Origin of the sequence: Variovorax sp. Varisp41 (genome assembly GCF_047325085.1) — a bacterium.
GTDB lineage: Bacteria > Pseudomonadota > Gammaproteobacteria > Burkholderiales > Burkholderiaceae_C > Variovorax.
The window spans coordinates 4960724-5016780 of record NZ_CP168540.1 but is presented as its reverse complement, the minus strand read 5'-3'; the positions used below and the strand labels follow the sequence as shown (position 1 = coordinate 5016780).

General features: G+C 70.2%; 51 protein-coding genes (2 of these 51 running past the window's edge). 21 read left to right on the top strand and 30 right to left on the bottom strand.

The genetic code is table 11. The features are described 5' to 3' along the window. On the bottom strand, positions 1–402 hold the 5' portion of the coding sequence (gene ssb, locus ACEN9J_RS23205) for a single-stranded DNA-binding protein (protein ID WP_057594677.1). The gene continues 132 nt to the left of window position 1, outside the view; only the first 402 of its 534 coding nucleotides appear in the window; it begins with the start codon at positions 400–402; its stop codon lies beyond the left edge, outside the window. Between the two features lie 138 nt (positions 403–540). On the opposite strand from ssb, the gene ACEN9J_RS23200 reads away from it, so the two are divergent. Beyond that, positions 541–1908 (top strand): chloride channel protein, encoded by a 1368-nt coding sequence (locus tag ACEN9J_RS23200; RefSeq protein WP_057594678.1) that lies wholly within the window; start codon positions 541–543, stop codon positions 1906–1908. A gap of 47 nt (positions 1909–1955) precedes the next feature. After that, positions 1956–5051: an excinuclease ABC subunit UvrA gene (uvrA, locus tag ACEN9J_RS23195; RefSeq protein ID WP_413762170.1), complete on the top strand. Its 3096-nt coding sequence runs from the start codon at positions 1956–1958 to the stop codon at positions 5049–5051. A gap of 29 nt (positions 5052–5080) precedes the next feature. Here uvrA and ACEN9J_RS23190 read toward each other — a convergent pair whose 3' ends face one another. Then, the gene (locus ACEN9J_RS23190; protein WP_413762169.1) at positions 5081–5560 is read right to left on the bottom strand and encodes a type II toxin-antitoxin system VapC family toxin; all 480 of its coding nucleotides are present in this window, start codon (positions 5558–5560) and stop codon (positions 5081–5083) included. Continuing rightward, positions 5557–6327: a hypothetical protein gene (locus tag ACEN9J_RS23185; protein ID WP_413762168.1), complete on the bottom strand. Its 771-nt coding sequence runs from the start codon at positions 6325–6327 to the stop codon at positions 5557–5559. Before ACEN9J_RS23185 ends, ACEN9J_RS23190 begins: the two co-directional genes overlap by 4 nt. Positions 6328–6428: 101 nt before the next feature. Here ACEN9J_RS23185 and ACEN9J_RS23180 point away from each other — a divergent pair, with 101 nt between their 5' ends. From ACEN9J_RS23180 to ACEN9J_RS23150, 7 genes are all read left to right on the top strand, one after another. Further along, entirely contained in the window at positions 6429–7316 is an 888-nt protein-coding gene (locus tag ACEN9J_RS23180) for a DMT family transporter (RefSeq protein ID WP_261212394.1), read from the top strand. 94 nt (positions 7317–7410) lie between these two features. Beyond that, complete coding sequence (gene atpE, locus ACEN9J_RS23175) at positions 7411–7650, top strand: F0F1 ATP synthase subunit C (RefSeq protein ID WP_057594681.1); 240 nt, start codon at positions 7411–7413, stop codon at positions 7648–7650. Positions 7651–7884: 234 nt separating this feature from the next. Beyond that, positions 7885–9078, top strand: a complete 1194-nt coding sequence (locus ACEN9J_RS23170; protein ID WP_296797118.1) for an ABC transporter substrate-binding protein — start codon at positions 7885–7887, stop codon at positions 9076–9078. Positions 9079–9244: 166 nt separating this feature from the next. After that, positions 9245–10165 carry a branched-chain amino acid ABC transporter permease gene (locus tag ACEN9J_RS23165; RefSeq protein ID WP_057594683.1) on the top strand — a complete coding sequence of 307 codons (921 nt, stop codon included), beginning with the start codon at positions 9245–9247 and terminating at the stop codon, positions 10163–10165. Beyond that, complete coding sequence (locus ACEN9J_RS23160; RefSeq protein ID WP_413762167.1) at positions 10162–11112, top strand: branched-chain amino acid ABC transporter permease; 951 nt, start codon at positions 10162–10164, stop codon at positions 11110–11112. The genes ACEN9J_RS23165 and ACEN9J_RS23160 overlap by 4 nt, the downstream gene beginning before the upstream one ends. Beyond that, positions 11109–11864 carry an ABC transporter ATP-binding protein gene (locus ACEN9J_RS23155; RefSeq protein WP_057594685.1) on the top strand — a complete coding sequence of 252 codons (756 nt, stop codon included), beginning with the start codon at positions 11109–11111 and terminating at the stop codon, positions 11862–11864. Before ACEN9J_RS23160 ends, ACEN9J_RS23155 begins: the two co-directional genes overlap by 4 nt. Continuing rightward, the gene (locus ACEN9J_RS23150; RefSeq protein WP_203203123.1) at positions 11861–12577 is read left to right on the top strand and encodes an ABC transporter ATP-binding protein; all 717 of its coding nucleotides are present in this window, start codon (positions 11861–11863) and stop codon (positions 12575–12577) included. The genes ACEN9J_RS23155 and ACEN9J_RS23150 overlap by 4 nt, the downstream gene beginning before the upstream one ends. A gap of 7 nt (positions 12578–12584) precedes the next feature. Here the strand turns inward: ACEN9J_RS23150 and ACEN9J_RS23145 are convergent, their stop codons facing one another. Together ACEN9J_RS23145 and ACEN9J_RS23140 are read right to left on the bottom strand one after the other, a co-directional pair. Beyond that, complete coding sequence (locus ACEN9J_RS23145; RefSeq protein WP_413762166.1) at positions 12585–13196, bottom strand: class I SAM-dependent DNA methyltransferase; 612 nt, start codon at positions 13194–13196, stop codon at positions 12585–12587. A gap of 82 nt (positions 13197–13278) precedes the next feature. Next, complete coding sequence (locus tag ACEN9J_RS23140; RefSeq protein ID WP_413762165.1) at positions 13279–14496, bottom strand: multidrug effflux MFS transporter; 1218 nt, start codon at positions 14494–14496, stop codon at positions 13279–13281. 75 nt (positions 14497–14571) lie between these two features. Between ACEN9J_RS23140 and ACEN9J_RS23135 the strand changes: the two genes are divergently transcribed. After that, positions 14572–15522: a cupin domain-containing protein gene (locus ACEN9J_RS23135; RefSeq protein ID WP_413762164.1), complete on the top strand. Its 951-nt coding sequence runs from the start codon at positions 14572–14574 to the stop codon at positions 15520–15522. A gap of 6 nt (positions 15523–15528) precedes the next feature. Here the strand turns inward: ACEN9J_RS23135 and ACEN9J_RS23130 are convergent, their stop codons facing one another. The 12 genes from ACEN9J_RS23130 to ACEN9J_RS23075 all read right to left on the bottom strand — a co-directional run bounded on the left by ACEN9J_RS23130 (position 15529) and on the right by ACEN9J_RS23075 (position 27670). Then, the gene (locus tag ACEN9J_RS23130) at positions 15529–16986 is read right to left on the bottom strand and encodes a SulP family inorganic anion transporter (RefSeq protein ID WP_413762163.1); all 1458 of its coding nucleotides are present in this window, start codon (positions 16984–16986) and stop codon (positions 15529–15531) included. Between the two features lie 319 nt (positions 16987–17305). Further along, entirely contained in the window at positions 17306–18016 is a 711-nt protein-coding gene (locus ACEN9J_RS23125) for an SDR family oxidoreductase (RefSeq protein WP_057594690.1), read from the bottom strand. A 329-nt stretch (positions 18017–18345) separates the two neighbouring features. Next, positions 18346–18954 carry a glutathione S-transferase gene (locus ACEN9J_RS23120; RefSeq protein WP_413762162.1) on the bottom strand — a complete coding sequence of 203 codons (609 nt, stop codon included), beginning with the start codon at positions 18952–18954 and terminating at the stop codon, positions 18346–18348. 20 nt (positions 18955–18974) lie between these two features. After that, positions 18975–20690 carry an FAD-dependent oxidoreductase gene (locus ACEN9J_RS23115; protein WP_413762161.1) on the bottom strand — a complete coding sequence of 572 codons (1716 nt, stop codon included), beginning with the start codon at positions 20688–20690 and terminating at the stop codon, positions 18975–18977. Continuing rightward, on the bottom strand, positions 20690–21436 hold the full coding sequence (locus ACEN9J_RS23110; RefSeq protein ID WP_413762160.1) for an SDR family NAD(P)-dependent oxidoreductase: 747 nt from the start codon (positions 21434–21436) through the stop codon (positions 20690–20692). The genes ACEN9J_RS23115 and ACEN9J_RS23110 overlap by 1 nt, the downstream gene beginning before the upstream one ends. 24 nt (positions 21437–21460) lie before the next feature. After that, the gene (locus tag ACEN9J_RS23105; RefSeq protein ID WP_057594692.1) at positions 21461–22210 is read right to left on the bottom strand and encodes an SDR family NAD(P)-dependent oxidoreductase; all 750 of its coding nucleotides are present in this window, start codon (positions 22208–22210) and stop codon (positions 21461–21463) included. A gap of 28 nt (positions 22211–22238) precedes the next feature. Continuing rightward, positions 22239–22958 (bottom strand): ABC transporter ATP-binding protein, encoded by a 720-nt coding sequence (locus tag ACEN9J_RS23100; RefSeq protein WP_057594693.1) that lies wholly within the window; start codon positions 22956–22958, stop codon positions 22239–22241. After that, positions 22951–23736 carry an ABC transporter ATP-binding protein gene (locus ACEN9J_RS23095; RefSeq protein ID WP_261212371.1) on the bottom strand — a complete coding sequence of 262 codons (786 nt, stop codon included), beginning with the start codon at positions 23734–23736 and terminating at the stop codon, positions 22951–22953. Before ACEN9J_RS23095 ends, ACEN9J_RS23100 begins: the two co-directional genes overlap by 8 nt. After that, on the bottom strand, positions 23733–24698 hold the full coding sequence (locus tag ACEN9J_RS23090) for a branched-chain amino acid ABC transporter permease (RefSeq protein ID WP_413762159.1): 966 nt from the start codon (positions 24696–24698) through the stop codon (positions 23733–23735). Before ACEN9J_RS23090 ends, ACEN9J_RS23095 begins: the two co-directional genes overlap by 4 nt. Before the next feature lie 2 nt (positions 24699–24700). Next, the gene (locus tag ACEN9J_RS23085) at positions 24701–25603 is read right to left on the bottom strand and encodes a branched-chain amino acid ABC transporter permease (RefSeq protein WP_057594695.1); all 903 of its coding nucleotides are present in this window, start codon (positions 25601–25603) and stop codon (positions 24701–24703) included. 16 nt (positions 25604–25619) lie between these two features. Continuing rightward, complete coding sequence (locus ACEN9J_RS23080) at positions 25620–26831, bottom strand: ABC transporter substrate-binding protein (protein ID WP_296739608.1); 1212 nt, start codon at positions 26829–26831, stop codon at positions 25620–25622. 59 nt (positions 26832–26890) lie between these two features. Next, positions 26891–27670, bottom strand: coding sequence for an SDR family NAD(P)-dependent oxidoreductase (locus tag ACEN9J_RS23075; RefSeq protein ID WP_057594697.1), 780 nt, complete (start codon positions 27668–27670; stop codon positions 26891–26893). A gap of 148 nt (positions 27671–27818) precedes the next feature. Between ACEN9J_RS23075 and ACEN9J_RS23070 the strand changes: the two genes are divergently transcribed. Beyond that, the gene (locus ACEN9J_RS23070; RefSeq protein ID WP_413762158.1) at positions 27819–28541 is read left to right on the top strand and encodes a GntR family transcriptional regulator; all 723 of its coding nucleotides are present in this window, start codon (positions 27819–27821) and stop codon (positions 28539–28541) included. 16 nt (positions 28542–28557) lie between these two features. On the opposite strand, the gene ACEN9J_RS23065 is transcribed toward ACEN9J_RS23070, so the two are convergent. The 7 genes from ACEN9J_RS23065 to gtdA form a co-directional block, all read right to left on the bottom strand. Beyond that, positions 28558–29448 carry an acyl-CoA thioesterase gene (locus ACEN9J_RS23065; protein ID WP_413762157.1) on the bottom strand — a complete coding sequence of 297 codons (891 nt, stop codon included), beginning with the start codon at positions 29446–29448 and terminating at the stop codon, positions 28558–28560. Positions 29449–29748: 300 nt separating this feature from the next. Next, complete coding sequence (locus tag ACEN9J_RS23060) at positions 29749–31101, bottom strand: FAD-dependent oxidoreductase (protein WP_413762156.1); 1353 nt, start codon at positions 31099–31101, stop codon at positions 29749–29751. Next, on the bottom strand, positions 31098–32072 hold the full coding sequence (locus ACEN9J_RS23055) for a Bug family tripartite tricarboxylate transporter substrate binding protein (protein WP_296739621.1): 975 nt from the start codon (positions 32070–32072) through the stop codon (positions 31098–31100). Before ACEN9J_RS23055 ends, ACEN9J_RS23060 begins: the two co-directional genes overlap by 4 nt. 69 nt (positions 32073–32141) lie before the next feature. Next, positions 32142–33128: a Bug family tripartite tricarboxylate transporter substrate binding protein gene (locus tag ACEN9J_RS23050; RefSeq protein WP_057594701.1), complete on the bottom strand. Its 987-nt coding sequence runs from the start codon at positions 33126–33128 to the stop codon at positions 32142–32144. A gap of 60 nt (positions 33129–33188) precedes the next feature. Further along, entirely contained in the window at positions 33189–34430 is a 1242-nt protein-coding gene (locus tag ACEN9J_RS23045) for a 3-hydroxybenzoate 6-monooxygenase (protein ID WP_413762155.1), read from the bottom strand. Between the two features lie 11 nt (positions 34431–34441). Then, the gene (locus ACEN9J_RS23040; RefSeq protein WP_413762154.1) at positions 34442–35146 is read right to left on the bottom strand and encodes a fumarylacetoacetate hydrolase family protein; all 705 of its coding nucleotides are present in this window, start codon (positions 35144–35146) and stop codon (positions 34442–34444) included. Positions 35147–35211: 65 nt separating this feature from the next. Beyond that, complete coding sequence (gene gtdA, locus ACEN9J_RS23035) at positions 35212–36288, bottom strand: gentisate 1,2-dioxygenase (RefSeq protein ID WP_413762153.1); 1077 nt, start codon at positions 36286–36288, stop codon at positions 35212–35214. Between the two features lie 183 nt (positions 36289–36471). Here gtdA and ACEN9J_RS23030 point away from each other — a divergent pair, with 183 nt between their 5' ends. The 8 genes from ACEN9J_RS23030 to ACEN9J_RS22995 all read left to right on the top strand — a co-directional run bounded on the left by ACEN9J_RS23030 (position 36472) and on the right by ACEN9J_RS22995 (position 42658). Beyond that, positions 36472–37386 (top strand): LysR family transcriptional regulator, encoded by a 915-nt coding sequence (locus tag ACEN9J_RS23030; RefSeq protein WP_057594712.1) that lies wholly within the window; start codon positions 36472–36474, stop codon positions 37384–37386. 136 nt (positions 37387–37522) lie between these two features. Then, positions 37523–37972: an acyl-CoA thioesterase gene (locus tag ACEN9J_RS23025; RefSeq protein WP_203203155.1), complete on the top strand. Its 450-nt coding sequence runs from the start codon at positions 37523–37525 to the stop codon at positions 37970–37972. Between the two features lie 118 nt (positions 37973–38090). Further along, on the top strand, positions 38091–38603 hold the full coding sequence (locus ACEN9J_RS23020) for a phasin family protein (RefSeq protein ID WP_413762152.1): 513 nt from the start codon (positions 38091–38093) through the stop codon (positions 38601–38603). A 181-nt stretch (positions 38604–38784) separates the two neighbouring features. Further along, positions 38785–39489, top strand: a complete 705-nt coding sequence (locus ACEN9J_RS23015; protein ID WP_413762151.1) for a TetR/AcrR family transcriptional regulator — start codon at positions 38785–38787, stop codon at positions 39487–39489. 3 nt (positions 39490–39492) lie between these two features. Beyond that, complete coding sequence (locus ACEN9J_RS23010) at positions 39493–40338, top strand: hypothetical protein (RefSeq protein WP_172705849.1); 846 nt, start codon at positions 39493–39495, stop codon at positions 40336–40338. Positions 40339–40390: 52 nt separating this feature from the next. Then, the gene (locus ACEN9J_RS23005) at positions 40391–40975 is read left to right on the top strand and encodes a lipocalin family protein (RefSeq protein WP_413762150.1); all 585 of its coding nucleotides are present in this window, start codon (positions 40391–40393) and stop codon (positions 40973–40975) included. 50 nt (positions 40976–41025) lie between these two features. Then, positions 41026–41700 carry a helix-turn-helix domain-containing protein gene (locus ACEN9J_RS23000; RefSeq protein WP_413762149.1) on the top strand — a complete coding sequence of 225 codons (675 nt, stop codon included), beginning with the start codon at positions 41026–41028 and terminating at the stop codon, positions 41698–41700. A 55-nt stretch (positions 41701–41755) separates the two neighbouring features. Continuing rightward, positions 41756–42658, top strand: coding sequence for a DMT family transporter (locus ACEN9J_RS22995; protein ID WP_261212343.1), 903 nt, complete (start codon positions 41756–41758; stop codon positions 42656–42658). A gap of 30 nt (positions 42659–42688) precedes the next feature. Here ACEN9J_RS22995 and ACEN9J_RS22990 read toward each other — a convergent pair whose 3' ends face one another. The 6 genes from ACEN9J_RS22990 to ACEN9J_RS22965 all read right to left on the bottom strand — a co-directional run bounded on the left by ACEN9J_RS22990 (position 42689) and on the right by ACEN9J_RS22965 (position 53081). Further along, the gene (locus tag ACEN9J_RS22990) at positions 42689–47404 is read right to left on the bottom strand and encodes an RICIN domain-containing protein (protein ID WP_413762148.1); all 4716 of its coding nucleotides are present in this window, start codon (positions 47402–47404) and stop codon (positions 42689–42691) included. A gap of 175 nt (positions 47405–47579) precedes the next feature. Further along, positions 47580–48443, bottom strand: a complete 864-nt coding sequence (locus ACEN9J_RS22985) for a class I fructose-bisphosphate aldolase (protein WP_057592538.1) — start codon at positions 48441–48443, stop codon at positions 47580–47582. Between the two features lie 51 nt (positions 48444–48494). Next, entirely contained in the window at positions 48495–49475 is a 981-nt protein-coding gene (locus ACEN9J_RS22980; protein WP_057592539.1) for an aldo/keto reductase, read from the bottom strand. Further along, on the bottom strand, positions 49472–50401 hold the full coding sequence (locus tag ACEN9J_RS22975; RefSeq protein WP_208509805.1) for an ABC transporter permease: 930 nt from the start codon (positions 50399–50401) through the stop codon (positions 49472–49474). Before ACEN9J_RS22975 ends, ACEN9J_RS22980 begins: the two co-directional genes overlap by 4 nt. A 107-nt stretch (positions 50402–50508) precedes the next feature. Further along, positions 50509–52032 (bottom strand): sugar ABC transporter ATP-binding protein, encoded by a 1524-nt coding sequence (locus tag ACEN9J_RS22970; RefSeq protein ID WP_413762147.1) that lies wholly within the window; start codon positions 52030–52032, stop codon positions 50509–50511. After that, a complete protein-coding gene (locus ACEN9J_RS22965) occupies positions 52029–53081 on the bottom strand; it encodes a substrate-binding domain-containing protein (protein ID WP_057592540.1) in 1053 nt (350 codons plus the stop codon). Before ACEN9J_RS22965 ends, ACEN9J_RS22970 begins: the two co-directional genes overlap by 4 nt. Positions 53082–53258: 177 nt before the next feature. On the opposite strand from ACEN9J_RS22965, the gene ACEN9J_RS22960 reads away from it, so the two are divergent. Both ACEN9J_RS22960 and ACEN9J_RS22955 read left to right on the top strand, forming a co-directional pair. After that, a complete protein-coding gene (locus ACEN9J_RS22960; RefSeq protein ID WP_413762146.1) occupies positions 53259–54785 on the top strand; it encodes an FGGY family carbohydrate kinase in 1527 nt (508 codons plus the stop codon). Continuing rightward, positions 54782–56057 carry the 5' portion of a glycerol-3-phosphate dehydrogenase/oxidase gene (locus ACEN9J_RS22955; protein WP_413762145.1) on the top strand. It continues 482 nt past the right edge of the window, so 1276 of the gene's 1758 nt are visible here — the first part of the coding sequence; its start codon is at positions 54782–54784; the stop codon falls past the right edge of the window. The genes ACEN9J_RS22960 and ACEN9J_RS22955 overlap by 4 nt, the downstream gene beginning before the upstream one ends.

The window sequence follows — 56057 nt, the reverse complement described above, 5'->3', positions numbered from 1 at the left end:
GCCGCCGCCACCACCTTGCGAGTAGCCGCCGTCGTCGTAGCCGCCGCCCGCCGGGGCGCCCTGGCCCTGGCGGCTGCCGAGCATCTGCATCTGGTCGACGCGAATGTCGGTCGCGTACTTCTCGACGCCGTCCTTGTCGGTGTACTTGCGCGTGCGGATCTGGCCTTCGACGTAGATCTGCGAGCCCTTGCGCAGGTACTGCGCGGCGATTTCGGCCAGGCGGCCGTTGAACACGAGACGGTGCCACTCGGTGGCTTCGCGCATCTCGCCGCTTTGCTTGTCCTTCCACTTGTCGGTGGTCGCGAGGGTCGCGTTGCAGACCTGGTCGCCGCTCGGGAAGGTACGGGTTTCGGGATCGCGGCCGAGGTTGCCGACGAGGATGACTTTGTTGACCGATGCCATGTGCGCTGCCCCTGATGAATGAGTAAGAGGAGGTTTGAAGGAAAAAGAAGGACACGCATTGTGCCCGATGGACCGCGCGACGCGGCCTCCGCTGGCAAGGCATCCCGCTACCGCGCGGCAGAATGGCGGGCTGGACCGATGAATCACGAGCCCGACTTCCTGCAGAACCTGCGCGCCGAGTTTTCGGGCTGGCGCCTGTGGATCGACCGCGCCATCGTGCTCGGCTACGCGGTGCTCGCGGGCCTGTTCGTGGTGGGCTTCACGCACGCGGCCGAATGGGCCTTCGCGCTGTTCGAAGGCCTGTTCCACCGCCATCCCTGGGCCGTGCTGCTGTGGACGCCGGCGCTCACGGCCGCCATCGTCTGGGCCACGCGGCGCTGGTTCCCGGGCGCGGCGGGTTCGGGCATCCCGCAGATCAAGGCCGCGCTCGACCCCGAGCTGCCCTCGGAGCGGCGCGGCCTGTTCGCCTCGCTGCGGCTGACGCTGGCCAAGATCGGGCTCGGCGCCGCGGGCTTCGCGGCCGGCCTGTCGGTGGGGCGCGAAGGGCCTTCGGTGCAGGTGGCGGCCGGCGTGATGCAGCACGCGAAGCGCTGGCTGTCGCCCGGCAGCACGATCGACATGCGCGCGCTGCTGGTGGCCGGCGGCGCGGCCGGCATCGCGGCCGCGTTCAACGCGCCGCTCGCGGGCGTGGTGTTCGCCATCGAGGAGCTGTCGGGCCGGCTGGAAGCGCGCGCCAGCGGCGTGATCATCACCGGCATCGTGCTCGCGGGCCTGGTGGCGGTGTCGGCCTTCGGCAACCTCAGCTATTTCGGCGTGATCCGCGTGCCGCACCTGGACTGGAGCCTGCTCGGCCCGGGCCTGGCCGTGGCGCTGCTCAGCGGCGTGGCGGGCGGGCTGTTCGCGCGCCTGCTGATCGCCTCGCTGACCGGCGCGCCGCAGCGCCTGAACCACTGGCGCCGGCGTTACCCGGTGCGCTTCGCGGCGGCCTGCGGGCTGGCCGTGGCCGTGATCGGGCTGGCCACGGGCGGCGTCACCTACGGCGCGGGCTCGGAGGCGGTCAAGCAGATGCTGCATGGCGAGGCCCCGCTCTCGCCGCTCTATACGCTGCTGAAGTTCGTCGCCACCTGGCTCACGGCCTGGAGCGGCGCGCCGGGCGGCATCTTCGCGCCCTCGCTGTCGATCGGCGCCGGCATCGGCGATGCCATCGCGCGGCTCGCGAGCCCCGAGTTCGGGCCGGCACTGATCGCGCTCGGCATGGCGGGCTTCCTGGCCGCGGTGACGCAGGCCCCGCTGACGGCCTTCATCATCGTGATGGAGATGGTCGACGGACACGCCATGGTGCTGAGCCTGATGGCCTCGGCCATGCTCGCGAGCCTGGTCTCGCGCATGATCAGCCGGCCGCTGTACGAGACGCTGGCCGAGCACATGGTGGGCGTGGCCACCGGGCGGCTCGCGGCGCAGCCGCAGGAGCCCGTCGCCCGCGAGGAACCGCCCCGCTCGCAATGAATTCCCCGGCGGTCTATCATGTCCGGTTGCCCTCGGACGATCGCCCCTTGAATTCAAAAGCCACCGAAGACACTGCGAACGCAGAAGCCGAACGCGAAAGCGAGCGCGACGCCCAACGCGAAGCCTACCTGGGCGCCGTGCTGGCCCAGCAGCGCATCAGCATCCGCGGCGCGCGCACCCACAACCTCAAGAACGTCGACCTCGACATCCCGCGCAACAAGCTGGTGGTGATCACCGGCCTGTCGGGCTCGGGCAAGTCGAGCCTGGCCTTCGACACGCTCTATGCCGAGGGCCAGCGGCGCTACGTCGAGAGCCTGTCGGCCTATGCGCGGCAGTTCCTGCAGCTGATGGACAAGCCCGACGTCGACGTGATCGAGGGCCTGTCGCCCGCGATCAGCATCGAGCAGAAGGCCACCAGCCACAACCCGCGCTCCACCGTGGGCACGGTGACCGAGATCCACGACTACCTGCGCCTGCTCTATGCGCGCGCGGGCACGCCCTTCTGCCCCGACCACCACCTGCCGCTGCAGGCGCAGACCGTCTCGCAGATGGTCGACGCGACGCTGGGCCTGGGCGAAGAGCCGCGATTGATGATCCTCGCGCCGGTGGCGCGCGAGAAGAAGGGCGAGTTCGTCGAGCTGTTCGCCGAGATGCAGGCCGCGGGCTACATCCGCTTTCGCGTCGACGGCCAGACCTACGAATACAACGACCTGCCCAAGCTCAAGAAGACCGAGAAACACGACATCGACGTGGTGATCGACCGGCTGCGCGCGCGCCCCGACATGCAGCAGCGCCTGGCCGAGAGCTTCGAGGCCGCGCTGCGCCTGGCCGAGGGCCGCGCGCTGGTGCTCGAGCTCGGCGCCGAGGGCCAGCCCGACCGCGAGCACCTGTTCAACGCCAAGTTCTCCTGCCCGATCTGCCACTACTCGCTGGCCGAGCTCGAGCCGCGGCTGTTCTCGTTCAACTCGCCCGTGGGCGCCTGCCCGAGCTGCGACGGCCTGGGCCACAGCGAGGTGTTCGACGCGGCGCGCGTGGTGGCCTTCCCCTCGCTGTCGCTGGCCAGCGGCGCAATCAAGGGCTGGGACCGCCGCAACGGCTACTACTTCAGCATGATCGAGAGCGTCGCGAAGCACTACAAGTTCGACGTCGACGCGCCCTTCGAATCGCTGCCGGCCTCGGTGCAGCAGGTGCTGCTGCACGGCTCCGCGGGCGAGGAGATCAAGTTCAACTACACCATGGAGTCGGGCAACTTCGCGGGCAAGAAGCTCACGAAGAAGCATCCCTTCGAGGGGATCATCCCCAACATGGCGCGGCGCTACCGCGAGACCGACTCGGTGATGGTGCGCGAGGACCTCGCGCGCTACCGCAGCTTCCAGCCCTGCCCCGAATGCGGCGGCTCGCGGCTGCGGCGCGAGGCGCGCAATGTATTCCTGGTCGACGAGTCGGCGCGCCCGGCGGACGGCGGCGAGCCGCCGCGCATGGCGATCTTCGAATTGAGCCGGCTCACCTTGCGCGACAGCCTCTCGTGGTTCCAGCGCCTGCAGTTGCGCGGCGCCAAGGCCGAGATCGCCGACAAGGTGGTGCGCGAGATCGGCCTGCGCCTCAAGTTCCTCAACGACGTGGGCCTCAACTACCTGAGCCTGGACCGCAGCGCCGAGACGCTGTCGGGCGGCGAGGCGCAGCGCATCCGCCTCGCCTCGCAGATCGGCTCGGGCCTGACCGGCGTGATGTACGTGCTCGACGAGCCCAGCATCGGCCTGCACCAGCGCGACAACGACCGCCTGATCGGCACGCTCAAGCATCTGCGCGACATCGGCAACAGCGTGATCGTGGTCGAGCACGACGAGGACATGATCCACGCCGCCGACCACGTGATCGACATGGGCCCGGGCGCCGGCGTGCACGGCGGCCGCGTGATGGCGCAGGGCAGCTTCGCGCAGGTGGCGGCCAACCCCGAATCGCTGACCGGCCAGTACCTCTCGGGCGCGAAGAAGATCGAGGTGCCGAAGCGCCGCACGCCCTGGCTGCCGGTGGTGAAGAAGGAAGTGCCGGCCGAGCCGCGCAAGGCCTCGCGCTTTCCGCAGAGCCCCGCGGCCGAGCGCCGCGCCGCGCGCGAGGCCGCGCACCTCGCCTCGCAGACCGCGCTGCAGGAGATCCGCGTGGTCGGCGCCAGCGGCAACAACCTCAAGAACGTGAGCGTGGCCTTCCCGGTCGGCCTGCTGACCTGCGTCACCGGCGTCTCGGGCTCGGGCAAGTCCACGCTGGTCAACGACACGCTCTACAGCGCCGTCGCGCGCACCCTCTACCGCGCCCACGAGGAGCCCGCACCGCACGAGGCGGTCGAAGGCATCGAGTACTTCGACAAGGTCATCAACGTCGACCAGAGCCCGATCGGCCGCACGCCGCGCAGCAACCCGGCCACCTACACGGGTCTGTTCACGCCGATCCGCGAGCTGATGGCCGAGACCAACACCGCGCGCGAGCGCGGCTACGGGCCGGGCCGCTTCAGCTTCAACGTGGCGGGCGGGCGCTGCGAGGCCTGCCAGGGCGACGGCGTGGTGAAGGTCGAGATGCACTTCCTGCCCGATGTCTACGTGCCCTGCGAGGTCTGCCACGGCCAGCGCTACAACCGCGAGACGCTCGAGGTCCAGTACAAGGGCCGCAACATCGCGCAGATCCTCGACATGACGGTCGAGGTCGCGCACGAGTTCCTGAAGGCCGTGCCGACCATCGAGCGCAAGCTGCGCACACTGCTCGACGTGGGCCTCAGCTACATCAAGCTCGGCCAGTCGGCCACCACGCTGTCGGGCGGCGAGGCGCAGCGCGTGAAGCTCGCGCTCGAGCTCAGCAAGCGCGACACCGGGCGCACGCTCTACATCCTCGACGAGCCGACCACCGGCCTGCACTTCGCCGACATCGAGCTGCTGCTCAAGGTGCTGCACCAGCTGCGCGACGCGGGCAACACCATCGTCGTGATCGAGCACAACCTCGACGTCATCAAGACCGCCGACTGGCTGATCGACATGGGCCCCGAGGGCGGCGCCGGCGGCGGCACGGTGGTGGGCGCGGGCACGCCGGAGGATCTGGCGGCGAACGAGGCGAGCCATACGGGGCATTACCTCAAGCGGCTGCTGCCGGGCTGATACGAAGAGGGCTCTGGGAGCCCTTTCGCCTATTCGCTCAGCAGGCCACGTTGCCCGTTGTCGAACCAGGCCGAATCGAAGCCATCGGCCAGCAGGATCGGCTGCACGGCACAGGTGCCCGCCGCATTCAGCCTGCGAAGGTACTTCACCAGCGTATGCGCATCCTCGGTGAGGATGTGCGTCAGCGATTCGCAGATGGCCTGGGCGATCAGCTTGATGTCGTCCTTGACGGCGCTTCGATCGTCGACCGGATCCCGCGCCAACCCACGCATCAGCAGGCCCGCGGTCATCGCGTGGTCGATGTTGAAAGGAAGCACCTCGAAGTTGCGCAGCGGCAGATCGGTCACGGCCTGCTTGACCTGGAACTCCGATGCGGCAACGGCCGAGAGATACAGCGGCACACCGCGTTTGAGTGCTTCGCGCAGATAGCCGACCGCCGCCGGATGATGCGCGCGCCCCGGATCGGCGAGCGAGATCAGGTAGCTCGTGTCGAGCAGGATCGCACTCACTCCTTGCTTCCCCGCAGCTCGTCGACCCACGCACCGGCATCGGGCACGTCGCGCCATGCCTTCGCACCCCGCTGGGTCAGGCGATCGAGCTCCTTCTCGTCGAGCCGGCTTTCGTGCTCGACGAATTCGAGCAGCCTCGCGTTCCGGTATTCGCGCGTCATGACGTTGTATTCGGCGACGATCCGGATCATGGCGGGCTTGTAGAGGCGGTTGACCTTCTCGTCCCGCAGCATCTCGCGCGCCGCATCGACCAGCAGCGTCTTGCCATCGGGCAGGCGAATGTGGGCATTGGGTTTGGTGTGCCCGCCCATGTCCTCGATCTCGCCACGCACATAGCGCTCGACGCGCACCCATTGGTCCGCATCGTCGGCCCTGAAGTCCGACTCGCTGTCGATCACGATCGCGGCGGGCAGGAAATCCGCCGCGATGCTCACACGCCAGCCGCGACCGCCGCGCGCACTCTTCTGCCAGCGCTCGACCACCGCGCGGCGCTTCGCCGCGATGCCTTCCATCTGCTGGCTGCCCGCGAGTCTTCGCAGGTCGTTCATCAGCACCGGGTTGGCCGTCGGTGCCGTGCGGATGGCCAGCGAACCTTTCTCGACGGAGACATCCAGCGCACTGGTGTCGACATCGTTGCCATCGCCGCGCAGGAACTCGTCGACGTCCCTGGCGAAGCCGCGCAACACGGACAGCGGCACCCGCTCCGGCGAGATTTCGTATCCGGCCGACTCGTCGTGCAAAGCTATCAGCAAGGCTTGCGCTTCCATCGGGTCATTCTAGGTGTCGAGGTCATTTCGTTGTAGAGGAGGCCCGCTGCATCTTCTCGGCTCCAGGCACGAAACCACGGTCCGCGCCACAATCGCGCCCCATGCCTTCCTTCACCCCGCGCCAGTTCGTCATCCTCGTCCTGCTGACCCTCGCCTGGGGCCTCAACTGGCCGGTGATGAAGCTCGGCGTGGCGGACTATCCGCCGCTGGCCTTCCGCGCGATCTCGATCTGGCTCGGGCTGCCGGTGCTGGGCCTGGCGCTGGCGTGGATGAAGGTGCCGTTCCGCGTGCCGCGCGGCGCCTGGCCCGAGCTGCTGTGGCTGGGCGCCACCAACATGTTCGTCTGGCACGCCTGCATCATCCTCGCGGTGAAGGCGCTATCGGGCGGGCGCGCGGCCATCCTCGGCTACACGATGCCGGTGTTCTCGGCGGTGATCGGCGCGCTGCTGTTCTCGGCCGCGCTCTCGCGCCGTGCCTGGACCGGCGTGGGCGCCTGCGCGATCGGCGTGGGCCTGCTGCTGTGGCACGAGCTCACCGACTTCGCGGGCCGGCCCGGCTACGTCGCGCTCGCGCTGGTGGCGGCCGCCACCTGGGCGCTGGGCACGCAGTTGCTGCGCCACACGCGCATCGGGCTGCCGACGCTCACGCTCTCGTTCTGGATGACGGCGCTCACCGCGGTGGTGATGACGGTGCTGTCGGCGCTGTTCGAACGCGACCAGTGGCGCTGGCCCGGCAGCGTGACCTGGGGTTCGATCCTCTACAACGCGGTGCTGATCTTCGGCTTCGCGCACGCGGCGTGGTTCTATCTCGCGCGCGGGCTGCCGCCCGTGGCCTCCACGCTCAGCGTGATGTTCATCCCGGTGCTCGGCGTGTTCAGCGGCGCCGTGTGGCTCGGCGAGGCGGTGCACTGGCAGGACTGGGTGGCGGTGGCGCTGATGATGGTGGCGATCGCCTCGGTGCTGTGGCCCTCGCGCGCCGCGCGGACCTGAGCGATCGCCGCGCGCGCATGACCCGCGAGGTCATGGACCCGGTGCAGTCGATGCGGGACAGTACGTCCAGGCATCAACCACTGGAGAAAGCACCATGAACGGCTTCAACATCCTCCCCCTCGCGGTCGCCCTGCTGATCGGCATCGCGGCACTGGGCTCGTGCATCGGCATCGCGCTGGTGGGGCAGAAGTTCCTCGAAGGCACGACGCGCCAGCCCGAGATGGTCGACACGCTGCAGACCAAGTTCTTCCTGGTCGCGGGCGTGACCGACGGGGCCTTCATCATCGCCACCGGCATCGGCCTGTGGTTCGCGACGGCCAGCCCCTTCGGCTGATCGGCGCGAGGAAAGCGGCGCACCACGCAGGCGCCGCGCCCTCTTCGAGGGCATCGCAGGCGGCATCGATCCAGGTCGATGCCGCTTCTTTTTTTTGGGGACATCGGGGCCGCGCACGAGGCGGCCACTGGCACCATTCGTGCTAGCACCGTTGACACCGAATTGTTTACGGCTAAAGTATTTAGCTATCAACGGTTCGATGCCGTTTCACCCCCATCCCTGCCGGAGAACCCGATGAGCCAACCGTCCCCGAAATCGTCCGCGCTGCCGCGCACCCTGCTTTCGCTGCTGCTGTGCGGCGCCGCGGCCTCGGCCATGGCCGCGCCGGTCAAGGTCGGCCTCGCGCTCGACATCTCGGGCCCGTTCGCGGCGCTGGGCGCCGAGGCGCGCGACGGCTTCGCGCTCGGCATCAAGCAGCTGGGCGGCAAGCTCGGCGGGCAGGAGGTGGAGTTCGTGCAGGCCGACATGGCCGGCAGCCCCGACCAGGCCAAGCAGCTGGTCGACCGCATGATCCAGCGCGACAAGATCGACATCTTCAGCGGCCCGATCGGCTCCAACGTGGCGCTGGCCGTCGGCCCGACCCTGTTCAACGCCAAGGTGCCCTACCTCTCGGCCAACGCCGGCCCGAGCCAGTTCGCAGGCGCGCAGTGCAATGCCTACTTCTTCGGCACCGCCTACCAGAACGACCAGTTCCACGAGGCCGCCGGCAAGTTCGCGCAGGACCGCGCCTTCAAGAAGATCGTGCTGATCGCGCCCAACTATCCCGCGGGCAAGGACGCGCTCGGCGGCTTCAAGCGCCAGTTCAAGGGCCAGGTGGCCGACGAGCTCTACACCAAGCTCGGCCAGATCGACTACGCGGCCGAGCTCGCGCAGCTGCGCGCCTCCAAGCCCGACTCGATCTACTTCTTCCTGCCCGGCGCGATGGGCATCAACTTCATCAAGCAGTTCGTGGGCGCGGGCCTGTCGAAGGACATCACGCTGGTCACCAGCGGCTTCTCGGCCGACGAGGACGTGATCGGTGCCGTGGGCGAGCCGATGCTGGGCCTGTTCAACACCTCGCACTGGGCGCACGACCTCGACAACGCCGCCAACAAGGCCTTCGTGGCCGCGTTCCGCAAGGAATACAACGGCCGCTACCCGTCGGTCTACGCCGCGCAGGCCTACGACGCCATCCTCGCGATGGACGCCGCCGTGAAGCAGGCCGGCGGCAACGCGCAGAACCGCGAGGCCGTGATCGCGGCGCTCAAGAAAGCCAACTACGCCTCGACGCGCGGCACCTTCAAGTACGCCAACAACCACTACCCCATCGAGAACTTCTACCTGCGCGTGATCGGCAAGGACGCACAGGGCAAGGTCACGAACAAGCTGATCAACACCGTCTTGACCAACTACGGCGACAGCTACGCCGACAAGTGCCCGATGAAGTAAGCGGCGCCCGCGCCATTCGGATTCCCGAACTTCCGGACGCAGAGGACGTGAAGAATCCGCGAAGGACGCGAAAGAGACAGCGGAAAACTTTCGAGGTTTTCTTTTGCGTCCTTCGCGAAACCTTCGCGCCCTTCGCGTACGGCTGCCCGCATTCCACTCTCATCCAATGACCCCCATCCTCGTTCTCGAGCAGCTGCTCAACGGCCTCGGCTACGGCCTGATGCTGTTCCTGCTGGCCGCGGGCCTCACGCTGGTGTTCGGCATCATGGACGTGCTGAACCTCGCGCACGGTTCGCTGTTCATGGCCGGCGCCTATGTCGCGGCCGAGGCGCACACGCGCACCGGCTCGTTCGCCGCGGCCATCGTCATCGCGGTGGCGGTCACCGTGGTGGTGGCGCTGCTGCTCGAGGTGCTGCTGATGCGCCGCCTCTACACGCGCGACCACCTCGCGCAGGTGCTCGCGACCTTCGGCGTGATCCTGGTGGCCGACGACCTCGTCAAGATGATCTGGGGCCCGTCGCCGGTGATGGCGCCGACGCCCGCCGCGCTCTCGGGCCCGGTCGAGCTGATGGACGGCCTGCCCTATCCCTCGTACCGGCTGGTGATCCTGGTCGGCGGCATGCTGGTCGCGCTGGCGCTCTACCTGCTCGTGAACCACACGCGCATCGGCATGCGGGTGCGCGCGGGCGCCTCGGACCGGCCGATGGCCGAGCTGATGGGCGTGCGCGTGGGCCGCATCTTCAACGGCGTGTTCCTGCTCGGCGCGGCACTCGCCGCGCTGGCCGGCGCGCTGATGGGCCCGATCGTCGCGGTGCAGGTCGGCATGGGCGAACAGATCCTGATCCCGGCGCTGGTGGTGCTGGTGATCGGCGGCATCGGCTCGGTGCGCGGCGCCTTCGTGGCCGCGCTGCTGGTGGGCATCGTCGACACCATCGGCCGCGCCTTCGTGCCGATGCTGCTGCGCGCCACGCTGCCGCCGGCCACCGCGGCCGACCTCGGCCCGCTGGTGGCAGAGGTCGCGATGTACGCGCTGATGGTGGCGGTCCTTCTCTTCAGGCCCTCGGGCCTCTTCTCGGCACGCGCATGAAAACCCGTCACATCGGCCTCGGGCTGCTCCTGCTGCTGCTCGCGGCCTTTCCCCTGATCGCACCGCTGTTCGGCCTCGAGTTCTACATCGGCTTCGTGCGCCGCGTGCTGATCGTCGCGCTGGCCGCGGCCAGCCTCAACTTCATCCTCGGCTTCGGCGGCATGGTCGCGCTCGGCCATGCGGGCTTCATCGGCGTGGGTGCCTACACGGTGGTGGCGCTCAGCGACGCCGGCACGACCTCGGCCTGGGTGCTGTGGCCCGCGGCCGTGGTGGTGGCCGGCCTGGCCGCCGCGCTGATCGGCACGGTGGCGCTGCGCACGCGCGGCGTCTACTTCATCATGACCACGCTGGCCTTCGCGCAGATGCTGTACTTCGTCGCGGTCTCGCTGCGCAAGTACGGCGGCGACGACGGCTACACGCTGATGAGCCGCCCCACCCTGCTGCCGGGCCTCGACCTCGGCAACGAGAGCAACTTCTACTGGGTGGTGCTGGCGCTGGTGGCGCTCGCGCTGTGGTGGCTGCAGCGCGCCACGCAATCGCGCTTCGGCCATGCGCTGATGGGCATCCGCGACAACGAGACGCGCATGCGCGCGCTCGGCTACCCGGTGTTCCGGCTGCAGCTCGCGGCCTTCGCGATCGCGGGCGCCATCGCCGGCCTGGCGGGCGCGCTGCTCGCGGGCGGCAACGGCTTCGTGAGCCCGGCCACCATGCACTGGACGCAGTCGGCCACGCTGCTGGTGATGGTGGTGATCGGCGGCCTCGGCCGCAGCTGGGGCGGCCCGGTCGGTGCCGCCGTGTGGCTGCTGCTCGAGGAGGCGCTCAAGCAGCACACCGAACACTGGCACATGCCGCTGGGCCTGCTGCTGATCGCCGTCGCCCTGTGGGCGCCCAAGGGACTGGCCGCGCTGTCGCGCCGCCGCGCACCGCTCGCAAAGGCCGCGCCATGAGCCTGTTCAGGATCGAAGGACTGGTCAAGCGCTTCGGCGGCCTGCTGGCGACCGACCATGTGAGCCTCACGGTGGAGCGCGGCGAAGTGCATGCGCTGATCGGCCCCAACGGCGCGGGCAAGACCACGCTGGTGAATCTCATCACCGGCCTGCTCAAGGCCGATGCGGGCCGCATCCTGCTCGACGAGAAGGACATCACCGGCTTCAAGGACCACCAGCGCGTGGCCGCGGGCATGTCGCGCTGCTTCCAGGTCACGCGCGTGTTCGCCAAGGACACGGTGCACGACAACCTGATGCTGGCCGCGCAGGCGCACGCGGGCAGCAGCCTGCGCTTCCTCGCGCCGCGCTCGCGCGAGAAGGACCTGGCCGACCGCGCCGCCGCGCTGGCCGAGCGCGTGGGTCTGGCGCGCGAGCGCGACCGCATCGCCGGCACGCTGCCGCACGGCGCGCAGCGCGCGCTCGACGTGGCGCTGGCGCTCGCGGCAGAACCCAAGCTGCTCTTGCTCGACGAGCCGATGGCCGGCATGGGCCCCGACGAGTCGGCTCGCATGGTGGACCTGATCGAGTCGCTGCGCGCCTCGATGGCGATCCTCCTGATCGAGCACGACATGGACGCCGTGTTCCGCCTCGCCAGCCGGCTCACGGTGCTGGTGCAGGGCCGCGTGCTGATGAGCGGCACGGCCGACGAGGTGCGCGGGCATCCCGACGTGCAGGCGGTCTACCTGGGCACCGAAGCGGAAGGTCACGCATGAGCTCGACGACATTGTTGGAAGCCAGCGCCATCGAGGCCGGTTATGGCGCGAGCCAGGTGCTGTTCGGCATCGACCTGCGCATCGGCGCGGGCGAGGTGCTCGCGCTGCTGGGCCGCAACGGCATGGGCAAGAGCACCCTGCTCAAGGTCATCACCGGCATGCTCGCGCCGATGCGCGGCGAGCTGCGCTTCGGCGGCGCGGCCATCGGTGGTCACAAGCCCGACGCCATCGCGCGCCGCGGCGTGGCCATCGTGCCCGAGGGCCGGCACGTGTTCCCCAATCTCAGCGTCGACGAGCACCTGCGCGCCTTCGCGCGCCCGCGCCCCGGCAGCGCGCCGCGCTGGACCGTCGAGGCGCTCTACGGCCTGTTCCCGCGCCTCGCGGAGCGCAAGGCCAACGCGGGCAACCAGCTCTCGGGCGGCGAGCAGCAGATGCTGGCGATCGCGCGCGCGCTGTCCACGCATCCGCGCCTCTTGATCCTCGACGAGGCCACCGAAGGCCTGGCGCCCGTGATCCGCGAGGAGATCTGGCACTGCATCGCCACACTCAAGTCCGAGGGCGAGGCGATCCTGGTGGTCGACAAGTACGTGCAGCGCCTGCTGCCGCTGGCCGACCGGCACGTGATCCTCGAGCGCGGGCGCGTGGTGTGGCAGGGCGACTCGGCCGCGCTCGATGCCGACCGTTCGCTGTGGACGCGCTACCTGGGCGTGTAGGTCTTCCTTATCCGCGCGGACGGCAGGCCAGGAAGCTGGCCCAGCGCACGTCCTCGCGGCCGATCCACTGCCGCTCCCAATCCAGTCGCAGCCCGGCCGCCGCGAGCTGCGCGGCGAACCGGTCGCGGTCCCAGTACACGGTCTGGTAGTCGCCGTTGGTCTCGCCCTCGCCGATGCGCATGCCCGCGAGGAAGACGCCGCCGGGCGCGAGCGCGTCGAACACCTTGCGCAGCACCGGCGCGATCTGCGCGCGATCGACATGGATCAGCACGGCCATCGCGAGAATGGCGTCGTAGGGCCCGCCCAGCGGGTCGGTGACCACGTTGAGCAGCGCGCCCTGCTTGCCGCGCTCGGCCTGCAGGTCGAGAAAGGCCTGCGTGGCATCGGTGCGCCGCACGCTCACGCCCAGGGACTCGACGAAGTCGGCATCGCGCCCCGTGCCCGAGCCGACCTCGAGCACGCTGCCGCCCGCGGGCATGCACGCCACCATGCGGCGCAGCGCGTCCTCGATCTCGGGCGGCGGATGGTCCGCCACGATCGCGTCGTAGTCGCGCGCGGACGCCTCGTAGGACTGGAGGGTTCGCTGCATGCTGTCGAGCACCGGGGCGGGGATGTCCATGGGAGCCTTTCCGGTCCATCGGGCGCCGACGGAACGCGCAAAGGCTAGGCCCAAGGCCGCACCTTGCTCACGGGGCAATCACTTAGAACCCCTGCATGACACCGGGCACGCGCCGCACCGGCGGCAGGGTGCGCAAGGCCAGAGTCAGCACGACCGCCGCGCAGCCGGCGATGCCCGCCACCATCGGCAGCGGCGTGCCGTCGGCGAACGGCGCGACCAGCGCCACCATCACCGCGCCGCCCGCGAAGTTCATCGTGCCGATCAATGCCGAGGCCGTGCCCGCGAGCGCAGCATGGCCTTCCATCGCGAGCACGAAGGCCCCGGGCACGATCAGGCCGTTGAGGCCGAAGCCGATCATCAGCAGCGCCACCAGCACGGAGAGCCGGTCCACGCCCGCGAGCGTGAGCGCCAGCAGCAGCCCGATGGTGGCGGCCTGCGCGATCACCGCGGTGCGCAGCACGCGCCGGATGCCGAAGCGCGCCACCAGCCGGCCGTTGGCCTGCGACAGCGCGAGCAGCGACACCGCATTGAGCGCGAACAGCACCGCGTACATGCGCGGCGAGACGCCGAAGTGCGTGCTCATCACGAAGGGCGAGTTGGCCACGTAGACGAAGAAGCTCGAGACGGTGAACGAGGCCATGAAGGCCAGCGCCATGAAGTGGCGGTCGCGCAGCAGCACGCCGTAGCCGGCCATGGCGCTGCGGAAGTTGCTCGACAGCCGCGCGGTGGCGGGCCGGGTCTCGGGCAGCAGGCCCAGCAGCATCGCGAGGCCCGCGAGTCCGACGGCGGCAACGGCGACGAACACGGCGCGCCAGCCCAGGCTCTCGGCCACGAGGCTGCCGGCCAGCGGCGCGAGGATCGGCGACACGCTGTAGACCATCAGCAGCAGCGACATCATCCGCGCCGCCTCGGGCCCGGTGTACAGATCGCGCACCACGGCGCGCGGCGTGACCATGCAGGCGCAGGCGCCGAGCCCCTGCACGAAGCGCAGCGCGACCAGCACGCCCGCGTCGGGCGCGAAGGCGCAGCCGATGCTGGCGAGCATGAACAGCACGAGGCCCGCGACCATCGGCCGGCGGCGGCCGAACATGTCCGACAGCGGGCCCGCGACCAGCTGGCCGGCGCCGACCGCGATGAAGAAGGCCATCAGGCTGGCCTGCATCGCATGCGGATCGGCGCCCAGCGCGCGCCCGATGGCGGGCAGCGCGGGCAGGTACATGTCGATGGCGAAGGGGCCGATGGTGGTGAGCAGGCCCAGCACGACGGCGTGACGGAAAACTGGAGCGTTCGAGGAGGACATGCCCCGATGGTCGCGCGTTGAACTGAATGATTGAATAATCATCAGCACGCATTTCCTATTCATTCGTACAGAATCATGGATCCCTTGTCCGATGTGCTCGCCATGCTCACGGTGAGCAGCACGCTCTCGTCGCGCTTCGAGGCGCGCGGCCGCTGGGCCTTCCGCTACGGGCACTACGCCTCGCACATCAAGCTGGGCTGCGTGCTCGAGGGGCGCTTCCACATCGAGGTCGACGGCGCGGCCGCGCCGGTGATGCTGGAGGCCGGCGACTTCTTCCTGCTGACCAACGGCCTGCCCTTCTCGGCCGCGAGCGATCCGCCCGGGCCGCTGCAGGACGGCACGCGCCTGAGCCGCGAGCAGCGCGGCCCCGACGGGGTGCTGCGCCACGACGGCCTGGACGCGAGCGACGCGACGCGCGTGGTGCTCGCGAGCGGACGCTTCGCACTCTCGGGCGAGGCCGGCGAACTGCTGCTGCGCCACCTGCCGCCGCTGATCCACCTGCGCGCGAGCGATCCGGGCGCGCGGCCGCTCGAGGGCCTGCTCGACCTGATGGGCTGGGAAACGGCCGAGCTGCGCCCGGGCTCGACCCTGGCGCGCACCAACCTCGCGGCGCTGGTGCTGGTGCAGGCGCTGCGCGTGCACCTCGCGAATGCGCCGCAGCCCGAGGGCTGGCTCGGCGCGATGACCGATGCGCGCATCGGCACCGCGCTGTCGCGCATGCATGCCGACATCGCACAGCCCTGGACGGTGGAGCGCCTGGCGCGGACGGCCAGCATGTCGCGCACGGCCTTCGCGCTGCGCTTCAAGGCACTGACGGGCTCGACGCCGCTCGACTATCTCGGCGGCTGGCGCATGACGGTGGCGCGCCATGCGCTGCGGCACGGCGACGAGGGCATCGCGCGCATCGCCGAGCGCGTGGGCTACCAGTCGGAGACGGCGTTCAGCGCGGCCTTCCGGCGCGCGGTGGGCGAGAGCCCGGGGCGCTTTCGCAGCCAGGTGCGCGCCGAGGCGGCCGCCGAAGTCTGAGCCGGCTCACTCGGGCTCCGCGTCGAGGCGCAGCACGAGGTCGCGGCTGGCCTGGTTCATGCCGCTCACGTCGACCGCGCTGCCGTGCTTGCGCAGCCGCTCGACCACCTTGCGCAGCGCCGCCACGGCGGTCACGTCCCAGAAGTGGGCCTGCGAGACGTCGATACTCACCGGCGCGCCGTCGATCTCGCGCACGTCGAAGGCATCGACCAGCATGTCGGCCGAGGCGAAGAAGACCTGGCCGCTCACGGCGAAGCGCCAGGCGCCCTCTTCGTCCTGCCGCCCCTGCACCCGCAGCAGCCGCGCCACCTTGAAGGTGAAGAAGACGCCGCTGAGCAGCACGCCGATGCCCACGCCCGCGGCCAGGTTGTCGGTGGCGACGGTGACGGCCACGGTGGCGAGCATCACGACGCTCGACAGGCGCGGATGGCGCACCAGCGTGCGCAGCGAGCCCCAGTCGAAGGTCGAGGCCGAGACCATCACCATGATCGCGACCAGCGCCGCCACCGGCACCTGCGACACCCAGGGCTTGAGCAGCACCATGAGGATCAGCAGGAAGGCCCCGGCGAACAGGGTCGAGAGCCGGCCGCGGCCGCCGTAGCGCACGTTGCTCACGGTCTGGCCGATCATTCCGCAGCCCGCGATGCCGCCGAAGCAGCTGGCCGCCACGTTCGCGAGGCCGAGGCCGCCGCACTCGCGGTTCTTCGAGCTCGGGGTGTCGGTGAGTTCGTCGACCACGCTCGCGGTCATCATCGATTCGAGCAGGCCGACCATCGCGATGGCGAAGGCGGGCAAGGCGATGATGCGCAGCGTCTCGAGGGTCAGCGGCACGGCCGGCAGCGCGAACATGGGCAAGGCATCGGGCAGCTGGCCGAGGTCGGCCACGGTCTTGAGCGGCAGGCCCAGCCACTGGCCCGCGAGCGTGACCACCACGATGCACACCAGCGGCGACGGCACCGCGGTGGTGAGGCGCGGCAGCAGGTAGATGACCGCGAGCCCGAGGCCGACCATCGCCCAGGTGGCGGTATTGGCGCCGATGAAGTGCGGCATCTGCGCCGCGAAGATCAGGATCGCGAGGGCGTTGACGAAGCCGGTGCGCACCGACGACGAGACGAAGCGCATCAGCACGCCCAGGCGCAGCAGCCCGAAGGCGATCTGCATCGCGCCCGCGAGCAGGCCGGCCGCGAGCAGATAGGCCAGGCCGTGCGCATGCACCAGCGGCGCGGCCACCAGCGCCACCGATCCGGCCGCGGCCGAGACCATGGCGGGGCGCCCGCCGGTGAAGGCGATGACGATGCCGATGACGAAGGAGGCGAACAGGCCCACCGCGGGATCGACACCGGCGACGAAGGAAAAGGCGATGACCTCGGGAATGAGCGCGAAGGTGGCGACGGCGCCGGCCATCAGTTCGCGCGGAATGCTCGGGCACCACTCGGTGCGCAGGCGGCTGTAGCGGGAAGACATGGAGAAAACGGAAAGCAGCCCGCGTGCCGGCAAGGCATCGCGGGACGTTGGAAGGCATCGCGCCGGCTGGCGGCGCAAGGGAGAAAGCGGCGGGCGCTGCCGCCGCGCTTCATTCAATGCGCCAGGCTCAAGGGGGAGTCAGCCGCGAGCAGCCCGATTGCCGGGACTGGCTGTCGCGCGCGATGCGAGCGAGCGCATAGCAGGAGGCGCGCTGGCGGGCGTGCCGGCTGAAGAGAAGGACGTCCGCGCGAAGCTTGTTGGGGTGGCGGGACGTCCTCGGGCACATGGGCGCCGATTGTAGGCAGCGCCCATGACGGCCTCAGACGGAGCGCGTGATGCCCCCGTCGACGCGCAGGTTCTGGCCGGTGATGTAGCCCGCGCCATCGGAAGCGAGAAAGCCGATGGTGGCGGCGATCTCGTCGCTGCGGCCATAACGTCCCATGGGGATGCGTTCGCGGAACACTTCCTTCTCGGGCAGGCTGTCGATGAAGCCGGGCAGCACGTTGTTCATGCGCACGTTGTGCTCCGCATACTGGTCGGCGAAGAGCTTGGTGAAGGCGGCGAGGCCGGCGCGGAACACGCCCGAGGTCGGAAACACGGGATCGGGTTCGAAGGCGGCGAAGGTCGAGATGTTGATGATGGCGCCGCCCCCCTGCTTGACCATGTGCGGCGTGACGAGGCGGCTGGGGCGCACGGCGCTCAGCAGGTAGACGTCCATGCCGCGGTGCCAGTCGTCGTCGGTGATTTCCAGAATGGGCGCGCGCGGGCCGTGGCCGGCGCTGTTGACGAGCACGTCGATGCGGCCCCACTCGGCGATGACGCGGTCGACGAGTGTCTTGAGGTCGTCGTTCGACTGGTTGGAGCCGGTCACGCCAATGCCGCCCAGCTCCTTCGCGAGGGCCTCGCCCTTGCCCGAGGAGGAGAGGATGGCGACGCGAAAACCGTCCTGCGCGAGCTTGCGGGCCGCGGCGGCGCCCATGCCGCTGCCGCCTGCCGTGACGATGGCTACCTTTTTTTGCTCAGAAGACATTCGGGGTCCTTGGTTTCTTGCGGAGGGTGGCATTTAGCCAAGGAATTGGTTGTCTTGCCAGGTTGGGCGTTTTTTGTTCGGGGCGCGTGCACAGGACAGCGGGTACTTCCCTCCGCGAATGTCCCCCGCCTTCGGCTCCTCCTTTATTTCGCTGCGGGAAGCACCCACTGCCCTGTGCACGGAGACGCTGCGGTGGTGCCGGCCGATCAACTGCTGCGCGTCTGGCTCACGTCGGCGGGGTACTCCCCGCAGCGAAATTAAGGAGAAGGCCGAAGGCCGGGGGACATTCGCGGAGGGGAGTACCCCATCGGCGTGAGCCCGCTCCAACCTCAAGCAGTAGGCAACGTCGCCTGCATGGAGGCCCGCCGATTGAACGCCTCGAACCACTCAGCACTGCGAGGCGCCTGAGCACGCCAATCCACATCCGGAAACCGGAAGTCCATGTACCCCAGTGCACAGCCGAAAGCGATGGTCCCGATGTCCACACGTTCGCCGAATCCAGCCGCTTCCTTCTCGAGCCATTCGAGCCCGGTGCGCACCTTCGCGAGCTGGCCGTCGGTCCAGTCGGCCCAGCGGAATTCCTGCGGACGCAGCACGTTCTCGTAGCGCGCGAGCAGCGCGGCGGCGGTCATGCCGTCGGCCAGCGAGAGTTCGGCGAGACGGGCCCAGCGCGCCTTGCCCGAGGCGGGGAACAGCGTGCCGCGCTGCTGGTCGTTGAGGTACTCGCAGATCACGCGGCTGTCGAACAGGGCCTGGCCGTCGTCGGTGAGGAAGGTCGGCACCTGGCCCAGCGGGTTGGTCGGCAGGATGGTTGCATCGCGCTTCACCGGGCCGGCCGCGCTCGGCAGGCGCTCGATGCGCTCGGCGATGCCGAGCTCGTGCGCGACGACCATGCATTTGCGCACGAAGGGGGAAGCGGGGGAATAGAAGATCTTCATGATGGGTGTGAAGTGTGTGGTCAGGCGTGTTCGTCGTGGCCATGGGCCAGGTGCATGCCGGCCGCCCAGCCGAAGGTCAGGGCCGGTCCCAGCGTGATGCCGGGCGCAGGATACTCGCCTCCCATCACCGAATGCATGTCGTTGCCGGCCACGTACAGGCCCGCGATCGGCGTGCCGCGTGCATCGAGCACGCGCGCATGGCCATCGGCGCGCACGCCCAGGGCCGTGCCGATATCGCCGGGATAGACCTTGACCGCATAGAACGGTGCCTTCGCGACCGGCGCCACGCAGGCATTGGGCTGGTGCTCGGGGTCGCCGAGGTAGCGGTTGTAGGCCGTGCTGCCCTTGCCGAAGGCCGGGTCCTCGCCGCGCGCGGCCGGTGGGTTGAAGGCGGCCACGGTGCGCGCAAGGCCGTCGGGGTCGACATCGACCTGGCGTGCCAGTGCCTCGAGCGTGTCGGCGCGGTACAGGTAGCCGGCGCGCACCAGGTGCTCGCGCGAGCGCCCGCCCGGCAGCGCGAGGCCCAGGCCCCACTTTTCCATGAAGTCGCTGTCGCACACCAGCAGCGCCGGGATGCTCGTGCCGGCCTCGTTGGCCTGGTACATGCCGCGCACGAACTCGTGGTACGAGCTAGCCTCGTTGACGAAGCGTTCGCCGCGCGCGTCGACCGCGATCAGCCCGGGCTTGGCGCGATCCCACACCAGGTGCGGATAGCGCAGCATGCTGCCGTCGGGGCGCTTCATCATCGACACCGGCGCCCACAGCGCCGGGCCCGTGTGGCCGGTGCCGAGCACGCCGCCGGCCTGCCGCGCCATCGCGATGCCCTCGCCGACATTGCCCTGCGGCGACATCGAGTAGGGCCCGGTCGGCGCGGGATAGTGCTCGGCGCGCATCTGCGCATTCCACGGAAAGCCGCCGGTCGCGACCACCACGCCGCGCCGCGCCTGCAGCACGATCTCGCGGCCATCGCGCTTCACGCGCACGCCGGTCACCGCACCGCCGGCATCCTGTTCGAGCCCCAGCGCGGGCGTCTCGAGCCAGAACGGAATCTTCTGCTTCAGCAGCCCGTGGAACAGCCGCCCCGCGAGCGCATTGCCCAGCAGCAGCCGCGTGCCGCGGTGGTGGCCGCCCAGGCGGTCGGCGAAGTAGCGCAGCACCAGCTTCATGCCGTGCTTCCACGACGCGAACGAGCGCGTGACCGCGAGCAGGTGCTTCACGTCGGTCATGTTGACCATCATCCCGCCGAGCACGCAGAACTCGGGCAGCGGATCGCGCAGGGTGCGGAAGTGCGGGCCGAGCAGCCGGCCGTCGAACTCGATGGGGTCGAGCGAACGGCCGCCCATCGCGGCGCCCTCGCGGTCGGGGTGGTAGTCGGGCGAGTAGGTGCGCGCGGCCAGTTGCACGTCGGTGCGCTCGCGCAAATAGCGCAGCGCGCGCGGCCCGGCCTCGAGGAAGGCATGGCGCAGCGCCTCGTCGCCGGCCGCGCCCACCGTGTTGCGCAGGTAGGTCAGCGCCTTCTCGGGCGTGTCGGGATGGCCCGCGGCCTCGGCCTGGTCGTTGAGCGGCACCCACACCGCGCCGCCCGAGATCGCGGTCGAGCCGCCGATGCGGTCGGTCTTCTCGAGCACCAGCACGTCGAGGCCCTCGAGCTTCGCCGTGAGCGCGGCCGCGAGCCCGCCCGCGCCGCTGCCGATCACGACCACGTCGTAGCCGGTCTTCTCCTGGGGCTGCGCCATCACGCCCCCGAGCCGCCGAGCGACTTGCCGCCGTCGACGAACAGCACCTGGCCCGTGACGAAGCCAGTGGCCGGCGAGGCGAAGAAGGCCACGGCCTGCGCGATGTCCTCGGGCCGGCCGGCCGCGCCCGTGGGCTGCAGCGCGAGCTGCGCGGCGCGGCGCTCGGGCGTGAGCGCGCGCAGCAGCGGCGTGTCGATCAGGCCCGGCGCGATCGCGTTCACCAGGATGCCGCGCGGCGCGAGCTCCATCGCGCTGGCGCGCGTGTAGCCCACCAGCGCGGCCTTCGAGGCCACGTAGTGCGGATGGTTCTTCGCGCCCAGGTAGGCGCGCGAGGCGATGTTGACGATGCGCGCGCCGTCGGCCATCTTGCGCGCGGCCTCCTGCGTGAGCGTGGCCACCGCGAGCAGGTTCACCTCGTACATGCGGCGGAAGTCGGCCGAGCTCACGTCCATGAAGGCGCGCTCGTCGAAGATGCCGGCGTTGTTCACCAGCGCGGTGAGCGGCGGCAGCGACTGCACCATCGCGCGCACCGCGGCCTCGTCGGTCAGGTCGATGGCGCGGTAGTCGACGTCGAGGCCGGCGGCGCGCAGCACCTGGGTCTCGCGCTCGGCCAGCGCGCCGTTGTAGTCGGCCATCACCACGCGCCAGCCGTCGCGCGCCAGGCGCTCCACGATGGCGCGGCCCATGCCGCTGGCGCCGCCGGTCACCAGGACCAGCGGCTTGTTGTCATCACTGCTGTTGTTCATCGTTGTTCCGTCGAAGCGCGGCGCTCAGGCCGCGAGGTAGCCGCCGTCGACCGGCAGCACCACGCCATTGACGTAGCTGGCCATCGACGAGGCGAGGAAGACCACCGGCCCGGCGATCTCGTCGGCCTCGCCGTGGCGCTTGGTGAGCACGCGGCTCATGTACCAGTCGGTGCCGTGCTCGGTCTCGCGCTGGCCGGCCGTCATGTCGGTCACCATGAGTCCGGGCGCCACCGCGTTCACGCGCACGCCCCAGGGCGCGAGGTCGCGCGCCAGCACCTGCGTGAGCGAACGCACGCCGCCCTTGGCCACCACGTAGCCGGCCGAGGAGATGCCCGCGCCGAAGGCCACGATCGACGACAGGTTGACGATGCTGCCGTGCGTGCGCTTGAGCGCGGGCACGAAGGCCTGCGTGACGTTGAACACGCCCTGCAGGTTGACCGACAGCACGCGGTCCCAGGCCTCGCGCGCGCCGGGCTCGTCGAACTTCGAGCGCGCGGAGATGCCGGCGTTGTTCACCAGCACGTCGATGTCGCCGTGCGCCGCGGCGATGCGCGCGGCGAGCGCGTCGACCGCCGCCGCGTCGCTGACGTCGACGCTGTCGGCATCGGCGCGCCCGCCCGCGGCGCGGATCGAGGCCGCCACCCGTTGCGCGGGCTCGAGGTCGCGGTCGACCACCAGCACGTGCGCGCCTTCGGCCGCCATGCGGCGCGCGATGGCCTCGCCGAGGCCGCGCGCGGCGCCCGTGACGAGCGAGAGCTTGTCCTTCAGAAGCATGGGAATTCCTTTGCGAAAGCGGCGCCGTTCAGACGCCGAGGTAGGCGCGGCGCACGGCCTCGTCGTTGGCCAGCTGCGCGGCGGGGCCGTGCAGCGAGATCTCGCCGTTCTCGAGGATGTAGCCGTAGCTCGACACCGCGAGCGCGAGCTGCACGTTCTGCTCGACCAGCAGGATGGTGATCTTCTGTTCGCGGTGCAGCCGCTCGATGATCTCGAACATCTGCTCCACCAGCAGCGGCGACAGGCCCATCGAGGGCTCGTCGAACAGCATCACGCGCGGGCGCGCCATCACGGCGCGGCCGATCGCGAGCATCTGCTGCTCACCGCCCGACAGCGTGGCCGCCATCTGGCCCTGGCGCTCCTTGAGGCGCGGGAACATCGCATACACGGCCTCGAGGTCGTTGCGGATGCCCGCGCGGTCGCGCCGCAGGTAGGCGCCCAGGTCGAGGTTCTCGCGCACGCTCATGTCGCGGAACACCTGCCGACCCTCGGGCACCTGCACGATGCCGCGCTGGACCAGCGCATCGGAGCCCAGCCGGTCGATGCGCTCGCCGGCCAGCCGCACCTCGCCCTCGGTGCAGTCGACGATGTTCGAGATGCAGTTGAGCGTGGTGGTCTTGCCCGCGCCGTTGCTGCCGAGCAGCGCGACGATCTCGCCCTCGGGCACGTCGACCGAGACATGGCTCAGCGCCTGGATGCGGCCGTAGGCGGCCGAGATGGCGCGCAACGACAACAGCGATTCAGCCATGCGCGGCCCCCTTTGCACTTCCCTTGCCCAGATAGGCCTCGATCACGCGCGCGTCGCTGCCGATCTGCGCGGGCGTGCCCTCGGCGATCTTCTCGCCGAAGGCCATGACGGTGATGCGATCCGAGATCGACATCACGAGCTGCATCACGTGCTCGACCAGCAGCACCGTGATGCCGTCGCGCGCCACCAGCTCCTTGAGCAGCCGGTCCAGGCTCTCGATCTCGCGGTTGCGCAGGCCGGCCGCGGGCTCGTCGAGCAGCAGCAGCTTGGGGCGGATGGCCAGCGCGCGCGCCAGCTCGAGCAGCTTCTGGCGGCCGAAGTCGAGGTCGCGCGCGGGCTGGTGGCGCTCGTCGGCCAGGCCCACGCGCTCGAGCAGGTGCAGCGCGAAGTCCTCGGTCTCGCGGTCGGGGCGGCGCAGCAGCCGGCCCAGCGTGCCGGTGCCGCGCGCATGGGTGCCGAGCAGCACGTTCTCGAGCACTGAAAGTTCGGCGAACAGCTCGAGGTTCTGGAAGGTGCGCGCGATGCCCAGCGAGGCCATGCGGTAGGGCGACACGCGCGTGAGCTCGCGGCCCTCGAAGACGACGCTGCCGCTGCTGGGCGTGTAGAAGCGCGAGATGCAGTTGAAGGTGGTCGACTTGCCGGCGCCGTTGGGCCCGATCAGCGCATGGATGCGGCCCTGCTCGACCTGGAACGACAGGCCGTTGACCGCCTTGAGGCCGCCGAACACCACGCTGATGTCGCGCACGTCGAGGAAAGCGGCGGCATTGGTCGTGCTCATCGCGCGCCTCCCGCCGGGGCCGCGCGGCGCGTGGCCTTGCGTGCCGCGAACAGCGAGGCCATGCCCTTGGGCAGGAACATCATGAACAGCATCAGGATGCCGCCGTAGATGATCTCCTGGTAGGACGGTGCCTGGCGCAGCAGCTCCGAGGCCAGGCCGAACACGATGGCGCCCGCCACCGCGCCGCGCACCGAGCCCAGCCCGCCGACCACCACCATGGTGAGGATCAGGATCGTGGTCTGGAAGCCCAGGCTCTCGGGATGGATGAAGGAGGTGAACAGCGTGTACATGCCGCCGGCCACGCCCGCGAAGGCCGCCGACAGCACGAAGGCCGTGACCTTGACGGCGCGCGTGTTCACGCCCATAGCGATCGCCGCCACGTCGCTCTCGCGCACCGCGCGGAACGACGAGCCCAGCCGCGAGCGCGACAGCGCCACCGCGAGCCACAGCATCAGCGCCGCGATCGCGACCACGAAGGGATAGGCCTGCAGGTCGTTCATCAGCCGCAGGCCGCCGAGCGCGGCCGGCTTCATCTGCAGACCGTTCGAGCCGTTGGTCACTTGCTCCCAGTTGAGGAACACCCATTGCATCGCCTCGCCGAAGGCGAAGGTGGCGAGCGCCAGGTAGATGTCGCGCATGCGCAGCGCCAGCAGGCCGATGACCCAGCCCAGCGCGGCCGCGAGCAGCGCGCCCGCGAGGATCGACACCATGAACGGCGGCTGCCACTGGTTGTTGATGAGCCCGGCCGTGTAGATGCCGATGCCGAAGAAGGCCGCGTGCGAGAGCGCGAACTGGCCGGTCTCGCCGATCACCAGGTGCATGCCGAGCGCGAGCACGCTGAACACCATCAGCAGGTTGACCACGTACAGCACGTAGCCGCTGGCCGCGAAGGGCAGCACCGCGAGCACCACGGCCATGGCGATCAGCACGCCTCGATCCCAACAGGGAGAAGTCGTCTGCATGCTCATACCTTCTTCACCTGCGGCTTGCCGCCGAACAGACCCTGCGGCCGCACCAGCAGCACCACCATGATCGCGACGAAGGGCGCGACCACGATGGCGTTGGACGAGATGAACAGCCCCACCAGGTTCTCGACGATGCCGATGACGAAGCCGCCGACCACCGCGCCCGGCAGGCTGGTGAAGCCGCCGACGATGGCGGCCGCGTAGGCCAGGATCGCGATGTGGCCGATGTCGGGCGTGATCAGGATCTTGGGCGTGATCAGCAGCGCCGCGATGGCCGAGAGCAGCCCGGTCAGGGCCCAGATCTTCATGCGGATGGTGCCCAGCTTCACGCCCACGATCTGCGCGCCGCGCGGGTTCATGCCGACCGCGCGCATGGCCTGGCCGGTGCGGGTGCGCGTGAACATCAGGTACAGCAGCACCATCACCACCACGGCGGTGCCGAAGATCGCGAGGTCGAGCAGCGTGAGCGAGGCCTGGCCGATGGTGATCGGGTCCTGCGGCACCAGCGAGGGCAGCGAGCGCGGCGTGTCGCCCAGCCCGGTCTTGCGCACCAGGCCCTTGAGCAGGTAGGCGAAGCCCAGCGTGGCGATCACGAGCTGCACGCCGACGCCGCGCGAGGCGGTCACGCGCTGCATCACCACGCGCTGGAACAGCGCGGCCACGAGCGCCGTGACCGCGAGGCTCGCGAGCACCGCGCCCCAGTAGGGCCAGCCCCACACCACCAGCGGGAACAGCGCGAGGTAGCCGCCGGCCATGAAGATCTCGCCCTGCGAGAAGTTCGGCACGTCGGTGGTCTTGAAGACCATGACGATCGCCACCGCGAGCAGCGCGTAGACGCTGCCGGTGACGATGCCGGACAGCACGCCCTGCTGCACGAACAGCCAGATGTCGGAAAGGCTCATGGGATCGCAGCCGCCCTCAGGGCTTGTACTTCCACACGCTCTTGTAGCTGCCGGGCACGAGCGTCATGTTGGTTGCGTCGAACTTGATGTAGATGGCCGCCTCCTGCGCCGCGCGGTCGTCGGGGCCGAACTCGATCGGCCCGGCCATCACGCCGGAGTCGAACTTCATGGTCGACAACGCCGTGAGCACCTTCTCGCGCGTGGGGCTGGGGCCGGCCGCCTTCAGCGCATTGACCACCGCCATGGCCGAGGGAATGCCGTAGGGCATGTAGGTCTGCGGATAGCCGGGCTTGGCGGCCAGCTCGGGATAGGCCGCCTTGTACATGTCGTAGACCCACTTGAGCTTGGGGCCGCCGGGCACGTCGGCCAGCACTTCCTGGATGTAGACGTTCTTGAAGGCGTCCTTGTTGCCCACGTTCTCCACCAGCTGCTTGAGGTCGGCGGTGGAGTTCACGGCGAGCACGATCGGCTTGTTGAAGCCGAGCTCGAAGGCGCGCTTGACGATCAGGCTCACGGGCCGCGCGTAGGTGGTGAGCAGCAGCACGTCGGGGTTGGCGGCCTTGATCTTGAGCATCGGCGCCGTGACGTCGGTGATGTTCGGGTTGACCGACTGCACCTGCAGGTCGACGCCGCCGAGCGCCTTGGCCTGCGCCTGGGCCGACTCGAGGTTCCAGCCGCCGTAGGCGTCGTCGTGGTTGATGTAGCCGATCTTCTTCGCCTTCAGGTGCTCGCTCGCGAACTGCACCATCGAGCCGCCCACCGCATGCTGCGAGATCGAGAACGCGCCGTAGATGTACTTGGAAGGCGGATACAGCGCGCCGTCGCCCGAGGCGTTGAGCATCACCAGCGGGATCTTCGCGCGCTCGACGTATTCGCGCGCGCCGACCACGGCGGCCGAGCAGGAGCCGCCGTTGAGCAGGAACACCTGGTCCTGCTCGGTGAGCTTCTTGACCGCGGCCAGCAGGTCGTTGGCGTTGCAGCGGTCGTCCTCCACCACGAGCTCGATCTTGCGGCCGTTCACCCCGCCTTCCTTGTTGATCTTGTCGTAGTACATCTTCGCGGCGTTGATGACGTCGAAGCCGTAGTTCATCGACGCACCCGACATCGGCGAGAACATGCCGATCCTGATGGTCTTGTCGGTCAGGCCGGGCTCGGCCTGCGCGGCGGCGGTGCCCGCCAGGGCGCACAGCGCGGCGCCGAATGCCAGGGCGAGGAAGTTCTTCTTCATGACGTGTCTCCGTTGGTATGGGTGAGTGAAAGGCGCCGCCCGGTCGCTGGCGCCGGGCCTTACTGCATGCGGTAGCCGCCGTTGACGTCGATCACGTTGCCCGTGATGTACGCCGCCTGCTCCGAGACCAGGTAGTCGACCGCGCCGGCCACGTCGTCCACCGTGCCGATGCGACCGAGCGGGATGTTGGCGGCCGCGGCCGTCAGCGCGCCGCTGCTCTGCACGGTGCCGCGCAGCATCTCGGTGTCGATCAGGCCCGGCGCGACCGAGTTGACGGTCACGCCCAGGTGCGCCGACTCGCGCGCCATGGCCTTGGTCAGGCCCAGCACCGCGGCCTTGGCACCGATGTAGGTCGCGCTCGAGCGGTAGCCGCCGAGCTGCGCGGCCACCGAGCCGAAGGTGACGATGCGCCCATGCGCCACCGGCCGCGCCTCGCGCCGGCGCAGGTAGGCGCGGCCGCAGAGGAACACGCCGCGCGCGTTCACGGCGAAGGTGCGCTCCCAGTCCTCGAGCGAGGTGTCCTTGATCGGCGAGCGTTCGCCGCCGGGCATCAGCAGCAGGCCGGCCACGCAGACCACCACGCCGACCGGCCCGATGCCGGCCTCGATCTCCTCGAAGGCGGCCTCGACCGCGGCCTCGTCGCTCACGTCGAATTGGCGCGCATGGTGGCCCGCGCCGAGCGAGGCGGCCACGGCGCGCGCGTTGTCGCCGTCGATGTCGGCCACGACGACGCGCAGGCCGCTGGCCGCGAGGCGCCGGCACACGGCCTCGCCGATGCCGCGGCCGCCGCCGGTCACGAGGGCCAGCCGGCCGGGGGCTTGTGCATGATGTTCCGCCATGGGATGCGAGGTCTCCGAAGCCGCGTCGGATGCGGCGTGAAAGTGAATCGAGGACCGCATTGTGTATACATGCCCATCTTTGCACGCTCTCGTTTTCCCTTATTCGACGACTATTGAACCAGTTTCCACGGCATCATGTATACCTGACATGGACACACTCTCTCAACAAGTCACCGAGACGCTGCGCACCTGGATCCTGCACGGACGGCTCACGCCGGGCACGCGGGTGGAGGAGGTGCCGATCGCCGAGACCCTCAAGGTGTCGCGCACGCCGGTGCGCGCCGCGCTCGCCGCGCTGGCGATGGAAGGGCTGATCGATCACCAGCCGAAGAAGGGCTACCTGGTGCGCGCCTTCGCGCTCGAGGACATCCTGGCCGCCTACGAGGTGCGCTCGGTGCTCGAGGGCCTGGCCTGCCGGCGCTTCGCGGCGCTCGGCGTGGACGACGCGACCGCCGCGCTGCTGCGCGACTGCCTGCGCACCGGCGACGAGATCCTGGCCAAGGGACAACTGCTGCTCGACGACCTCGCGCCCTACCAGCAGATGAACGTGACGCTGCACAACGCGCTGATGCAGGGCGCGCGCAACCCGTGGGTGGTGCGCTTCGGCGCGCAGGCACAGGCCGTGCCCTTCGCCTCCGACCGCATCATGCTGTGGCACGACCACGGCGTGATCCTGCGTTCGCACGACGACCACCACCGCATCGTGCAGGCCGTGATCGACGGCGACGCGGCGCGCGCCGAGCAGCTGATGCGCGAGCACGTGTATTACGCGGGCATCCTGCTGCGCGACAACTACCAGCGCGTGCTCGACGAGCGCGCGGGCAGCGCGGTCGCGCAGGATCCGCCGCTGGCCCTGAGCAACGGCGCCTAGGCGGCGCCCTGCGCGGCTACTTCTTCAGCGCCCGGATGCGCAGCATGCCTTCCTGCGCCGTCGAGGCCACGAGCCGGCCGTCGCGCGTGTAGATGCTGCCGCGGCACAGGCCGCGCGCGCCGCTCGCGCTCGGCGAGTCGAGCACGTAGAGCAGCCAGTCGTCGAAACGGAAGTCGCGGTGGAACCACATCGCGTGATCGAGGCTCGCGGGCCGCACCTGGCCGGTCATGAAGCTCAGGCCGTGCGGCAGCATCGCGGCGCGCAGCAAGCCGTGGTCGGAGGCATAGGCCAGCAGCGCGCGGTGCACCATCGGGTCGTCGGGCAACGGCGCGATCGCGCGCATCCAGATCGCGCTGTCGGACGCGGGCCGCGGCACCGGCGCGAGCAGGTCGTCGGGCTGGACCCGGCGGTACTCGATGCCGTGCGGCTCGATCGCCTTGCTGCGCCAGGGCTCGGGCAGCCGGTCGCCGAGCGCGATGCGCTGGTCGAGCTCGCTGACCAGGCCCTCGGGGCCGGCCAGCTCGGGCATGTCGATCTGGTGCTCGACGCCCTCGTCCACGGTCTGGAACGAGGCCGACATCTCGAAGATGATGCGCTCCTGCTGGCGCGCCACCACGTGGCGGGTGGTGAAGCTGCGGCCGTCGCGCACGCGGTCCACGCTGTACTCGATGGGCGCATGCTCGCCCGGCAGCAGGAAATAGGCGTGCATCGAATGCACGGGCCGGTCGGCGCCGACCGTGAGGTTGGCCGCCATCAGCGACTGGCCCAGCACCTGCCCGCCGAACACGGCCGGCGTGCCGATGTCCTCGCTCTGCGCCAGGAAGCGGTCGCCGCCCAGCGGTTCGAGCTGCATGAAGGCGACGAGGTCTTGGACGAGGCGGGCGGCGGTGGCGGGATCGGGGGTCATCGGAAGCGGTCTGGACGGGAAAGAACCGCAAACGATAGCAAACATGGGGCCAGGGGGCTGTCGCGCAGGAAGCCCGAAAGCGGGAACCGTACGCAGAGGACGCGAAGGTTTCGCGAAAGACGCCAAAGAACAGCCGAAATGATGTGGGCCGCGCCCGATCGACCGCGGCGCCCCGAGCAAGGCTCGCCTCGAAGGGAGCGCGGCGGCGCCTCGACGACAGCCCACCTTTTTCAGGTTTCTTTTTTGCGTCCTTCGCGAAACCTTCGCGCCCTCTGCGTCCGGCTGTCCGATCCCGCTCCCTCAGCGATCCAAATCGACCCCGTCCGCCGCCAGCTTCGCCTGCAGCGCCGCCACGTCCACGTCGGCGAACGCGCCGCTGCCGAGCGTGGCCGCCGCCGTGCCCGCGGCCTGTCCCATCACGAAGCAGCCGCCGCTGGCGCGCGCGGCCGACTGGCCCTCGTGCGTCATCGAGGCGCAGCGGCCCGCCACCAGCAGGTTGGCGACGGTGCGCGGCACCAGCATGCGCCAGGGCAGGTGGTTGTAGGCGTTGTCGGCATCGCGCGGGAAGGCCCACTCGATGCGGCCATCGGCATGCATCTCCATCGGCCAGGCATTGAGGCCGATGGCGTCGTCGAACTTCGCCGACGACAGGATGTCCTCGCGCTCGAGCGCGTACAGGCCCTGGATGCGCCGCGTCTCGCGCAGGCCGACCTGCGGCGCGATCTCGACGATGGCCGACTGCGCGAAACCCGGCACCTCGGCCTTGAGAAAGCGGAAGTACTCGGCGATCTGGCGCCGGCCCTCGAGCTCGCCCTCGGTGAGCTCGCGCGCATCGACGCCGTTCATCGCGCGGCCCTCGGCATTGCGGATCTGCGTGACGTTGGCGCGCCATTCGCGCGGGTCCTTGTTGGGCCGCAGGATCGCGCCCTCGCGCGGGAAGCGGTAGGCGCCGGGCTTGCTCGCCTCGGCGCGCGCCATGAAATCGTTGATGGCCTTGAACTCGCCCACCGCCTCGAGCGCGGCCGGCGCGTCGACCTGGCCGATGCGGAACATGGTGGTCGGGAACAGGCCGCTGCCGTGGCCGTCGCCGACCTCGAAGGGCACGCCCGCGAAGGCCGCCACGTCGGCGTCGCCGCTGGCGTCGACGAAGGCATTGGCGCGGATCGCCTGCCGGCCCGACTTGGTCTCGACCACCAGCGCCGCGATGCGCTCGCCCTCGAGGATCACCGAGGCCGCGAAGGCATGGAACAGCAGCTTCACGCCGGCCGCCTCGAGCAACTGGTCGGCCGCGAGCTTGTAGGCCGAGGTGTCGTACGAGCGCACGCGGATGCGCCCGCCCATGCCGTCCTGCGGATCGTTCATGCCGTTGAGCGCGGCGATGCGCTCGACCAGCTCGTCGACCACGCCGCGCACCAGCTGCGTCATCTGGCCGCGGCGCTTGCCGTACAGGCCCGCGAAGTTGGTGACGCCGCCCGCCGTGCCCATGCCGCCGAGGAAGCCGTAGCGCTCCACCAGCAGGGTGCTCGCGCCGTGGCGCGCGGCGCTCACGGCGGCGGCGATGCCGGCGGGACCGCCGCCGACCACCACCACGTCGTAGCTGCCGAACACCGGCAGCGAACGCGACGGCTCGGCCATCGTCATTGCAGCCGTCATTGGAGGGTGATGCCCTTGGTCGAGATGATCTTGGTCATGATCGCGGCCTCGTCGTTGACGCGCGCGCGCATGCCGTCGGGCGAGGTGCCCACGGCCTGCCAGCCCTGCTCGAACAGCTTCTGGCGTACCTCGGGCTGCTTCATCACGGCCTCGAGCTCTCGCCCGATGCGCGCCTGCGCGGTCTTCGAGAGGTTGGCCGGGCCCAGGAGCGCCACCCACACCTCGAGGTTGAAGTCGCGCACGCCGGCGTTGGCCAGCGGCGGCACCTCGGGCACCAGCGCGCTGCGGCCGGCGGTCAGGCCGATGGCCTTGAGCTTGCCGGCCTTGACCTGCGGCATGGCCACGCCGGGCGGGATCAGGCCCATCTGGATCTGGTCGCCGAGCATGCCGGTGATGACCTGCGGATTGCCCTGGTAGGGCACGTGCTCGGGGTTGAAGCCCGGCACGCGGCTCTTGAGCAGCTCCATGCCCAGGTGGCCGACCGAGCCGATGCCCACCGAGCCGTAGTTCCACTTGTTGCCCGCCTTGCGGCCGGCATCGAAGAAGGCCTCGCCCGAGGGCAGGTTGTTCTGCGCCACCAGCACCAGCGGCGCGGTCGCGAGCAGCGAGAGGTAGGTGAAGTCCTTGGCCGGGTCGTAGGGCAGCTTCGGGTAGAGCAGCTTCGACGACGTGAGGTTGCCGTTGATGACGACGCCCAGCGTGTGGTCGTCGGTGGCCTTGGCCACCGTGTCGGCCGCGATGTTGCCCGAGGCACCGGGCTTGTTGTCGACCACGATCGGCTGGCCCAGCGCCTTCGACAGCGGCTCGGCGATGGTGCGTGCGGCGATGTCGGGCGTGGAGCCCCCGGGGAAGCCCACGAGCAGGCGGATGGGCTTGGTGGGCCAGGCGGGCGTCTGCGCGCTCGCGGCCAGCGGCAGCGAGGCGGCAGCCAGGCCGCAGGCGATCAGAAGGGCTCTCTTGGTGGCGTGCATGGAGGAAGAAATGTCAAAAAGTGTCAAAACAGGCGGGCAGCTTAACTGCCCCAAGCAAGGCACGGGCCGCTATTCGAGGCTGATGTTGCCCCTGCGCACCAGCTCGCCGTAGACCTTGGACTTGGCCTCGGCCTGGCGCTCGATCTCCTCGGGCGACCAGGCCAGCGGCTCGAAGGCGAAGGTGTCGAAGCGGGCGCGGATCTCGGGGTCGGCGATGACCTTCGCCACGTCGGCGTTGATCTTCGCCTTGATGGCCGCCGGCACGCCCTTGGGCGCGAGCAGCGAGACGAAGGAATTGACCTCCAGCCCGGCCGGGCCGCCGGCCTCGGCCATGGTCGGCACGTCGGGCATCTGCGGGATGCGCTTGGGCGCGGCCACGGCGATGTAGCGCAGCTTGCCGGCCTTGTAGATGCCCTGGCTCGAGGGAATGCTCGCGAAGGCCCACGGCACCTCGCCGGTGCCCACGTTCGAATACAGCTGCGAGACCTCGCGGTAGGGCGCGTGGCGCATGCGGATGCCGCTCAGCGCCTCGAGCTGCTGCGCGCCCAGGTGGCCCGGGCTGCCCACGCCCCAGGAGCCGTAGACGATGGCGTCGGGGTCGGCCTTGGCGGCGGCGATCAGGTCGGCCATGGTCTTCCACTTGGAATCGCTGCCCACGGCCACGAAGAAGGGCGTGCGGAACAGCGAGGCCACCGGGTCGAAGTGCTGCAAGGTCACGAAGTTGCGCGACTTGTACAGGTGCGGCAGCGCGGCCACGTGCTCGCTGTCGAGCTGCAGCAGGGTGTAGCCGTCGGGCGCGGCGCGCCGGGCCTGGTCGATGGCGATGAAGCCGCCGCCGCCGGGCCGGTTGTCGATCAGCACGCGCTGGTTCCACAGCCGCGAGAGCTTGTCCGAGACCAGCCGCAGCACCGCGTCGGGGCCGCTGCCGGCCGCGAAGGGCGTGACCAGGGTCACGGGCTTGTTCGGATAGTCGCCGGCCTGGGCCGCCGCGCCGCCGGCCATGGCCAGCGAGGTCAGGGCGAGAAGGCCGGTCAGCAGTGCGCGCGGGAAATTCATGGTCGTTTGTCTCCGTGGGCCTGGGGCCTCGATGGTTGTGGATCTTGAAGGCGTCGGGTGTCAGTGCGGCGAAAGCGCGGTGGCCTGGGGCCGCAGCGCCTCGGGCGCGTCGTCGAGGCAGCGCTCGGGCCGCCAGGCATAGAGCCACTCGACCGCATCGTAGAAGCGCTCGGGCGTGCGGCCCGGCCAGAGGCTGTTGCGCACCAGGCGCTCCACGCCCTTGGCATGGTAGAGCCGGCCCATCTCGCGCACCGACAGCACCACGCGGGCCGTGCGCGCCACGCGCGCCGCCTCGTAGAGCCGGAAGGCGGCCGGCAGGTCGAAGTCGCAGGCCTTCACGGCCTCGCCGAGCGTCACCGCGTCCTCGAGCGCCATGCAGGCGCCCTGCGCCAGGTACTGCATCATCGGATGCGCGGCATCGCCCAGCAGCGTGGCCGCGCCCTCGCTCCAGCGCTCGACCGGGTCGCGGTCGGCGGTGCTCCAGCGGCGCCACGAGGTCGGGCGATCGAGCAGTTGGCGCGGGCGCGCATGCACGCCCTCGAAGTACGACAGCACCTCTTCCTTGCTGCCGTCGGTCACGCCCCATTCCTCGCGCTCGCGGCTGTGGAAGGTGACGACCAGGTTGTATTGCTCGCCATGGCGCAGCGGGTAGTGCACCAGATGGCAGTTCGGGCCGGCCCAGACCACGGGCGCGTTCCAGCGCAGATCGGCCGGCATGTCGGCCGCCGGCACCACCGCGCGGTAGACCACGTGGCCCGAGACGCGCGGCGCGTCGCCGATGAGCGCGGCGCGCACCACCGACTTCACGCCGTCGCAGCCGACGATGGCATCGGCCTGGAAGCGCCGGCCGTCGCGCGTGACCGCGACCACGCCCTGCCCCCGGGTGTCGAGGCTCTCGACCTGCGCCGAGGTGTGGAAGCGGATCAGCGGATGCTGCTTCACGGCCTCGTGGATCGCGCCGTGCAGGTCGGCGCGGTGGCTCACGGCATAGGGGTTGCGAAAGCGCGCGCGGAAGGCCTCGCCGACCGGCACCGAGGCTACCTCCGAGCAGTCGACCGCGTCCATCATCACCAGCCGGTCGGTGAACACCGAGCCCCGGCGCACCGCCTCGCCCACGCCCAGCGCGTCGAGCGCGGCGAAGGCATTGGGGCCGAGCTGCAGGCCGGCGCCGATCTCGCCGATGGCGGCGCTCTGCTCGAGCAGGTCGATCGACACGCCCAGGCGCGCGAGCGCCAGCGCGGCGGCCATGCCGCCGATGCCGCCGCCGACCAGCAGCACGGTGGGGGAAGGGGTCGGGCTCATGCGCGGCTCGCTCAGTCGATGCGAACGCGGAGCGACGGCAGCCGCTCGATGCTGACCTTGATCGTCTGGCCGGGCTTCACCGCGCCCACGCCCTCGGGCGTGCCGGTGAAGATCAGGTCGCCGGGCTGCAGCGCGAACAGGGTCGACAGGTTGGCGATCACTTCGTTGACCGACCAGATCAGGTGCGTGATGTCGCTCTTCTGGCGCACCTCGCCGTCGACCTCGAGGCGGATCTCGCCGGCATCGATCTCGCCCACCTCGGCCAGCGTGCGCAGCGGCGCGATCGGCGCCGAGAAGTCGAAGGCCTTGCCGATCTCCCAGGGCCGGCCCTGCTCGCGCATCTTCATCTGCAGGTCGCGGCGGGTCATGTCGAGGCCGACGGCATAGCCGTGGATGTGGCTCGCGGCCTGTTCCACCGGGATGTCGCGCCCGCCCTTGCCGATGGCCACCACCAGCTCGGCCTCGTAGTGGTAGTTGGCGGTCAGCGCCGGATAGGGAATGGCGCCGGTCGTGCCCTCGGCCACCGGCACCACCGAGGCGTCGTCGTTGGGCTTGCAGAAGAAGAACGGCGGCTCGCGGTCGGGATCGAAGCCCATCTCGCGCGCATGGGCCGCGTAGTTGCGGCCCACGCAGTAGACGCGGCGCACGGGGAACTGCTTGTCGCTGCCGACGATGGGCAGGCCGACGATGGAAGGGGGCGTGAAGACGAAGGACATGAGGGCTCCTGCCGCGTGGGGCGGCAACGGTCGAGGGAAAGGAAAAAAACGAAAAGGGCCGGGACTCAGGCGTTCTCGAGGAAGGCTTCGCGCAGGATCCCCATGGCCTGCTGCACCGGCCGGTCCGAGAAGCTGAAGAGCACGCAGTCGCCGTTGGGCGCGTGCAGCGTGAGCGGCGCCCACGAGGGCACGACGAAGGTGTCGCGCGGCCCGAACTCGAAGCGCTGGCCCGCGATCTCGGCGCTGCCATGGCCTTCGACCACGCTGTAGACGCTGCCGTCGGTGGCACGGTGCGTCTTGCCCGCGAAGCCCTTGGGCAGCAGCTGCAGGTTGGTGGAGATGGTCGGCATCGGCGAACCGCCGGTCAGCGGGTTGATGTAGCGCAGCTTGTGGCCCAGCCAGGCATCGGGCGCTTCCTGCTTTTGCAGTTGCGCCAGCGCCTCGCGGCTGCGTGCATAGGGATAGTTGAAGATCGGCGAGGTCTGCGAGGCGTGGTCGTGCCGCACCGGCACCATGTTGTGGCCGAAGCGCGCGAGGCTGTGGCCCTCGGGCCGCGCCACGTGCTGCACCCTGGCGTCGTCGTTCTCGGCGAAGCCGGCGTCGAAGAAGCGCAGCATCGGGATGTCGAGGCCGTCGAGCCAGACCACCGGCTCCACCACGCCCTCGATGCCCTCGTTGCCATGGTCGTGCCAGGCCCACGAGGGCGTGATGATGAAGTCGCCCGGGTACATGGTGGTGCGCTCGCCGCCCACGGTGGTGTAGGCCCCCTGGCCGTCCACGATGAAGCGCAGCGCCGACTGCACGTGGCGGTGCGAGGGCGCCACCTCGCCCGGCATGATGAGCTGCAGCCCGGCATAGATCGACTGCGTGATCGAGGAGTTGCCGGGCAGCGCCGGGTTCTCGAGCACCAGCACGCGGCGCACGGCCTCCTCGGCGGTGATCAGGTCGGCCGACTCCATCAGCAGCGGGCGGATCTCGTCGTAGCGCCACAGCGCGGGCACGCAGGGCGTCTGCGGCTCGCGCGGCACCAGCGCATGCAGCGATTCCCACAGCGGCGTGAGGTGCAGCGGGCGGATGCGGTCGTAGTAGTCGCGGCGCTCATCCGCATTGGAGGGCGCGGCGCGGGCGGTGGAGGGGTTCATGGCGTGTCTCTCGCGGTGCATGGCGCGGCGGCGACTTCGGGCGCCGGCCTTCTGGTTAGAACTTCCGAATCAACGGGATCATCCGCCCGCACTACTATTGGCGCAATGGGGGACCGGCGATAGCTCCGATCCTGTTTTTCGATAATGGTGGCCTGCGGGCCGCACACGGCGAGGGCCGCGCCCATGGCACAACTCGATCTGGAATGGCTGCTGGTGTTCGACGAGGTCTACAAGACCGCCAACGTCTCGAGCGCCGCCGAGCGGCTCGGCATCTCGCAGTCGGCCGCGAGCACGGCGCTCGCCAGGCTGCGCACCCACTTCGGCGACAAGCTGTTCGTGCGCACCTCGCGCGGCATGGAGCCCACGCCCTATGCGCGCCAGACCCAGCCGCTGGTGCTCGACATCCTCGACCGCCTCAACCGCGCCAAGGGCGGCCGCGCGGTGTTCGACCCCGCCACGGCCGAGCGCAGCTTCCGCATCTGCATGACCGACATCAGCGAGGTGGTGCTGCTGCCGGGCCTGCTCGGCCACCTGCGGCAGGTGGCGCCGGGGGTGCGCATCGAGACCGAGATCATCTCGACCGAGAGCGGCCGCCGGCTCGAGGACGGCGCGGTCGACCTCGCGGTGGGCTTCATGCCGCAGCTCGAGGCCGGCTTCTACCAGCAGACGCTGTTCATGCAGAACTTCGTCTGCCTGGCGGCGCGCAACCATCCGCGCGTGGGCGCCCGGCTGACGCGCAAGCGCTTCGAGGCCGAGGCGCACGCGGTGGTGGCCTCCTCGGGCACCGGCCATGCGATCGTCGACAAGACCATCGCGCGGCTCGGGCTGCGGCGCCACGTGGTGACGCGGCTGTCGAGCTTCCTCAGCGTGGCGCGGATCGTGGCCCACACCGAGCTGCTGGTGGTGGTGCCGCGCATCCTCGGCCAGGTGCTGGCCACGCAGGAACCGGTGCAGCTGCTCGAGCCGCCGTTCGAACTGCCCTCGTACGCGGTCAAGCAGCACTGGCACGAGCGCTTCCATGCCGACGCCGGCAATGCCTGGCTGCGGCGCACGCTGGCGCAGCTGTTCAACGAAGGCGAGGCGGCGGGCCCGGCCTGAGCCGATGGCATGGCGCTTGCAGCCCGGCGGGCATGCCGGGACGACGGGCGGCGGTCGAACCGTCATGCGCGCCCTCGCATAATCGCCTCCCCCCGTTCCGGCCCCCACGGCCCCTTCCGAAAGCAAAAGGCACAGCATGTCTTCCATCACCCTGCGATTCCTCGCCGAGCCCAACACCGTCAACTTCGGCGGCAAGGTCCACGGCGGCACGGTCATGAAGTGGATCGACGAGGCCGGCTACGCCTGCGCCACGAGCTGGGCCAAGCGCTACTGCGTCACCGCCTTCATCGGCAGCATCCGCTTCCACCGCCCGATCATGATCGGCGACCTGGTCGAGGTCGAGGCGCGCATGGCCTACACCGGCAAGACCAGCATGAACATCTCGGTCGAGGTGCGCAGCGGCGACATGAAGGGCGGCGCGATGGAGAAGACCACCGAGTGCCTGATCGTCTTCGTCTCGGTCGACTCGCACGGCCGGCCGCTGCCGGTCGAGGCCTACGTGCCGGGCACGCCGGGCGAGATGGCGCTGGCCGAGCGCGCGCGGGCGCACCTCGACGCGAGCCGCGCGGCCTCGGGCAACCCCTGAGCGGTCCGCCAAAGACCTGAATAGGCAAAAGGCTCTAACCGCGCGCGGCCCGCGCGGCTAGAGTTCGGCGGTTTCCGGCAGACCGCCCCTCCCCCTCCCTCCTCCATTCGGACCGCACATGGCCACCCAGGACGACGACCGCTTCGACAAGACCTCCGACCGCATCAAGGATTCCGCGCAGCAGATCTGGCTGGCCGGCCTCGGCGCCTTCGCCAAGATGCAGCAGGAGGGCAGCAAGGCCTTCGAGTCGCTGGTCAAGGACGGCGCCGGCATGCAGAAGCGCACCCAGCAGGCGGCCGAGGAAACCCTGTCGCAGGCCCATGCCCGCATGGCCGGCTTCGCGAACGAGTTCGGCACCAAGGCCGCGGGCCAGTGGGGCAAGCTCGAGAACATCTTCGAGGAACGCGTGGCGCGCGCGCTCGACAAGCTCGGCATGCCGCCGCCGGCCGAGGTGGCCGCGCTGCAGGCACGCGTGACGGCGCTCGAGGCCGAGCTGGCCGCCCTGCGCGGCGCCGCGAAACCCGCCGCCAGTCCGGCGCGCGGTGCCCGCGCCGCGCGCCACGCCAAGTCGGCCGAGACACCGGCACGCAAGGCCACGGTGCGGCGCAGCAAATCGAGCGGCACCGAATAAAGCCGCTTTCCGGCCTCGAAGCGGCCGATTCCGGCGCCGAATGCGCGAAGAGGCGTAGCACGACGTCATGCGCATGCCGCACTGCACAAACGCAGTGCCCCGCAAATCAATGTCCCCCTGCGCGCTTCGCGCGGCGTTCCTGCGCTAGAGTGTTTCCAAGAGACAACCCGGGAGCACCGACATGGCCAGGAAAGCGCCACGCCGCACTGCACAACGCATTCTCGAAGCCGCGCTGGACCTGTTCAACCGCTTCGGGGAGCCGAACGTCTCCACCACGCTCGTGGCCGGCGAGCTCAACATCAGTCCCGGCAACCTCTACTACCACTACCCGGCCAAGGAAGAGCTGATCAACAAGCTCTACGAGGGCTACGAGACCGAGCTCGGCGAGCTGCTCCATGCGAGCGAGGGCATCCACGACGTGGAGGACGCCTGGTTCTTCATGCACAGCCTGTTCGAGCTGATCTGGCGACACCGCTTCCTCTACCGCGACCTCAACGACCTGCTGAGCAAGAACCGGCACCTCGAGACCCAGTTCCAGCTCGTGCTCAAGCACAAGGTGCGCGCGATGCGCCAGCTGATCGCCGGCCTGGGCCGCGCCGGCCACCTCGAGATCGACGCCCACGAGGTCGACACGCTCGCGCAGAGCATGGTGGTGGTGCTGACCTACTGGCTCAGCTACGAGTACGTGCGCAACCCGCGCCAGGCGCTCGAGCCGGCCCATGCGCAGGCCGCGCTGCTGCGCGGCGCCCGCCACACCCTGCACCAGCTCGCGCCCTACCTGGGCGCCGAGCAACGGCGCCATTTGCTGACACTGGGCCGGGCCTACGGCGGCGAAGATGCCGCCAGCAGCCCGCCCACCGCGCCCCCCGCCGATCTGGCTGCCTGAACCATGTCCCCCCACGATTTCAAACCGCTCCCGCCGACGTCCGCCGCGCCCGCCGGCGGCGCCTCCGGCCACGCCGGCCCGTGGGCGCCCCTGCCCTACGCCGACGTGCCGCGCTTCGATGCCAGCAGCCTGATCGCGCACTGGAGCCGGCTGCATGCCGGCCACGCGATGCCGGCCCCCGAGCACAACGCGGCACTGGCCGAAGGCTGGGCGCTCTATCACAGCGGCGAATTCGAACGCGCCGCGGCCATCGGCCTGCTGCACGGCGCCGAAGGCCTCGCGCTGGCCAACCAGGCGACCGCGATCTACGCCAACTACCTCGAGCCGCGCGAGGCGGTGCGGCTCTCGATGTTCCGCCAGGTGGTGGAGCGCGCGGGCGCGCGGGCCGCGGCCGAGCCCGACGACTGCCAGGCCCTGTACTGGCAGGCCTACGCGATGGGCCGCTACAGCCAGGGCATCAGCGTGGCGCGCGCGCTCGCGCAGGGCCTGGGCACGCGGCTCAAGGAGGCGCTCGAACGCGTGATCGCGCTCGAGCCGCGCCATGCCGACGCCCATGTCGCGCTGGGCGCCTTCCATGCCGAGGTGATCGACAAGGTCGGCGCGCTGGTCGGCCGCATGACCTATGGCGTGCGCGCCGAGACCGCGGTCGAGCTGTTCGAGCACGGCATCGCGCTGCATCCGCATTCGGCCAGCGCGCTGATGGAATACGCGCGCGCGCTGCTGATGCTGCATGGCGACGCGCGCATGGGCGAGGCCACGCGGCTCTACGAGAAGGCCGCGGCGCTCCAGCCGGCCGACGCCAAGGAGCGGCTGGACGTGGAGCTCGCACGCGCCGGGCTCTCCGAATAGGTTGCGGCCACGGGCAGGGGATCCAGTCGGCTCGCCGCCGCGTACTGACCGGATGACCCGCCTTCCACACCCCCACCCCGAACGCGCCCCCGCGGCGCGCCCCAGGCACCCGCTCGGCTGGCTCGCCCTGTGCGCGTGCGCCGCGCTCACGGCCTGCGCCACGCCGGCACCGACGATCGCGCCGCTGCCGGCGGTCGACATCGCGCGCTTCATGGGCGACTGGTACGTGATCGCGAACATCCCGACCTTTCCGGAGAAGAACGCGTTCAACGCCGTCGAGTCCTACGCACTGCGGCCCGACGGCCGCATCCAGACCGACTTCCACTACCGCGACGGCAGCTTCGACGCGCCGGTCAAGACCCTGCATCCGGTGGCCACCGTGCGGCCCGGCACCGGCAACGCGGTCTGGGGCATGCAGTTCATCTGGCCGATCCAGGCCGAGTACCTGATCGCCGACGTCTCGCCCGACTACCAGAGCACCATCGTCGCGCGCAGCAAGCGCGACCACGTCTGGCTGATGGCACGCACGCCCGAGCTCGCGCCCGAGGCCTACGCGCAGGCGCTGCGCAAGATCGAGGCCCTGGGCTACGACCTCGCGAAGCTGCGCCGGGTGCCGCAGCGCTGGCCGGAACGCTGACCCGGCCGTCGGCGCGCCGGGGTTCGCGAGGCCTGGGCACAATCGCGGGCATGCACAGTCCGCTCGTCCCCGGGATCGCCTACAGCGTGCGCAGCTACGCCGGCGAATACGCCGGCCATGACCATGCGCACGCGCAGATCATGTTCGCGCTCGACGGCCGCATGGAGCTGGAGATCGGCGGCCGCGCCGCCTTCACCGACACCTCCTGCGGAATGATCATTCCGGCGGGCGTGGCCCACACCTTCATGTCGCCGCGCGGCGTGCGCATGGTGGTCATCGACACGCCCCCCGCCACGGGCGTCGACCGCATCCGGCGCTTCGCGGTCACGGCCGCCTGCAGGAACGACGTCGATCCGGCCCGGGCCGCGCAGCACCTGGCGCACGTGCTCGAGGCGCCCTCCATCCTCGCGCGCCGCAGCATCGACCTGGCACGGCTCGACACCGCCCTCGGCGGCGCGCTGCACGAGCCCTGGAACACCGCGCGCATGGCGGCCCTGTTCTTCCTGAGCCCGCAGCGCTTCCATGCGCGGCTGCTCGAACTGACGGGGCTGTCGCCGCAGGCCTACCTGCGCGCGCGCCGGCTCGACGCCGCCCAGCGCCTGCTGCGCGGCGGCCTGCCGCTCGAAGCGACCGCCCTGCGCACGGGCTACCGCTCGGCCAGCGCCCTCGGCTTCGCATTGCGACGCGACCGCCAGTCGGGCGCCCGGCACGCGCGCGCGGGCTGACGAGGTCGAGAGTCTCTCGACAGTTGCCGCGGTCGCGGCGCTGGAGGATGCGCGCATGACAAAGCACGCTTCCCTCACCGGCGCCGCCATGGTGCTTGCCGCCGCCGCGCTCTGGGGCACGACCGGCACCGCCCAGAGCTTCGCGCCCCTGGACACGTCGCCCTTCTGGATCGGCACGCTGCGCATGGCGATCGCCACGCTGTTCTTCGCGGCCTTCATCGGCTGGCGACGGCAGCGCGGCGAGCGCGTCGCGCTGTCGATGGCGCGGCCGACGTGGCGCTGGGTGCTGCTCGCGGGCCTGTGCATGGCCGGCTACAACCTGAGCTTCTTCGCGGGCGTCAGGGCCACGGGCGTGGCCATCGGCACCGCGATCGCCGTGGGCAGCGGGCCGGCCTGGGCCGGATTGCTGCAGGCGCTCGTGTCTCGCACACCGCCCGCGCCGGCCTGGTGGGCCGGCACGCTGCTCGCGATCGGCGGTGGCGGCCTGATGGTGATGTCGGGATCGGGCGATGGCTCGCGCGTCGACCTCGGCGGCCTGGCGCTGTGCCTGGGCTCGGGGCTCTGCTATGCGACCTACACGCTGGTCAGCCAGCGCCTGGTGCGCCGGTCGCCGCCGGCGACGGTCACGCTGTGGCTCTTCGCGACGGCCTCCGTGGCGGCCATGCCGGCCGCGCTGCTGATCTCCGGCCCCTTCTCGGCCACGCCCGCGGGCTGGGTCCTCGTGGCCTACCTGGGCCTCGTGTCGACCGGCATCGCCTACCTGCTGTTCAGCCATGCGCTGCGGCACATCTCCGGCGCCTCGGGCGTCACGCTGGCACTGGCCGAGCCCGTCACCGCCTTCGGGCTCGCCCTGGTAGTGCTGCACGAGCGCCCGGGCCCCTGGGCCTTCGCGGGGCTCGCGATGGTGCTGGCCGGCCTGCTGATCGTGGTGTGGACCGAAGCGCGCAGGGTGCGGTAACACCGCCCCCGCGCGCTACCGGCCGCCCGCTCAAGGCAGCTGGGTCCAGTTCTGGTTGTTGCCCCCGTTGCAGGTCCAGGTGATCAGCGCCGTGTCCTGCGTGGTGGATCCGTTCGGGACGTCGAGGCAGGATCCGGAGGCGCGGTTGCGCAGGGTCGAGCCGACCACCGTCCACTGCGTCGCGTTGCCGGCCGTGCAGGCCAGCTGCACCACCGCCGCATTGGTGGTCGCGTTGCCGCTCTGCGCCAGGCACAGGCCGCTGTGCTGCGCCACGAACTGCACGTAGCCGCCGCTGCTGGTCACGGTGAACTTCTCGTTGGCGTCGTTGCCGCAGGGCCACTGCACCGCGGTGGCGCCGCTGGCGGTCGACACGCCCTTGATGTTCACGCACAGGTTGCTGCTGTCCGAGCGGATGCGCGCGACCAGCGGCGGCGCGGTGTCGAGCGAACGCACGTACTCGCGCAGCGCCACCACGTCGGCCGGCGGCAGGCCGTTGGCGTTGCCGTGGCCGCTGTCGAGCACCGCCTGCAGCGAGGCGGCCTGGCCGTTGTGGAAGAAGGAGGTCACGCTCCAGGTGCCCGACAGCGTCGGCGTGTCGAAGCCCACGCCCGCCAGCGGCTGGTTGCTTCCCTTGCCCGACGAGAGCTGGATCGTGCCCACGTCGTGCCGCTGGCCGTCGCGGAAGGTGCCGCCGGTGTGGCAGGTGGCGCACTGCGCGGTGTTGAACACCGTCTGGCCGCGCGCGGCCTCAACGCTGAGGTTGCCGTCGGCCGTGCGGGCCGGGCTGCGCATGAACTTGTCGAGCGACGACAGGTAGGCCGCGAGGTCGTCGAGCTGCGCGTTGCGTCCGGCCTTGGGCGTGCCCAGCGGATTGGAGGTGGCCGCGTAGTCGGCATTGCTCAGGAAGCCGGTGCCGCCGAACTCGTTGCGGATGTCGTTCTCGAAGTCCTGCACCTCGTCGAAGTTGGCCGTCCAGTGCAGCTTGCCGTGGCTCGTGCCGCGCCGCCCCTGCAGGCTGATGGTGCGGCGCAGGCCCTCGCCGCGCTGGGTGAAGTCCCACACCATGCCGTCGTCGCCGCCATCGGCATGGCAGCTCGCGCACGAGATGTAGTTGTCCTTGCTCATGCGCCGGTCGGCCGCGTTGTAGAACACCTGCTTGCCGCGCAGCGCGGCCGCGGCCAGCGGCTCGGTCGCCACGGTCTGCACGTTGCGCAGGAAGGTCGCCGCGTTGCTCTCCGAGGCCAGCACCGCCGCCACGTCGTGCACCGACACCGAGCGCGCGAGGAAGTTGTTGACGTAGAGGCGCTTGCGCGCGGCATCGAGGAACAGCCCGTGCGGCGCGCTGCTGGTGTCGATCTCGCCGCGCACCGAGCGCGTGTAGGAATCGACGATCGCGACCCGGTTGCCTTCCATCTGCGCCACGAAGATGTAGTCGCCCGCGGGCGAGAACAGCGCGGCGCGCGCCGGCGCGCGGTCGTCGAAGTCGATCTGCTCGCCGGCCACGTGGGCCGCCGACTGCAGGTCGACCTGCGACAGGATCGAGCGCACGGTCTGGTCGTGCACCAGGTCCTTCCCGTCGCGGAAGCGGCCGCGCACGATGTTGTCCTTCTTCGAGGGCAGGATGGCGCGCTTGCCGTCGGGCGAGATCACGACCTGGCTCAGGTAGTTGGCCACGCCGCGCGCGCCGGCCTCGGTGTCGACGGTGGTGGTGTCCACCGGCAGCGCGATGGTCGGCAGCGTGCTCATCGAGGCCAGGTTGACCTTGTAGAGCTCGCCGCCGGTCATCTTCGACTTGAAGCGCGTGACGTAGGCGATCTGCGCATCACCCGTGACCGCGATGCCGCGCACCGTGCCGTCGAGCGGCAGGGTGGCCGTGACCGCGCCGGTGGAGGGATTGAAGCTCACGAGGCGCGACTTGCTCTCCAGCGTCAGCAGGCCCTTGGTGCCGTCGGGCGTGAAGACCACGCCGTAGGGACCGCTGCCGTAGTCGAAGGGCACGGTGACCGAGACGCTGCCGTCGGCGGCGTTGAGCGCCACCAGCTTGTCCTCGCCCTGCACCGCGACCCAGACCCGGCCGTCGGGACCGAGCGCCAGCGTCTTGGCCTCGCTGCCCACCGACACCTCCCACAGCTTGGCCAGGCTCTGGGCGTCGATCGCCGCCACCGTGCCGCTGTCGGGATTGACCGCGTAGACCCGGTTCGCGTCGCCCGCGATGTTGCCGGTGTGCCGCGGCGCGCTCGCGGTGACGGGCGCGATGATGGTCACGTTGTAGGTGTAGTAGGTCTCGCGGCCCGCGCTGTCCTTCACCGTCAGGGTCACGGTGTAGTGGCCGGGCGTGGTGTAGGTGTAGCTGTAGCCGGCCTGGCTCGAGAAGGCCGTGACGGTGCCGTTGCCGAAGTTCCAGCGGAACTGCGCGCCGCCGCTGCCGAGCGTTGCCGGGTTGAAGTTCAGCGCGCCGTTGACCACCTTGGGCCCGCTGCCGATGCCGGGGTCGCCGATGACCGCCTGGCCGCGCAGGGTCGCGACCTCGGCGTCGCCGAGCACGCGGCTGAACACCCGCACGTCGGCCAGCGTGCCCTTGAAGAAGTCGGCATTGCCCTGGATCTGGCCCAGCCACTGGAACTTGTTCGCGAGGCCCTTCACGCCGGTGAGGCCGGTCGAGCTGGTCTTGGCGCCGTCGATGTACATGGTCTGCGCGCCCGAGCCCGCGTCGCGCGTGAGCACCACGTGGTGCCAGTTGCCGTCGTTGACCGGCGAGGTCGAGCGCGTGCCCGGGTTGTTGGTGGCCGCGTTGGCCACCGACAGGTTGAGCCGGCCCGTGTTGTCGAGCCAGCCCCAGAACACGTCGTCGGCGCCGCCCGACTGGTCGCGCCCGAAGATGCCGGGCGCGGTCCAGGCGTTGGCGCTGCCGTTCTGCGTGGTCTTCATGTAGAAGCTCAGCGAGGCGGTGCCGCCCAGCACGGTGGCCACGCCGTCGTTCTTGAGCTGCACGCCGCCCGCGCGGTTCGCGAAGTTCAGGCCGATGCTCTCGAAGGCGTCGCCGGATGCCGGCGTGCCGTCGTTGTTCGAGATCGGGTCGCTGAGCTTGCCGTTGAGCGCCCAGTGATAGCTCAGGCCCACCTCGGCCGCGTTGCCGGTGTTGAAGGTGGACTTGAAGTCGGCGCCGATGGCGTTGCCCGCATAGTCCTTCACGCCGTTGGCCGGCAGGAACACCTCGTAGCTGGTGCCCGGCTGCAGCGGCTGCGTCGGATGGAAGTTGACGATGCCGAGCTGCACGCTGTAGGTGCCGGCCAGCGTGTTGCCGCCCACGGGCCGCACGATGAAGGTGTTGGCATTGACGCTCTCGGGCCGGATGTTGTCGGTCATGCCCAGGCCGATGCGCGAGGTCAGCGCCTGCTGCTTCGCGCCGTTGGCGGGGGAGACCTGCTTGACCTCGGGCCGGGTGGTGTCGGGGTCGACCTGGTGCACGACGAATCCGCTGCCCGAGCCGTGGTCGTTGCCCACGAACACGAGGTTGCCGAACATCGCGACCTGGCCGTTGTCCGAATGCGAGAAGTTCGGATCGTCCTCGCGCAGGATGCTGCCGCGGCCCACCTCCACGTGATTGAGCGGATTGCTCACGTCGACCTTGTGGATGCGCGTCTGCGCGCCCTGGATCACGTAGTGGTCCTGCGTGGCGCAGTACAGCTGTTCGTCGATGACCAGGCGGTTGTCCTCGGCCACGAATTTCGAGCGGTCGCTCAGGTCGTAGCTGTACATCTTCGCGCCGCTGTTGCGGGTGGAGACATGCAGGTTCCGGCCGTCGAAGCAGGTCGCGTAGTAGAACGGCGTGCTGCCCACGATGGAGTCGAGCACCTTGGGATTGAGCGGATCGGAGATGTCGAGGCTCGCGAAGCCGCCGTTGCTCTCCATCGCGGTCAGCACCATGTGGTTGCCCATCGTGAAGATCGGGCCGATGCGAAAGCCGCCGAGTTCGCCGGTGGACACCGGGTTGGACTTGCCGGCGCCGCGGTTGGCGAGCACGGCGTTCGCGGGGTCGGCGGCATCGACGATGAAGATGCCCCGGCCCGCCGAAGCCACGTACAGATAGGGCGCCTGCCACCAGAGCTGCCAGGCGACGTTCTCGTAGTCGCCGCCATTCACGCCGGGCAGCGCCAGCTTCTTCACCTGCTTGATGTCGTTGACGTCGGTGAAGTCCCAGAACTCCACGCCGTTGATGCTGGGCAGCACCACGTAGGTCTTGTCGCCGATCTTCGCGGTGCCGAAGGAGTGGGTTTCGCGGAACTCCTTGGTGCGGGCCTCGGGCTCGTAGATCTTCTTGACGAGCTTGATCTGGCGCGGGTTCGACACGTCGTACAGCAGGAAGCCGCCCGGGCCGAGGCCGCTGTCGGGAGCGAAGGACGTGAGGAAATAGCCGTTGACCATGATGCCGGCGTTCATGCCGTAGTCCTTGCGGCCCGGATAGGTGGCGGGCACCTCGCGCGACTCGTAGGCGTTGCTGTGCGCGGGGTCGAGCGGATGCGCGGGGCTGGTGATCATCGACACCGGCTTGAACAGTTCCTCCGAGGTGTAGGTGAGGTTGCCCAGCCCCGGCCCCTGCAGCGGGAGGGGATCGGCGACGGCCTCGGACACCGCGGTCGCCATGTTGCCGAGGGTCGTCATCGGACTGACCCCGGTGATCGCCGCGTGCGTCAACAGGGTGACGAACGGCACCATCAATGCCATCAGGTAATACCGGATCTTCATCGTTTGCCTCCAAGTGTTGTTGGAAGTTCGCAGGGGAATCTGCTGGCTCGTTCTTCTCTGGCTCGAATCACGACATGCGCGCGCAGCGCGCACCCCGGCGGGCGACGGGCATCGCCTGCCGTGGCAAAAAAAACCTGTTCGCCGGAAGCCGCGCGAAAGCCGCGCAGCCTTTGCGCTATGGGCTTCGCGCCGCGCCGCCCGATTCGTACAGGGCCCAGGCCGCTTCCGCGCTGGCGCCCTCGTGGATCATCGCCATCAGCGCGCTCACCACCGCGGACGGATTGGCGTGCTGGTAGACGTTGCGCCCGTAGACCATGCCCACCGCGCCCTGGTCAAGGAGCACGCGCGAGCGCGCGAACACCTGCTGCAGGTCCTCGCGGCCGCCGCCGCGCACCAGCACCGGGCAGCGCGCGGCCTGCACCACGCGGTGGAAGTCCCTGGGGTCGCTGGTCGGGTCGGCCTTGACGATGTCGGCGCCCATCTCGCGCGCGAGCCGCACCAGGGTCACGATCTTCTCGGCATCTCCGTCGACCATGTAGCCGCCGCGGCCCGCGCCATGCGCCTGCATCACCAGCGGCTCGATCATCAGCGGCATGCCGTAGCGGTCGCAGTCGGCGCGCACGCGCGCGATGTTCTGCACGCACTGGCGGAACAGCTCGGGCTCATCGGGCAGCATGAACAGGTTGACGACCACGCAGGCTGCGTCCATCTGCACCGCGGGCAGCACGGGGTCGTGCTCGTTCTGCAGCACGGCCCACATCGAGCGGTGGCGCGTGGCGTTGTAGGGATTGCCCATGTCCAGCCGCATCACGAGCGCCGGCCGCTCGCGGCCCGGGCGCAACTGCAGCAGGTCGGCCTGGCCGTAGTTGAGCTGGATCGCATCGGGCGCCGCGGCCACCAGGCGGTCGATGACGCCCGGCATGTCCTCGAGCCCGTCGAGGAAGCTGGGCTCGTTGCACACGCCGTGATCGAGCGCGATGTCCAGGCCGCGGCCGGCCTTCAGCAGGCGGGCGATGCGGACCTCTTTGCCTTTCGACATACGAAAGAACTCCTTGAAGGTGGAAGATGGTTCGAGGGGGCGGGACGCGTCTCAGCCGAGCGCACCCAGGTGCCGCTTCGCGGCGGTATCGATCTGCAGCAGCGCGTCGGCGCCGAGCGCGAGCGTGCCGGCCGCGGCGTTCTGGATCGCCTGCTGCCGGTTGCGCGCGCCGCACAGCGACAGCGAGACGGCGCCGTGCTCGAGCGTCCAGGCGATCATCATTTCGGAGAACGAGCAGCCCAGCGCGGCGCGCAGCGGTTCGAGGTCGGCGAAGAAGGCCGCGAGCCGCGCGCGGTTGTCGGCGCTGAAGCGCGGATTGCTCGCGCGCTGGTCGTCGCCCGTGAAGGCGCGCGCGGGATCGATCGGCCCCGCGAGCAGGCCCAGCGCGAGCGAGGAATAGCCCATCACCGCCACGCCATGCTCCTTGCACAGCGGCACCAGCGTGGCCTCGATCTCGCGGTCGATCAGGCTGTAGCGCTCCTGCGCCGCGTCGACCGGGCCGTGGCGCAGGTACTCGGCGAGCGTGGCGGCATCGACGTTGCTCACGCCGATCGCGCGGATCTTGCCCTGCTTCTTCAGGTCGAGCAGCGCGCCCATGGTCTCGGCCACCGGCGTGGTGGCGTCCTGCCAGTGCGTGATGTAGAGGTCGATGTAGTCGGTCTGCAGGTTCGCGAGGCTCTGCTCCACCTCGTACGCGATCGCATCGCGGCCGAGGTAGCGGTAGACGGGATGGCCGTCCTCCTCGAAGAAGTGCGTGCCCTTCTGCGTGTGCCACACCAGGCCGCACTTGGTGGCGATCACGGCCTCGTGGCGCCGGCCCTTGAGAGCGGTGCCCACCAGCCGCTCGGAGCGGCCCAGGCCGTAGGCCGGCGCGGTGTCGATCAGCGTCACGCCCGCGTCGAGCGAGGCCTGGATCGCCAGCGTCGCGCCCGCGTTGTCGCCGCCGCCCCACATCCATCCGCCCATGGCCCAGGTTCCCAGGCCGATCGCCGAGCAGCGTATGCCCGACGGTCCCAGCGTCGTCGTCTTCATCTCTTGGTCTTCCTCACGTTGAGCAGGTGGTCGATGGTCACGGCCACGAGCAGGATCAGTCCCTTGATCACGTCCTGCCAGTAGGGCGAGACGTCGAGCAGGATCAGCGAGCTCGTCACCACCGACAGCAGCGCCAGGCCGAGCACCGCGCCGAGCACGGTGCCCGAGCCGCCCTTGAGGCTGGCGCCGCCGATCACGGCGGCGGCGATCACGTTGAGTTCCATGCCCATGCCGAAGGTGGGCGTGGCGGCGCCGAAGCGCGCGGTGTAGATCACGCCGGCCAGGCCAGCCGAGGCCGAGCACAGCACCGTGACCCAGAACTTCACGCGGCCCACGCGGATGCCCGAATAGAGCGCGGCCTTCTCGTTGCTGCCGACGTAGAACACCTTGCGCAGCAGGGTGGCGCGGCGCAGCACGAAGTCGCTGATGGCGACGATCGCGACGAAGATCAGGATCACGGCCGGGATACCGAACAGCGTGCCCTGGCCGATGAACTTGAACTCGGCCGGCAGCGAGAACAGCGACTGCGGCGTGCCCTGCGTGAAGGCCAGGCACAGCCCGCGCACGATCACCATGAAGGCCAGCGAGGCGATGAAGTGGTTCAGCCCGATGCGCGTGACGCAGCCGCCGATCATGGCGCCGATCATCGCGCTGGCGCCGATCGCCATCGCGCTCGCGAGCCACGGGTCGACGCCCATGAGGAACAGCTTGCCGGTGATCACCATCGCGAGGCACACCACCGAGCCCACCGAGAGGTCGATGCCGCCCACGATCAGCAGGATGGTCATGCCGACCACCACGATGCCCTCGATCGAGAACGACAGCAGCATCGCGCGGATGTTCTCCCAGGTGAGGAAGTACGGCGACGCGAAGCTCATGCCCACGCACAGCACCGCGATGATCAGCAGCAGGCCGGCCTCGCGCATGCTGCCGAGTCGGAAGGGTAGGTTCACGGCGTCTCCTTTGGCCCCCGCCGCCGCGCCGGTGCCGGCGGTGCTCGCGGGGTTGGTGCCGTCCATTCTGAATTGGTAGCTCACTGCATCTCCTGTTCGCCCAGTCCCGAGGCCAGCCGCAGCAGGCCCTCTTCCGTCATCTCGGCCGTGCCGAGCTCGCCGGCCAGCCGGCCTTCGCGGATCACCAGCGCGCGGTCGCACAGGCCGATGATTTCCGGCAGTTCCGACGAGATCACGATCACCCCCACGCCCTGGTTCGCGAGCGCGCGCAGGATGTGGTGGATCTCGGATTTCGCGCCCACGTCGACGCCGCGCGTGGGTTCGTCCATCAGCAGTACCGATGGCTTCGTGGCCAGCAGCTTGGCGATCGCCACCTTCTGCTGGTTGCCGCCCGACAGGCTCGCGACCTCGATCGCCACGCCGTCGGACTTGAGGTTGAGCTGCGCGCCGAGGTCCTGCGCCAGCTTGCGCTCGGCCGCGCGCTCCATCAGGCCGAAGCGCGAGCTCACGCGCCGCAGCGCCATCGCGCAGACGTTCTGCGCGATCGGCAGGTCGAGGAACACGCCCGCGGCCTTGCGGTCCTCGCTGAGGTAGGCGATGCCGTGGCGCAGCGCGTCGGCGTACTTGCGGATCGCGAGCGTCTTGCCGCGCAGGCGCACGCTGCCGCGCCGCGCGGGCCGCAGCCCGCACACCGCTTCGGCCAGCTCGCTGCGCCCGGCGCCCATGAGGCCCGCGATGCCGAGGATCTCGCCGCGCCTGAGCGCGAAGGAGATGCCCTGCACGCGCTCGCCGTCGGCGATGTCGTCGACCTGCAGCAGCGTCTCGGGCGCCTCGGGCAGCGTGGCGCGCGGCGGGTAGTAGTTGCCGAGGTCGCGGCCCACCATGCGGCGCACCAGCTCGTCGGGCGTGGTGCCCGCGAGCGGGCCGCAGTGCACGTTGCGCCCGTCGCGCAGCACGGTGGCGCGGTCGCAGTTGGCGAAGATCTCGGCCATGCGGTGGCTGATGTAGATGATGCCGATGCCCTGCGCCTTGAGGTCGTGCAGCACGCGGAACAGCGCGGCCGACTCGAGCTCGGTGAGCGCGGCCGTGGGCTCGTCGAGGATCAGCACCTTGCAGTCGAGCGTGAGCGCCTTGGCGATCTCCACCAGTTGCTGGCTCGAGATGCCGAGCTCGTCGACGCGCGCGGCCGGGTCGATGTCCTGGCCGAGCCGGCGCAGCACCTTGGCGGCGCGCGCGTTGAGGCCGCCGTAGTCCATGAAGGCGCGGCCGCCCGCGTTGATCTCGGGCATGAAGATGTTCTCGGCGACGGTGGCGTCGCCGCACAGCGCGATCTCCTGGTGCACCAGGCCGATGCCCAGCCGCATGGCATGGGCCGGGCCGTCGATGCGCACATCCAGGCCGTCGAGCGCGATCGTGCCCTCGTCGGGCTGGTGGATGCCGTCGATGATGTTCATCAGCGTGGACTTGCCGGCGCCGTTCTCGCCGCACAGGGCGTGGATCTCGCCGGCACGCAGCGAGAAGTCCACGCCCGAGAGCGCGCGCGAAGCGCCGAAGCGCTTGCTGATGCCGCGCAGCGAGAGCAGCGGCTTCGGGTCGTCGCTCACTCGCCGATTCCCTTGGTGCCGCGGCGCGCCAGGTACTTGTCCCAGTAGAAGTCGTCGGCGTTGGCCTTGCTCACCACCGACAGGCCGTTGTCGAGGAAGGGCACCGACATCGGGTTGGTGCCGTTGCGCTTGGCGTCGTTCATCGGGTCGATGAGCTGCGGGTTCTTGGCCAGGAACAGCATCATCATCCCCATGTAGCCCTGCATGCCCTGGTTGGGATTGATGGCGCCGAACACGTCGCCGGCCTTGATCATGTCGAGGATCTTGGCGTTGACGTCGCAGCACATCACGCGGATGTTCTTCTTCGACTCGATCTTGGCCTGCGCCGCGCCGAGCGCCGAGTTGGCCTCGGGCATGAACAGCGCGCCCAGGTTCGGGTTGGCCTGCGCCAGGCTCAGCACCGCCTGGTAGGCCTTGCTCGGGTCCTGGTTGCTGGCCGCGCGGCCCGCGAGCTTCATGCCCGGGTGCTTGGTCTTCATGCGGTTGACGAAGGCGGCGATGCGGCGGTCGTGGTTGTCCTGGCCCGGGTTCTCGAGCACCGCGTACTCGCCCTTGCCGCCGAGCGCGGCGGCGATCGCGTCGGCCGCCTGCGTGCCCTCGCGGTCGTTGTCGGAGGTGATGAACGAGGCGCGCTTGGAGTTCGGCGAGTCGGCCGCGAAGGTCACGACCGGGATGCCCGCCGCCACCGCGCGGTTGATCGGCTCGATGAACGGGTCGGGGTTCATCGGGTGCAGCAGGATGCCCGCGGGCTTGCGCGCGAGTTCCTGCTCGAAGGACGCGAGCTGCTTGTTCACGTCGTACTCGGGCGTGCCCGTGTAGCGGGTGCGCACGCCCAGCGTGCGGCCCAGCTGTTTCATCATTTCGTAGACCGGAAACCAGTACTCGACGCCCGAGACCATCACGTTCATCACGTAGACGTCGTTCGGGTTGCCGCGCAGGCCGGTGGCGGCCGGTGCGGCGGGCTGCTGGGCGAAGGCGCTGGAGCCGGCCAGGCCCAGGCCGGTGGTGGCTGCGGCGGCCGCCGCGGACTTCAGGAAATCTCTTCTCACTTCTGTCTCCTCGTGTTGCTCTGACCTGGCAGATGGGCCGCCTTGGCGGGTGGCTTTGGATCTCTAGTCGCCATGCACGTTGTCATGACAGGTCAGAATGTATGCGGCTCGTTTTGCCCGGAATACTAGGGGAAACGCTACTGCGATCTGAAGCAAATTGCCCGAAGCTGTTATGACATGACAACGAACATCTACCTGGGTATAGACATGGGGTCGAGCAGCCTGAAGGCGCTCGCGCTCGATGCCGACAGCGGCCGCACGGTGGCGCTGGCGCGCGCCGCGCTGCCGCACGACCGGCGCCCCGGCGGCGGTTGCGAGGTGGCCGAGGCGGCGATCCATGCGGCGCTGGGCCGCGTGCTCGGCGCCATCGCGAGCCAGCTCGGCCCGCTGGCCGCCGCGGTGCGCGCCATCGGCTGCACCGGCCACGGCGCCGGCCTCTATGCGCTCGACGCGGCCGGCCGGCTGGTCGGCGGCAGCGCGGTCGCCTCCACCGACCAGCGCGCCACCGCGCGTGCGCTGAAGCTCGCACGCAGCCACGGCGCGGCGCTGTTCGACGACGTGGGCTGCGGGCCCTGGCCCGGACAGCCGACGCTGATCGCGGCCGAGCTGTTCGGCCACGACGCGGTGCAGCGCGGCGAGCTGCAGCGCCTGCTGTTCGCCAAGGACTACCTGGGCTTCCTGCTGACCGGCGAGGCCGCCACCGACCTCAGCGATGCGAGCACCGCCGGGCTGGTGTCGCTGGCCAGCGGCCGCTGGTCGCAGCAGGCCTTCGACGCCGCGGGCCTGTCGGACCTGTCGCCGCGCACGCTCGGGCGCATCGTGCCCAGCGGCGAGGTGTTCGGCCGGCTGCTGCCCGCGCAGGCCGCGGCCTGCGGCCTGCCCGCGGGCGTGCCGGTGGCCATGGGCGCGATCGACCTGCTGGCCTCGATGACCGCGATCCGCGCCGAGGCGCGCGGCCATGCGGTGGCGGTGTTCGGCACCTGGAGCGTGAACGCCGCGATCGGCCCGGCCACGCCCGCGGGCGCGCCCAAGCCGCCGGTGGCCGCGGTGGTGAACTTCGGGCCGGCCGAGCGCCGGCTCTACATGGAGAACAGCCCCTCGTCGATGGCCAACATCGCCTGGGCCGCCGAGGCGCTGGGCTTCGGCAGCGAGCAGGCCGTGATCGATGCCGCCATGGGCTCGCCGCTGGGCGCGCATGGCGTGCGCTTCCTGCCCTTCGTCAACGGCGGCAGCGCGCCGCCGGGCGCGAGCGCGGGCTTCGTCGGCCTGCGCAGCCACCATGGCCGCGCCGACATGGCGCGCGCGGTGGTCGACGCGGTGGTGGCGCTGCATGCGCGCCACCTGGGCCGGCTCGCGGCCCACGGCCTGCTGCCCGGGGCGCTCACCATGCTCGGCGGCGGCGCGCGCGACGCGCGGCTGGCGCGGCTGCTGGCCGGCTTCCTCGGCCGGCCGGTCGCGCGCTGCGGCGACGACGAGACCGGCGCGCGCGGCGCCGCACTCTATGCGGCCATCTCGCAGGGCCTCGACCTCGACGCGAGCGCCAACGCCCACCTGCTCGCGCCCTGCGAGACCCTCGCGCCCGAAGCGGGCGACATCCCGGCCTGCGCCGACTTCCTGGCCGGCTTCGATGCGCTGCTCGACAGCCTCGCACCGGCCTTCACCCTGACCACCGGCACCACCCGCATGCCGGACTCCGCACGATGAGCGCCTGGCAACTGCCCTTCACCCGTCCCGCCTCGCTCGCCGGACGCCATTTCTCCACCGTCATCGTCGGCGCCGGCATCAACGGCGTGGGCGTGTTCCGCGACCTCTCGCTGCAGCGCGTGGACTGCCTGATCGTCGACAAGGGCGACTTCGGCGCCGGCGCCAGCAGCGCGCCCTCGCGCATGATCCACGGCGGCCTGCGCTACCTCGAGAACGGCAGCTTCTCGCTGGTGGCCGAGGCCACGCGCGAGCGCAACCTGCTGCTGCGCAACGCGCCGCACCTGGTGAAGCCGCTGAAGACGGTGGTGCCGCTCGCGAGCCTGTTCGGCGGCATGCTCGGCAGCGCGCTGCGCTTCCTCGGCCGGCCGGCCTCGCCGCGCACGCGCGGCCTGCTGGCGGTGGCGCTGGGGCTGCGGCTGTACGACCTGCTGGGCCGGCGCCAGCGCGTGATGCCGGGCCACCGCATCGACCGCGTGCCGCCGCGCGACCGCCAGCTGTTCCGCGCGGCGATCCGCTGGACCGCGACCTTCTTCGACGCCTGGATCAGCCATCCCGAATGGCTGATCCTCGAGCTGATCGCCGACGCCTGCCGCGACCAGCCGCGCTCCACCGCCGTCAACCACTGCCGCGTGATGGGCTGCGCGGGCAACATCCTCACCCTGCGCGACGAGATCACGGGCGAGCTGGTGCGCGTGACGGCCGACACGGTGGTCAATGCCAGCGGCGCCTGGCTCGACCGCAGCACCGCGGTGCTCGGCGGCAGCGGGCCGCGCGTGATGGGCACCAAGGGCTCGCACCTGGTGCTCGACCACCCCGCGCTGCGCGACGCGCTCGACGGCCGCATGGCCTACTTCGAGGCGATGGACGGACGCGTGTGCATCGTCTATCCCTTCCTCGACCGCGTGCTGGTCGGCTCGACCGACATCCCGGTGGAAGACCCCGACCAGATCGCCACCGAGCCCGAGGAGGTCGACTACCTGCTCGAGGTGCTGCGCGAGGTGTTCCCCAACCTCGCCTTCGACCCGGCCGACGTGGTCTACACCTATGTCGGCGTGCGGCCGCTGGCGCGCTCCGATGCCGACAAGCCGGGCCAGATCTCGCGCGACCACTCGGTGGCCGTCGATCCGCCGAACGCCACGCGCGACATCCCGATCGTCTGCCTGGTGGGCGGCAAGTGGACCACCTTCCGCGCACTGGCCGAGGAGGCCACCGACGCGGTGCTGCGCCACCTCGGCCGCGCGCGCACCGCCTCCACCGACATGCTGCCGATCG

Coding starts and splice junctions, on each gene's coding strand:
- ACEN9J_RS23200 (WP_057594678.1), top strand. CDS start 541: ATGAATCACGAGCCCGACTTCCTGCAGAACCTGCGCGCCGAGTTTTCG.
- ACEN9J_RS23185 (WP_413762168.1), bottom strand. CDS start 6,327: ATGGAAGCGCAAGCCTTGCTGATAGCTTTGCACGACGAGTCGGCCGGA.
- ACEN9J_RS23180 (WP_261212394.1), top strand. CDS start 6,429: ATGCCTTCCTTCACCCCGCGCCAGTTCGTCATCCTCGTCCTGCTGACC.
- atpE (WP_057594681.1), top strand. CDS start 7,411: ATGAACGGCTTCAACATCCTCCCCCTCGCGGTCGCCCTGCTGATCGGC.
- ACEN9J_RS23170 (WP_296797118.1), top strand. CDS start 7,885: ATGAGCCAACCGTCCCCGAAATCGTCCGCGCTGCCGCGCACCCTGCTT.
- ACEN9J_RS23165 (WP_057594683.1), top strand. CDS start 9,245: ATGACCCCCATCCTCGTTCTCGAGCAGCTGCTCAACGGCCTCGGCTAC.
- ACEN9J_RS23160 (WP_413762167.1), top strand. CDS start 10,162: ATGAAAACCCGTCACATCGGCCTCGGGCTGCTCCTGCTGCTGCTCGCG.
- ACEN9J_RS23155 (WP_057594685.1), top strand. CDS start 11,109: ATGAGCCTGTTCAGGATCGAAGGACTGGTCAAGCGCTTCGGCGGCCTG.
- ACEN9J_RS23150 (WP_203203123.1), top strand. CDS start 11,861: ATGAGCTCGACGACATTGTTGGAAGCCAGCGCCATCGAGGCCGGTTAT.
- ACEN9J_RS23145 (WP_413762166.1), bottom strand. CDS start 13,196: ATGGACATCCCCGCCCCGGTGCTCGACAGCATGCAGCGAACCCTCCAG.
- ACEN9J_RS23140 (WP_413762165.1), bottom strand. CDS start 14,496: ATGTCCTCCTCGAACGCTCCAGTTTTCCGTCACGCCGTCGTGCTGGGC.
- ACEN9J_RS23135 (WP_413762164.1), top strand. CDS start 14,572: ATGGATCCCTTGTCCGATGTGCTCGCCATGCTCACGGTGAGCAGCACG.
- ACEN9J_RS23130 (WP_413762163.1), bottom strand. CDS start 16,986: ATGTCTTCCCGCTACAGCCGCCTGCGCACCGAGTGGTGCCCGAGCATT.
- ACEN9J_RS23125 (WP_057594690.1), bottom strand. CDS start 18,016: ATGTCTTCTGAGCAAAAAAAGGTAGCCATCGTCACGGCAGGCGGCAGC.
- ACEN9J_RS23120 (WP_413762162.1), bottom strand. CDS start 18,954: ATGAAGATCTTCTATTCCCCCGCTTCCCCCTTCGTGCGCAAATGCATG.
- ACEN9J_RS23115 (WP_413762161.1), bottom strand. CDS start 20,690: ATGGCGCAGCCCCAGGAGAAGACCGGCTACGACGTGGTCGTGATCGGC.
- ACEN9J_RS23110 (WP_413762160.1), bottom strand. CDS start 21,436: ATGAACAACAGCAGTGATGACAACAAGCCGCTGGTCCTGGTGACCGGC.
- ACEN9J_RS23105 (WP_057594692.1), bottom strand. CDS start 22,210: ATGCTTCTGAAGGACAAGCTCTCGCTCGTCACGGGCGCCGCGCGCGGC.
- ACEN9J_RS23100 (WP_057594693.1), bottom strand. CDS start 22,958: ATGGCTGAATCGCTGTTGTCGTTGCGCGCCATCTCGGCCGCCTACGGC.
- ACEN9J_RS23095 (WP_261212371.1), bottom strand. CDS start 23,736: ATGAGCACGACCAATGCCGCCGCTTTCCTCGACGTGCGCGACATCAGC.
- ACEN9J_RS23090 (WP_413762159.1), bottom strand. CDS start 24,698: ATGCAGACGACTTCTCCCTGTTGGGATCGAGGCGTGCTGATCGCCATG.
- ACEN9J_RS23085 (WP_057594695.1), bottom strand. CDS start 25,603: ATGAGCCTTTCCGACATCTGGCTGTTCGTGCAGCAGGGCGTGCTGTCC.
- ACEN9J_RS23080 (WP_296739608.1), bottom strand. CDS start 26,831: ATGAAGAAGAACTTCCTCGCCCTGGCATTCGGCGCCGCGCTGTGCGCC.
- ACEN9J_RS23075 (WP_057594697.1), bottom strand. CDS start 27,670: ATGGCGGAACATCATGCACAAGCCCCCGGCCGGCTGGCCCTCGTGACC.
- ACEN9J_RS23070 (WP_413762158.1), top strand. CDS start 27,819: ATGGACACACTCTCTCAACAAGTCACCGAGACGCTGCGCACCTGGATC.
- ACEN9J_RS23065 (WP_413762157.1), bottom strand. CDS start 29,448: ATGACCCCCGATCCCGCCACCGCCGCCCGCCTCGTCCAAGACCTCGTC.
- ACEN9J_RS23060 (WP_413762156.1), bottom strand. CDS start 31,101: ATGACGGCTGCAATGACGATGGCCGAGCCGTCGCGTTCGCTGCCGGTG.
- ACEN9J_RS23055 (WP_296739621.1), bottom strand. CDS start 32,072: ATGCACGCCACCAAGAGAGCCCTTCTGATCGCCTGCGGCCTGGCTGCC.
- ACEN9J_RS23050 (WP_057594701.1), bottom strand. CDS start 33,128: ATGAATTTCCCGCGCGCACTGCTGACCGGCCTTCTCGCCCTGACCTCG.
- ACEN9J_RS23045 (WP_413762155.1), bottom strand. CDS start 34,430: ATGAGCCCGACCCCTTCCCCCACCGTGCTGCTGGTCGGCGGCGGCATC.
- ACEN9J_RS23040 (WP_413762154.1), bottom strand. CDS start 35,146: ATGTCCTTCGTCTTCACGCCCCCTTCCATCGTCGGCCTGCCCATCGTC.
- gtdA (WP_413762153.1), bottom strand. CDS start 36,288: ATGAACCCCTCCACCGCCCGCGCCGCGCCCTCCAATGCGGATGAGCGC.
- ACEN9J_RS23030 (WP_057594712.1), top strand. CDS start 36,472: ATGGCACAACTCGATCTGGAATGGCTGCTGGTGTTCGACGAGGTCTAC.
- ACEN9J_RS23025 (WP_203203155.1), top strand. CDS start 37,523: ATGTCTTCCATCACCCTGCGATTCCTCGCCGAGCCCAACACCGTCAAC.
- ACEN9J_RS23020 (WP_413762152.1), top strand. CDS start 38,091: ATGGCCACCCAGGACGACGACCGCTTCGACAAGACCTCCGACCGCATC.
- ACEN9J_RS23015 (WP_413762151.1), top strand. CDS start 38,785: ATGGCCAGGAAAGCGCCACGCCGCACTGCACAACGCATTCTCGAAGCC.
- ACEN9J_RS23010 (WP_172705849.1), top strand. CDS start 39,493: ATGTCCCCCCACGATTTCAAACCGCTCCCGCCGACGTCCGCCGCGCCC.
- ACEN9J_RS23005 (WP_413762150.1), top strand. CDS start 40,391: ATGACCCGCCTTCCACACCCCCACCCCGAACGCGCCCCCGCGGCGCGC.
- ACEN9J_RS23000 (WP_413762149.1), top strand. CDS start 41,026: ATGCACAGTCCGCTCGTCCCCGGGATCGCCTACAGCGTGCGCAGCTAC.
- ACEN9J_RS22995 (WP_261212343.1), top strand. CDS start 41,756: ATGACAAAGCACGCTTCCCTCACCGGCGCCGCCATGGTGCTTGCCGCC.
- ACEN9J_RS22990 (WP_413762148.1), bottom strand. CDS start 47,404: ATGAAGATCCGGTATTACCTGATGGCATTGATGGTGCCGTTCGTCACC.
- ACEN9J_RS22985 (WP_057592538.1), bottom strand. CDS start 48,443: ATGTCGAAAGGCAAAGAGGTCCGCATCGCCCGCCTGCTGAAGGCCGGC.
- ACEN9J_RS22980 (WP_057592539.1), bottom strand. CDS start 49,475: ATGAAGACGACGACGCTGGGACCGTCGGGCATACGCTGCTCGGCGATC.
- ACEN9J_RS22975 (WP_208509805.1), bottom strand. CDS start 50,401: ATGCGCGAGGCCGGCCTGCTGCTGATCATCGCGGTGCTGTGCGTGGGC.
- ACEN9J_RS22960 (WP_413762146.1), top strand. CDS start 53,259: ATGACAACGAACATCTACCTGGGTATAGACATGGGGTCGAGCAGCCTG.